Consider the following 57,671-nt stretch of genomic DNA (forward strand, 5'->3'; position numbering starts at 1 on the left):
GATGCAAAAGGCCGACTAATCGTCCCTTCAAAACTACGAGAAAAACTCGGAGAAAAATTTGTTGTGACACGTGGATTAGATGGCTGTTTATTTGGCTACCCCTTATCTGAATGGGAAAAACTTGAAGAAAAACTAAACGAAATGCCTTTAGCGAAAAAGGATGCTCGGACATTTGTCCGCTTCTTTTATTCTGCTGCAACAGAGTGCGAGATCGATAAACAAGGACGAATCAATATCCCTGTTACATTGAGAAATCATGCAGACCTTACTAAAAGCTGCGTGATCATCGGGGTTTCAAATCGAATCGAGATTTGGGATGAAACGCGTTGGCAAGCATTCTCTGAAGAAGCAGAAGAAAACTTTGATGAAATTGCTGAAACAATGATCGACTTTGGCTTATAGGCTTGATAGGAAGAGGAAAAAACACATGGCAGATTTTCAACACTACACCGTTATGCTACAGGAGACCGTTGATGGATTATCAATTCGTCCAGAAGGCGTCTATGTCGATTGTACATTAGGTGGAGCTGGTCATAGTGAATATTTATTGTCACAACTGTCTGAAGAAGGACATCTCTTTGCTTTTGATCAAGACCAAACCGCCATCGACCATGCAAAAGAACGTTTAGCATCTTATGTTGCTAAAGGGATGGTCACGTTTATTAAAAGTAATTTCCGCTATTTAAAGGAAGCATTGAATCAACACGGCGTAAGCCGAGTCGATGGTATTTTGTATGATTTAGGTGTTTCCTCACCCCAATTAGATGAAGCCGAACGTGGCTTTAGCTACCACCAAGATGCACCGCTGGATATGCGGATGGATCAAACTGCAGCATTGACTGCCTATGAAGTGGTCAATCAATTCGACTACCATCAATTAGTCAAAATCTTCTTCCGTTATGGAGAAGAAAAATTCTCAAAACAAATCGCTCGGGAAATCGAGCGGGTGAGACAAGATCATCCCATCGAAACAACGGGGGAATTGGTCGATATCATCAAAACAGCCATTCCAGCTCCAGCAAGAAGAAAGGGCGGTCACCCAGCAAAACGGGTTTTCCAAGCCATTCGAATTGCAGTCAATGATGAGCTAGGTGTAATTGAAGAATCACTTGAACAAGCCATTCATCTTTTAGCAGTCAACGGACGTGTCAGTGTGATCACGTTCCACTCATTAGAAGATCGCATTGTGAAATCGATGTTCAAGGAATACAGTACACCAAAGGATATGCCACCAGGTCTGCCGATGATACCAGAAGAATTTCAACCAACATTAAAACTTATAACAAGAAAACCACTGCTTCCTACTGAGGAAGAAGTAGCTGAAAATAATCGTTCTCGTAGTGCGAAACTACGAATCGCGGAAAAAATCAAGGAAAGCGAAGGGTAACAACTATGGCAGAACTAAAAGTTCATGACTATGAATTCAGAGAACCTCTTGAATCACAACCTTTGGATCACTCTGAACCGACAACTGAAAAACTGCCTACTGATCCCCAGCGTCCTGAGGTCATCCGTGTACCAGCATCTCCGGCTCGTCGGTTAAAAAGTATTTCTACTCTAGAAAAACTGATTGCTGCCTTTGTGATTATCGCTGTATTGACGTTGGCAATCTTGACCATCAATATTCGGACCAATATCAGCCAAGTTGAGCATGATATTTCCTTGATCCAATCGGATATCACTGAGAAAACAACACAAGCAGAACAGTTGGAACAAGAGAAAAATGAACTTTCTAAAACCGAGCGCATCCAAAAGATTGCTGAGGATAATGGATTGTCGATCGATGATGGCAATTTAAGGAAAGTGGACTAAATGAAGTTAACAGATAAATTCAAGCAATACTTAAAAAAGAACAATCAAACTACAACGAACAATCGCAAAAAAGTAGGTATTATTCTCTTTGCTACGAGTATTGGATTGTTCTTTTTGTTTGTCACGCGTTTGAGCTATATCGTCATTGTCGGGGATGTCGCGGGAACTTCATTAGCAGAAAAGACCAAAAATCTTTATGAAGGCAGCGAAGTGATCAAAGCGAAACGTGGAACAATCTATGACCGTAATGGGATTCCGATCGCCGAAGATGTGACCTCGTATTCCATTTATGCTGTTTTGAATCAGAATTACAAAGATGGCAACAAAAATCTCTTTGCAGAAAAGGCAAACTTCAATAAGTTGGCCAAAATTTTGTCAGATGTATTGTCCATTGATCAAGAAACAGCAGTCAATACGTTAGAGGATGGCCTTGAGCAACAATTGTGGCGGGTCTCTTTTGGGAGCAAGGGAAATAATATTACATTAGAACAAAAAAATGCGATCGAAGATGCAATGGAAAAAGAAGATATTGCCGGCTTCCATTTTGATAGCCATCCAGCTCGCCTTTATCCGAATGGGGTCTTTTCTTCTCACTTTATCGGGTATGCTGTTGCCAATGATGACGATACTGGTCTAGTCGGCAAAACTGGGTTGGAAGCTGCTTACAATGATGTATTATCGGGAACTGATGGTGAGATCGTTTATCAAAAAGATAACAATCAAAACCCGCTGCCCGGAACAGTAGCAGAGACCGTCGCAGCCGTTGACGGGAAAGACGTTTATACCACCATCGATAGTCGAATCCAAAGCTATTTGGAAACGCTGATGGACAGCGTCTTTAAAGAAAACAAACCAGAAAACTTAACAGCGAACTTAATGGATGCCAAAACCGGCGAAATCATAGCGATGGCGCAACGACCAACCTACAATCCAGAAAATTTGGATTCGATCAATGATTGGCAAAATCTGTTAGTTGAAGACAACTATGAGCCAGGATCAACCATGAAGATTTTGACGACAGCAGCTGCCATCGATCAAGGCATCTTCAATGAGAACGAAACCTTTACCCCAAGTCCTGATGGATTAAAACTTTACGATGCAACCATCAATGACTGGGACTTTGGTCAAAAAGGAACACTGACGATGCGCCAAGCTCTTTCATGGTCCAGTAATATCGGAATGGTGACCTTGGAGCAGCGGATGGCTGATCGTTGGCAACAATACTTAAAAGAATTTGGCTTTGGCCGTAGCACCTATTCAGGATTGCCTAACGAAAATACTGGAATCACCCCAGAAGATAATCCTGTCAGCCAAGCGATGACTTCCTTTGGTCAAGCGATTGGTGTGACGAATTTCCAAATGATGCAGGCTTTCACATCGGTCGCAAATAATGGAACGATGCTGAAACCACAATTTATTAGTAAAATCGTTGATGGCAATACTGGAGAAGAAACGGTCACGCAACCAGAAGAGGTCGGCCATCCGATCACAAAAGAGGCTGCAACAGAGGTCCGTGAATATATGCGTGATGTTGTCGAGAGTGAAAATTATGGAAGTGCCTATGGCGTTTATGAATTACCTGGCTACAACATTTCTGCAAAAACAGGCACGGCCCAAGTAGCCGATCCAACAACCGGTAAGTATTTGTCTGGTGGCACCAATTATCTATATTCCGTTGTTTTGATGTTTCCTTCAGAAGAACCAGAATACATTTTGTATTTGACGATTAAATTACCAGAGAAGCACGAAAGCACCGTGTTGGGTGAAATTGCCAATCCATTGATGAAACGGGTCATGGATCTGAAAAACTCTGCATTAGAAGAAAGCACAACATCTGGTAGCGAAACAACTGTGGGGGATTATCGCAATCTCGATACAGAATCGGCTGCAACGGATGTTCAAAAAGCTGGATTGATCCCGGTAGTCATCGGGGATGGTGAAAAAGTCATTGCCCAATCGGTTGACAGTGGGACTTCGATCATGCCTGGCGGACGGGTACTGCTCGTTACCGACAGCGATAAGTACTATATGCCGGATACGACTTCCTGGTCAAAAGCAGACTTAATCAAATTTGGTAGTCTGCTGAATGTAGACGTCAGTTTTGAAGGAAACGGCTATTGTACCAAACAAAGCGTGGAACCATACACCGAATTATCAGGACAATCGATCAAGTTTACACTAAGTGAAAACGAATAAATAGGAGAGAACAATATGGAATGGACAGAGATGATATTACCTTTGGCAAGTGGCTTTGCGATCGTAACAGCCACAATGCCTTTGTTTATCGGCTATTTTCAAATGAAGAAATACGGACAGGAAATACGTGGTGACGGCCCCAAATGGCACAATGTAAAGGCCGGTACACCAACGATGGGTGGGTTTGTATTTTTGATTTCTGCAATGATCACTGCCATCTGGGTAGGAGCATGGCAAAATCAATTGACTGCTTCATTGTTCATTCTTTTGTTCATTACCTTGGTTTATGGTGCATTAGGATTTCTTGATGACTTCATCAAGATTTTCCGCAAACGAAATATGGGGCTGAACTCGTTGCAAAAGCTGATTGGACAGATTTTAGGCGGACTCGTCTTTTACTTTGTTTTCCGATCCGAAGGCAATGCGGATGTACTGAATTTCTTTGGGATAGACGTGTCGCTATCGATTTTTTATGGCTTGTTCGTCATTTTTTGGCTTGTTGGTTTTTCAAATGCAGTCAACTTGACGGACGGTATCGATGGGCTAGTCGCAGGACTGGGCACGATTTCTTTTTCAACTTACGCACTGATTGCTTGGCGACAAGATCAAATCGATGTGTTAATCGTTTGTCTTGCGATCATCGGCGGATTGATCGGCTTCTTTCCCTACAATCGCAAACCGGCAAAAATCTTTATGGGGGATGTCGGCTCACTGGCTTTAGGCGGTCTGCTGGCAGCTATCTCGATTCTTTTACACCAAGAATGGACCCTATTGCTTGTCGGACTGGTCTATGTTTGTGAAACAGCAAGCGTGATGCTGCAAGTTGCCTCATTCAAATTAACAGGCAAACGAATCTTCAAGATGTCACCCATCCATCATCATTTTGAAATGAGCGGATGGTCTGAGTGGAAGATCGACACTGTGTTTTGGTGTATCGCGTTAGGTTGCTCGTTGCTCACAATAGCCCTTGTATGGTAGGAGATGAAGAAAATGAAAAAAATTACAACATATCAAAATAAAAAAGTTCTTGTGCTAGGATTAGCGCGTAGTGGATTCAGTGCGGCCAAATTGTTACATGATTTGGGCGCACTTGTGACCGTTAATGACGGAAAGCCATTTGCTGAAAATCCAGAAGCACAAGATCTTTTGGCTTTAGGGGTCAAAGTGATCACTGGCAGCCACCCGATTGAATTATTGGATGAAGGATTTTCGCTAGTCGTTAAAAATCCAGGGATCCCCTATTCACAACCTCTTGTTCAAAAAGCTTTAGAGAAAAAAATTCCTGTGATCACGGAAGTGGAACTAGCATATCAAATCTCTGAAGCACCGATTATCGGTATTACTGGTACGAATGGAAAAACCACCACAACGACTATGATCGCCAATGTCTTGAATGCTGGAATGGAAAAAGGACAGGCATTGCTTTCTGGAAATATCGGGTTTCCTGCAAGTTCCGTTGCTCAAACAGCTAAGCCTGAAGATCGCTTGGTGATGGAGCTTTCAAGTTTCCAATTGATGGGAATCGATACCTTACGGCCGAAAATCGCTGTCATCACGAATATATATGAAGCCCATATCGATTACCATGGTAGTCGCCCGGAATATGTCTTAGCAAAATGGCGCTTGCAACAACGAATGACCGCTGACGATTATTTAGTGATCAACTGGAACCAACCGGAACTAGAAGCACTGTCGGCCAAATCAAAGGCGAAAATCATTCCTTTTTCCACCAAGGAAAAAGTAGCAGGAGCATATATGCTTGATGGGATGCTCTACTATAAAGAAGAAGCAATTATGGCAGCGGAGGAACTTGGCGTACCAGGGGCACACAATATTGAAAATGCCTTAGCGGCGATCGCTGTTGGAAAACTTTGCAATATGCCAAACGAAGCAATCAAACAAGCGTTGCAAACATTCACTGGGGTACCTCATCGGACCCAGTATGTCACCACCATCAATCAGGTGAAATTTTTCAATGATTCCAAAGCAACCAACATCTTAGCAACAGAAATGGCCTTAGGCGGTTTTGACAATGAGAAATTGGTCTTATTGGCAGGCGGCTTGGACCGTGGCAACAGTTTTGATGAGTTGGTTCCAGCACTAAAAGGACTCAAAGCTATCGTAGTGTTTGGAGAAACAAAAGAAAAATTAGCCGCAGCCGCTCAAGCAGCTGGCGTAAAAACGATTGAAATGACAGACAATGTTGAAACCGCCGTCCCAGTTGCCTTTTCTTTAAGTGCTGCTGGAGATACGATTCTATTGTCACCGGCGAATGCAAGTTGGGATCAATACCCTAATTTTGAAGTTCGCGGCGACAAATTTATGGCGGCAGTAGCAGAACTTAAATAGAAATGAGTGAAGGACATGAAAATACTTGTGACTGGCGGCGGTACTGGCGGCCACATCTATCCAGCGTTGTCTTTTGTCGATTACGTAAAAGAGATTGACCCGACAGCCGAATTTTTATACATTGGTGCAACAAGGGGCTTGGAGAATAAAATCGTCCCTCCAACAGGTATTCCTTTTAAAACGTTAGAGATTCAAGGCTTTAAGCGTAAGCTGTCTTTTGATAACGTAAAAACGATCCAGCTTTTCATGAAAAGCTATTATGCAGCAAAGAAAATCATCAAGGAGTTTCAACCGGATGTGGTGATTGGCACCGGCGGCTATGTTTCTGGCGCCGTGGTCTTTGCTGCAGCGAAGTTGAAAATACCTACCATTATTCATGAACAAAATAGTGTTCCTGGAATCACCAATAAGTTTCTAACCAAGTATGTGGATAAAATCGCCATTGCTTTTCACGATGCTTCTCAATACTTTCCAGCGAAGAAAACGGTGCTTGTGGGCAATCCCAGGGGTCAAGAAGTACGGAATAGTCAAAAGTCGACGATTTTGTCTTCTTACGATTTAAATCCGGCGAAAAAAACGGTTTTGGTTTTTGGTGGGAGTCAAGGAGCTCTGAAAATCAACCAAGCGATCATTGATGCGCTGCCGCTTTTTGCTCAAAAAGAGTATCAGTTACTTTATGCATCTGGCGAAAGGTATTACAAAGAGATCGAAGAAAAAATCGGGATGTCAAAAGATGCTTTCCCTAATATCAGTATTCGTCCCTATATCGATCAAATGGCAGAAGTGATGGCAAATAGTGATTTGTTGATTGGACGAGCAGGCGCCACATCGATTGCCGAATTTACGGCATTAGGGATTCCAGCAATTCTGATTCCTAGCCCTTATGTGACTAATGACCATCAAACAAAGAACGCCCAAAGTTTAGCCAATGCAGGAGCAGTCAAAATGATTGCCGATCATGAACTAAACAGCCAAAACCTCGTGGAAGCAGTAGATAGTATCATGCAAGATGAAGCCCTTCGTAGTAAGATGGCCAAAGCATCAAAAGAACAAGGGATCAGCGATGCCTCGGAACGATTATTTCGACTTGTGCAAGAGGTAATCAAATAGTACAATGTGTGGGATAGAAAGGAGCGATTATCATTAGTAAAGACAAAACACCTCATGATGATCAAACCCCCTCGTCAACGGAAGAGTTGACCCCTTGGCAAAAAGAAAATCTAAAATATTTGCAAGAAAAAGGCAATCAGCCAGCTTGGTCTTCACCCGCTTCTGAAGAAACAGAAGACATGAAAGAAGCGCATGAAGATGAAGAGGAGTTGGCAGAAGAAGCACTTTTTGAAGCAGAACAAGCGATAGAAGAAACCGACGCTGGGAAAGAAGAGCTGCCTGAGCCAGAAAAAAAGGCTCGCTCCTTTGCTGACCGGCTACCTAATCTAAAGGCGTACCGCAATCAAGTATTGATTCGCCGTTTAGCGCTGATTATCGGTTTACTGATGATTCCTTTGCTGATTGTTTTGTATTTTGTTTCGCCGCTTAGTCGTTTGGCTAATGTGGTGGTCAAAGGCAATCAAGAAGTATCCGCAGAAGCGATTCTCAAAAATTCTGACCTAGCCGTCAATGAAGAGATGTGGCCGCAATTTTTTGAACGGAATCAGAGTGTAGCAGCAATCAAAAAAGAATTGCCGCGCATAAAAAATGCTTCTATTTCTTTATCTGGTATTAATCGTTTTGATATCACTGTCACTGAATTCCAGGAAGTGGCTTTATTAGCCAAAGATGGCGGCTATGCACCAGTTTTGGAAAATGGCGCTGTTTTGGATGATATCAGTGAGCAGCCAGAGGAAGGATTGCCGGTTTTAGAAAATTTTTCGGCTGAAGACAAAATCAAGGCGACACTCAGTGCCTATCAAGAATTAAGTTCAGAAATTCGAGATGGCATTTCTCAAATCAAATACACCCCCCGTGACAGCAATGATGAACTGTTAACTCTCTTTATGAATGATGGCAATCAAGTGATTGTCAATATCTCAAATATGGTGAGTCAAATGCAGTATTATCCGCAAATTGCCAAAGATTTGACCGAGGACAGTATTGTGGATATGGAAGTTGGGATCTTTACTTATCCAATTTCAAATACACAAGAAGACGATGCAGACGAAAATCAAACAGCTGATAGTGATTCTTAGGAAAAATTCAAGAGTTTTTTTCATTAACTTGTTTCTAAAAAGCGCCATTATATGGTAGAATTGGTAACAGTGAACAAATTATTCGAATGAACTCTAAAAACGGACTGTGATGGTTCGCTATATATCCAATTTAAGTAGGAGGGAACCCCATCCATGGCAAAAACGGGAATGTATGTTGGCCTTGATATCGGCACGACATCTGTAAAAGTTGTAGTAGCCGAATACGTTGACAGCCAAATGAATATCATTGGTGTAGGAAATGCAAAATCAGAAGGAATCAACCGTGGCATCATTGTAGATATCGATAAAACGGTACAAGCCATTCAAAGAGCAGTAAGACAAGCAGAAGAAAAAGCAGGAATTCAAATTCGCAGTGTAAGTGTTGGTGTACCAGCCAATCTTCTTGAAGTGGAAAATTGTCAAGGGATGATCGCTGTCAACAGTGAATCAAAAGAGATCACCGACGAAGACGTCCGCAATGTTGCTTCCGCAGCACTTGTACGTTCAACCCCTCCTGAAAGACAGATCATTGCTATCTTACCGCAAGAATTTACAGTGGATGGTTTTGAAGGGATCAAAGATCCTCGTGGCATGATCGGTGTTCGCCTAGAGATGTTTGGTGTGGTTTATACAGGTCCAAAAACCATCATTCACAACATTCGTAAATGTGTGGAAAAATCTGGTCTGATCGTTAATGAAGTAGTCATTACGCCATTAGCACTGACAGAATCGATTTTATCTGATGGTGAAAAAGATTTTGGTACGATCGTTATCGACATCGGCGGCGGCCAAACGACGACATCAGCGATGCACGACAAGCAATTGAAATTTACCCATGTGAACCAAGAGGGTGGCGAATTTGTCACAAAAGACATTTCGACAGTTTTAAATACCTCCTTCAACAATGCAGAAGCGTTAAAAATCAATTATGGGGATGCGTATCCTGAACGGACGTCCGCTAGTGAAGAATTTCCAGTGGATGTGATTGGGAAATCAGAACCTGTGAAGATCGATGAACGCTATTTGTCAGAAATCATCGAAGCACGTATGGAACAGATTTTTACCAAATCAAAAGAAGTCTTAGATGAAATTGATGGACTTGATTTGCCAGGTGGCGTGATTTTGACTGGTGGTGCTGCAAGCCTGCCGGGTGTCGTAGATTTGGCTCAAGAAGTATTCGAAACAAACGTTAAGCTTTACGTTCCTAATCATATGGGACTTAGAAATCCTGTATTCACCAATGTAATCAGTATCGTTGACTATTCAGCAAACTTAAGCGAAGTCTATCAGCTTGCCAAAAGTGCGATCACTGGTGAAAAAACAGTCGCGCAACAGCCCGTTGCCATTCAACAACAAGAAGTGCATTACGAACAATATGAAGCTCCAGAAGAAACTTATGAAGAAACAGAAGAAGAGAAAAAAGGTGAGTCGATCACAAACCGAGTAAAAGATTTCTTCTCAAATATCTTTGAATAATCTAAAACGATTCTCAGGAGGAAGATAAACTATGGAATTTTCAATTGATAATAACATCAATGACGGCGCTGTGATCAAAGTCATCGGAGTCGGCGGTGGTGGCGGCAACGCAGTAAATCGTATGATCGAAGAAAATGTCAAAGGCGTAGAATTTATTGCAGCCAACACTGACGTTCAAGCATTAAAAAATTCAAAAGCAGAAACAGTCATTCAATTAGGCCCTAAATATACCCGTGGTCTTGGTGCTGGTTCACAACCAGAAGTTGGTCAAAAAGCAGCAGAAGAAAGTGAAGATTCTATTCGTGAATCATTAGAAGGCGCGGATATGATTTTCATTACCGCTGGTATGGGTGGCGGAACCGGGACCGGTGCTGCACCGATCGTAGCTAAAATTGCCAAAGAAATCGGCGCATTGACAGTCGGCGTCGTTACTCGTCCGTTTACATTTGAAGGACCAAAACGCGGCCGTTTTGCTGCTGAAGGAATCGCTAAATTAAAAGAGAATGTCGATACCTTATTGATCATCTCAAACAACCGTTTGTTAGAAGTTGTTGACAAGAAAACGCCAATGCTTGAAGCATTCCGTGAAGCAGACAATGTCTTGCGTCAAGGGGTTCAAGGGATCTCAGACTTGATCACTGCACCTGGCTATGTCAACTTAGACTTCGCTGATGTGAAAACAGTGATGGAAAATCAAGGCACCGCTTTGATGGGAATCGGCGTTGCTAGCGGCGAAGAACGCGTGATCGAAGCAACGAAAAAAGCAATCTCTTCACCATTGCTAGAAACATCGATCGATGGTGCTGAACAAGTGCTATTGAACATCACTGGCGGATTGGATATGACTTTATTTGAAGCACAAGATGCTTCTGATATCGTCGCTCATGCGGCAACAGGTGATGTAAATATTATTTTAGGTACATCAATCAATGAAGACTTAGGCGATGAAATCCGTGTGACTGTCATTGCAACCGGCATTGACCCTTCTAAAAAAGAACGTGGGTCTCGCTCTAGCAGACAAAGTCAAAGCCAAATTCATTCTATCCCACAAAAACCAACCTTAGATATGGACCAAGCGCGTCCAGCACAAGCAGAAGAAAGCAATGGTTTTGGTGATTGGGATATCCGTAAAGAACAAAATGTACGACCTAAAGTAGAAGAAAACACATTTGAAAATGTAGAAAAGAAAGAATTCGACACCTTCAGCCGTGATGAAGTACGCTCGAATGATGACGACGAATTAAGCACACCACCATTTTTCCGTCGTAAACGCTAGGGGGCAGAGCACATGATTTCTGAGAACTTGCACAAGATCCAGCAAGAGATACAGGACTCCTGTGCTCTTGTTTCTAGAAATGCCAGTGAGGTCTGTTTGACAGCTGTGACAAAATCCGTCGATACAGAAACGACAAGAGAACTTCTAGAAAATGGTGTGCGTGATTGTGCAGAAAATCGAGTAGAAAAGCTACTTGAAAAAAAGGCAGCATTAACTGATTACCCAGATGTCCGTTGGCATTTTATTGGTAATTTACAGCGCAGAAAGGTAAAATCAGTTATAAATGAGATTGATTTTTTTCATGCGTTGGATTCAATCAAACTGGCACAAGAAATTCAAAAACGAGCAGAGCATCCGATCAACTGCTTTGTGGAAGTGAATGTTTCGCAGGAAGCAACGAAACAAGGGATTTTCGTAGAAGAGGTGGAGGCTTTTATTGAAGCACTCGCTTCGTTCGACAAAATTCGTGTTGTTGGATTGATGACGATGGCCCCGCTCACTGCTTCCAAAGACGAGCAACATCAGATTTTCAAAGAATTAAAAAGGATTCAACAACAGATCGCTGACCTGCATCTTACACATGCCCCTTGCTTAGAAACGAGTATGGGAATGAGTAATGACTTTCCCATTGCGATTCAAGAAGGCGCAACATTTATTCGTGTAGGAACAGCATTATTTCAATAAAAAAGGAGGTTGACCGATGTCGCTCAAAGAGAAACTGACCAATTTTTTTGGATTGACTGACGAAGAAGATTATTATGAAGAAACATTTGCCACTGAAGAACCGGCACGCACGGTAGCGAAACCAGCTGTGAACCAAGGAGGAGCTTATACCGCCCCTAGAACAACAGCGAGTACGCGTGCTTCTAGCCAAGCGGCTTCTTATACAACAAGTCAACCACAAAATCAAGCCTATCAATACAGACAGCAGCCTCAAACTGCTACCTATCAACAATCCTCAGCGGCGGCTGAACGAGTAAGATCGGTGCCTAAGACGGAAGAAAAAGTCGTTCCAATGGCGCAACAAAGAACTAATACGAGAGTCAAAGACACAAAAGCAAAAGAAACTTCTCCACAAATGGCTGGAAAAATAACGATCGTAGCACCACGCGTTTATTCAGAAGCTATGGGGATTGCGAAGCAAGTCATCAATGGAGATGCTGTACTTGTTAATTTTCATTTAATTGAAGAGTACCAAGCTCGTCGAATAGTTGATTTTTTAACAGGAACAGTGTACGCTGAAGATGGTGATATCAAGCGTGTTGGCGATGAAATTTTTCTTTGCACGCCTAAGGGTATGGAAATTGAAGGCACTGCCCAAACATTAGCAGATACCAATTTTTTTGATATCTAAAGTGAGGAGGAACGCCAATTTTATTCTTGAGATTCGTTAAATTACTGAGTGATGCTGTTTATCTGTATACCATTTTATTAGTGATCTATGCACTTTTGTCTTGGTTTCCAGGAGGGTATCAGTCCGCTTTTGGCCGTTTCTTAGCAAAAGTGTGTGAACCGTATTTGAGTTTATTTGATCGATTGAAATTAAGTTTTGCTGGTATCGATTTTACGATTGCATTTGCAATTATTGTCTTACAGCTAGCATCACAAGCATTGATATTGATCCTACAATCAATTTTATTTTAACGTAAGGGGTGGTTATCGGTGAACGCAAATGTCTATCAACATTTTCGAAACGATGAACGCCCTTTTATTGATTCCGCTCAAGGATGGATCGAACAAGTGCAAATGCAGTATGCGCCTTACTTGACTGATTTTTTAGATCCGAGACAAGCGTATATCTTAGAAAGTTTGATTCGTCAATCAACGGATTTAAGTTTCCGCTTTTTTGGTGGATATGAAGCTGCTGAGAGACGACGTTGTTTGATTTATCCCGATTACTATGAGCCCACCACCGATGAGTTTGACATGACTTTATTTACGATTCAATACCCGAAAAAATTTACGGTGTTGAGTCATGGAAAAGTTTTAGGCACATTAATGGGGACTGGAGTCAAGAGGGAATACTTTGGAGACATTCTTTCCGATGGTGAAATATGGCAAGTATTCGTTGCCACTGAAGTCAGTCATTTTATTCAACTCCAAGTGGATAAAATCGGCAACGTATCCGTTCGATTGGAAGAAACAAAATATACCGATTTGATCGTGCCTAAAGATGGCTGGACCGAGGAAAGAGAAACGGTTAGCTCATTGCGTCTTGATACAGTGATCTCCGCCGTGTACAACATCTCACGCCAACGTTCGAAACAGTTGATCGAATCGGGAAAAGTAAAAGTAAACTGGACAGAAGCATTACGACCAGATTTTGTTCTGGATTTACTGGATATCATTTCGGTAAGAGGATTTGGTCGGATTCAAATACAGGGGTTAGAAGGAACCACGAAAAAAGAAAAAGTTAGATTGTTATTAGGTGTATTACGTAAATAAATCAAAGAGGTGTATAGAATATGGCATTAACTCCATTAGACATTCAAAATAAAAACTTTTCAGTAAAAATGAGAGGCTACAACCAAGATGAAGTCGATGACTTCTTGGATATGATCGTTCGTGATTATGAAGAAGCCGTTCAACGCAATCGTGAGTTAGAAAAATCGTTGAAACACGCAGAAGAAAAACTTGAATATTTCAATGAATTGAAAGATGCCTTGAATCAATCCATTATCGTGGCTCAAGATACGGCGGATAAAGTAAAAACAAGCGCAAGCAAAGAATCAGAAGTAATCGTTACTTCTGCTCAAAACCGTGCGGATGAAATGGTTGCTACTGCAGAAAAACATGCGCATGCCTTGATGACCTCAGCGGAAGAAAAAGCCAAAGAGATTTTGACGGATGCAACCGACAATGCCCGTCAATTGGCGACAGAAACAAATGACTTGAAGAAGAAAACCAGAGTCTTCCATAACAACTTATTAGTTATGTTGCAAACGCAATTAGAACAAGTGAAGAGTCCTGAGTGGGAAGAAATTTTGGCGCCATTTTCAAGCTATGTACAAGATTCCCACCAAGTGATCAGAGAAGTTTTGTCAAAAGAACTTGACAGTGAAAATGGTTCTGGAGTAAACTCAGAAGCAGTGGAAACATTTGATGTGGACATTGTTGAATCAGATGAAAAAATCGTTGATGTAAGTGAAAGCCCTGAAGTGAAAACATTAGATGATGCGAGAAACTTATTAGACGAATTGAACAAGACAGATAATAACTAAGACACAGAACAGAAAAATTTCTTATATTTTTCAAGCGAGTTTGGGAGAGTGGAAGCCAAATAAAACCCTGTAAGAAATCAGATCATCTGTGAGTTGCGTTCTTGAAAGAGCTGACTTTTCAAAGACTCGAGTAGAGAACGACGCCTGATCCCGTTACCGATCATCAAAGAATTGTCAACCGACAATAAAATTTGGGTGGTACCACGAACACGTTCGTCCCTTACCAGGGACGGACGTGTTTTTTGCTGTGAATCACTATGATTGGCTTGCGAAGCAAGACAGAATAGATGATGAACAGTACTAGGCGACCGCCGGGAGCGTAGTAACCTTACTAGGAATCACTAGGATTGGTCCGCAAAGCGGAACAGAGCAGATGATGAACAGTACTAGGCGACTGCCGGGATCGTAGTAACCAAACGAGGAATCACTAGGATTGATTTTTAAAAATCAGTGAGACCTAAACACAAGGAAGTCATGGCAACCTATCCATTTTGATACGTCAATAGAAGCAATCGGTTGATCGAGTCGATGGATTTTGAAACTATACCAAAACGTTGAGAGACGAAAAGGAGCGAAACAAGAATGAAAATGAAAGAAACACTGCATCTTGGAAAAACCGCTTTTCCAATGCGAGGCAACTTGCCGAACCGCGAAGTGGATTGGCAAAAAGAATGGGAAGAAAATCAATTGTATCAACGTCGTCAAGAATTAAATGAAGGCAAGCCAACCTTTGTCTTACACGATGGCCCTCCCTACGCAAATGGAAACATCCATATTGGACACTCATTGAACAAAATCAGTAAAGACATCATCGTACGTTCCAAATCGATGTCAGGTTTCCGTTCACCTTATGTACCTGGTTGGGATACTCATGGTTTGCCGATCGAACAAGTACTGACCAATAAAGGAATCAAGCGAAAAGAAATGAGCTTGGCAGAATATCGGAAAAAATGTGAAGAATATGCTTTGACACAAGTGGATACACAAAGAGCTGATTTCAAACGTTTAGGCGTTTCTGGTGACTGGGATCATCCATATATCACATTGACACCAGACTATGAAGCAGCAGAAATCCGCGTGTTCGGAAAAATGGCAGAAAAAGGATACATCTACAAAGGATTGAAACCAATTTACTGGTCACCATCTAGTGAATCATCATTAGCAGAAGCTGAGATCGAATACAAAGATGTGAAATCACCATCGATCTATGTGGCTTTCCCAGTAGCAGATGGCAAAGATTTGCTTGATTCAGATACATCTTTTGTTATCTGGACGACGACGCCATGGACCTTACCAGCGAATCTAGGAATCTCTGTGAATCCAACCTTTGCCTATGTTCAAATCTTGGCCGATGGCCGCAAATTCGTCGTGGCAAAAGATTTATTAGAAACCGTGACGAATGAGATCGGTTGGGAATCTGTCGAAGTATTACAAGAATTGGCTGGCGATCAATTGGAAAAAATGACGGCAAAACATCCTTTTTATGATCGTACGTCTCTATTGATGTTAGGGGACCATGTGACATTGGATGCCGGTACTGGTTTGGTCCACACTGCACCAGGACACGGGGAAGATGACTACATCGTCAGCAAAAAATATGGTCTAGATGTCTTATCACCAGTCGATAGCCGTGGGGTCTTCACAGAAGAAGCACCAGGATTTGAAGGGGTCTTTTATGACAAAGCCAATCCAATGATCACTGAGCTTTTAGAAGAAAAAGGAGCCCTACTAAAACTAAACTTCTTTACTCACAGCTATCCACATGATTGGCGGACGAAAAAACCAGTCATCTATCGTGCAACACCACAATGGTTTGCGTCTATTGATAAGTTCCGCCAAAATATTTTGGATGAAATCGAAAAAGTAGATTGGATCATTCCATGGGGCAAAACTCGTTTATACAATATGATTCGCGACCGCGGCGACTGGGTGATCTCTCGTCAACGTGCGTGGGGCGTTCCGTTGCCAATCTTTTATGCAGAAAACGGCGAAGCCATCATTACGCCTGAAACGATCGAGCATGTGGCAAACTTGTTTGCTGAACATGGTTCAACGATTTGGTTTGAAAAAGAAGCAGAAGAATTACTGCCAGCTGGCTTCACGCATCCGGGCTCACCAAATGGCAAATTCTCGAAAGAGACTGACATCATGGATGTTTGGTTTGATTCAGGTTCTTCTCACGAAGCCGTGTTACGTCAACGTCCAGAATTGACGTTCCCAGCTGACATGTACTTGGAAGGTTCTGACCAATATCGTGGGTGGTTCAACTCAAGTATCACGACTAGTGTTGCGATCAATGAAGTCGCACCATATAAAGCCGTCTTGTCTCAAGGCTTCACCTTAGATGGCGAAGGTCGCAAGATGAGTAAATCTCTTGGTAATACCATTGCACCAGAAAAAGTGATCAATCAAATGGGTGCGGATATTTTGCGTCTTTGGGTCAGCAGTGTTGACTACGAAGCGGATGTCCGAGTGTCTATGGATATCTTGAATCAAGTGTCAGAAGTCTATCGGAAGATTCGCAATACCATGCGTTTCTTATTAGCGAACACGAGTGATTTTGATCCAGCAAAAGACAGCGTACCTTTTGAAAACTTGCGTTCTGTCGATAAATACATGATGGTTCGTTTGAATCAAACCATCAAAACGATTCGGGAAGATGGCTATGAAAAATATAACTTCTTGCATATTTACCGGACAGTCATCAACTTCTTGACAGTCGATATGTCTTCCTTCTATTTGGATTTTGCAAAAGATGTCGTTTATATCGAAGCTGAAAATGATTTCCAACGCCGTGCCATGCAAACCGTCTTTTATCAAACAGCGGTTGCATTGACGAAATTATTGACACCGATCATTCCGCATACCGCAGAAGAAATCTGGTCACACTTGAAAGAAGAAGAGGAATACGTACAGTTAGCGGAGTTCCCTGGCTATGATACATTTGCTAACCAAGAAGAACTGCTCGATCTTTGGCGGGCCTTCCTTGATTTCCGTGACAATGTCTTAAAAGCATTAGAAGAAGCGCGTAATGCAAAATTGATCGGAAAGTCCTTTGAAGCGAAAGTCACTGTTTATCCAACTGAGCCAGTTGCGGCATTGCTAAAAGCTATCGATTCAGATATTGCACAACTGCTGATCATTTCACCAGACTTCTTAACGATCAAAGAAGCCGGTGAAGCAGCTCCTGAAGCGGCATATCAATTTGAGGATGTGGCGATCTTAGTTGAAAAAGCCGAAGGGGAAGTATGTGAACGTTGTCGCCAAGTCCGGGTAGATGTTGGTGTAGAAGAGCAACTGCCAACACTTTGTGGGCATTGTGCAACCATCGTCAAAGAAAACTATCCCGAAGCAGTTGCAGAAGGCTTTGAAAAATAAAAGAACGAAAAAAGATGACCCCATTGCGGGTCATCTTTTTTTGCGCTTGCTCATTCTTATTCCTTGAGAATGGGAGAAAAACGCACGTTTCTGACATGAATATGAGAAAATAGGTGGCAATTGATAACGATTCTCATTTGTTTGCAATAATTTTTCGACAGTTTATTGTATAATAAAAAAACCTTACTAGACGAAGTTTCTTCCTTAAGGTCTGTAGGCAATTGTTTGTTCGAGATAGAGTATTTCACTGTCAACAGAAGAAACCAACGAGCTCGGATCAAGTAAAAAAAACTTGCCAGATAGAAAAACAGGTTGTAAACTGTTAAAAATCGGAATATTCAGAATATTGAAAGAAAGTGTGATTCCATGAGTGATTTAGAGATGATGAGGAAAACGAACCAAACGATGTACGATGCCGCTTTTGAAAAAGATGCTTGTGGGATGGGGTTTATTGCACAAAAAGATGGTCGCTATTCCCGAGAACTTGTGCAAAATGCCTTAACAATGTTAGAACGGATGAACCACCGAGGGGGAACTGGCGCTGAACCTGACACAGGTGACGGAGCTGGAATTTTGATGGCAATGCCTGACCCATTTTTTCAACAGCGAGCAAAAGAGGCCGAAATCTCATTGCCTGAAAAAGGCGCCTATGCTGTTGGGATGTTTTTTTTACCGAAAGAAAAGCTCCGAGCAGCACAGGTCCAAGAAGAAGTAACTAAAGACATTCAACAAATGGGTTTTACCGTTTTATGGCAACGGGATGTGCCTTATGATTATTATCAGTGTGGACCGGGGGCGCAAAAAGTCATGCCCTCATTTGTGCAAGTCTTTATTGAAAAACCTGTCGATGTAACTGCTGGCCGTCCCTTTGAAGATCAGCTTTACCGGCTACGACGTAAACTGGAAAAAACGTATCATACTGATGAGTTGTCTATCTGCAGCTTGTCCAGTAAGACAGTTGTTTATAAAGGAATGCTGCATGCCTATCAAGTTGGCTTATTTTTCAAAGATCTTCAAAGCCCAGAAATGACCTCTTGTATCGCATTGACCCATTCTCGTTTTTCGACAAATACCTTTCCAAGCTGGAGTCGGGCGCAACCTTTTCGTTTCTTAGCCCATAATGGCGAAATCAACACGTTACGCGGGGCAGAAAATTGGATGCATGGACATCAGATCGAAGTCTATGATGATGAAAATTCTGATTCGGCGAAACTAGAAAATTGTATGGAATATTTGTACCGTCAAGGGCGAGATATTCCTCAAGCACTGTTGATGATGGTGCCAGAAGCGTGGTCCAAAGAAGCTGGATTGTCGCCGGAGCTGACAGCTTTTAATGAGTACAACGCAAGCTTTATGGCTCCTTGGGATGGACCGGCAGCTTTATGTTTTACCGATGGGGATTTGGTAGGGGCTGCACTCGATCGAAATGGGTTACGGCCATCTCGCTACTCGATCACGAAAACTGGTTTTGTGGTCGTGGCCTCTGAGTCAGGTGTTGTCGATTTGCCAGCATCGGAAGTGATTGAAAAAGGGGTGCTTGGACCAGCAAATATGTTTTTGGTGGATACCAAAAAAGGGGTGATCTTACGCAATCAAGAAATCAAAGCGCATTATGCGAATGCCCATCCTTACCAGGAGTGGCTAGCGGATCACTTATTGACACCAGAGCTGCTTCCTGAGACTGAGAAGCAGGAGGAAACAGCAGATGATGCGATCCAGACCCTTTGGAAACGAAATGGTTACACGGATGAGATCATTCGCACGTTGATTTTACCAATGGCTCAAACGGGAGAAGAACCAGTGATCTCCATGGGGTTTGATTCACCCTTAGCTATTTTGAGCGAACGTCCCCAATCCTTGTTTACGTACTTCAAGCAACAATTCGCCCAAGTGACCAATCCACCCATTGATGCGATTCGCGAAAAATTAGTGATCGGTACCGAGCTGTTTTTAGGTCGAGATGGGGATGTTTCAAAGGACATTCGAATCAATTGTAATAAGCTGAAGATTGCTAGTCCGGTGTTAAAAACGAGTGAATATGAAAAAATCAAACAGTTAGATCAAAATGGTCAAAAAGCGGCTTTACAGTCGATTCTTTATGATTATGTACCAGAAAACGGGGCAGCTTTGCAACAAGCGTTAGAAGCGCTTTTTAAAGAGACGGAGCAAAAAATCGATTCTGGGGCAACGATCGTCATTTTAAGTGATCGGGAAGTCATCCAAGCGCAAGAAGGAAAAGTGGCGATTCCGATCCTTTTGGCGGTATCAGGTCTGCACAATTACTTGGTGCGAAAAGGCAAACGTTCCTTGGCATCAATCGTTGCGGATACTGCGGAAGTCTGTGAGGTCCATCATTATGCCATGTTAGTCGGCTACGGAGTAAGTGGGGTCCACCCTTATGGGGCTTACCAGACATTGGCACATTTTGAGCTTTCAGAGAAGATCGAAAGTTACCGTAAGGCATGTGAAAAGGGCATTGTCAAAATCATGTCACGAATGGGGATTTCAACGATTGCCGGTTACCATGGGGCGCAATTGTTTGAAGCTGTTGGTATCTCTGAGAAAGTTATCTCCGAATACTTTACCGGCACGGTTACTCGTATCGGTGGACTTTCATTAGCGCAAATCGAGCAAGAATACTTAACGCGTTATGAAGCGGCGTATGGCGAGAAACGCGTGGATTATCTTGATTCGGGTGGTAGTTTCCAATACAAAGCTGACGGGGAACATCATCTGTTCAATCCAAAAACAATCTATGGATTTCAAAAAGCTGTTCGTACCGGCAGCTATGCGCTTTATAAAGAATATGCGGCGGAGATGAACCAAGACGCGTTAGAGAATCCAACGACCCTCCGTTCTATGTGGACTTTTGCGAACACAAGACGCAGTATTCCATTAGCTGAGGTGGAGCCAGTTGAAACGATCGTCAAACGATTTAAAGTCGGTGCGATGTCTTACGGCTCTCTAAGTGAAGAGGCACATCGCTGTATTGCTGAAGGAATGAATGCGATCGGGGCAAAATCCAACAGTGGAGAAGGTGGAGAAAACCGAAATCGTTTCAAACCAGTGAATGGCATTAATTATAATAGTCGCATCAAACAAGTAGCTTCTGGCCGTTTTGGTGTCAACGCCGAATATTTAATGAGTGCGGACGAACTCCAGATCAAAATGGCGCAAGGGGCGAAACCTGGTGAAGGGGGGCAATTGCCAGGCAACAAAGTCTTCCCGTGGGTCGCTGAGATTCGTGGCTCAACACCTGGGGTCCGATTGATTTCGCCGCCACCACATCACGACATTTATTCGATTGAAGACTTAGCCCAGCTGATCTATGACTTAAAGGCAATCAATCCCTATGCACGGATCAATGTCAAATTGGTTTCTAGTACGGGCGTGGGTACGATCGCTACCGGTGTCGTCAAAGCCGGCGCAGACGTAGTCGTGATCTCAGGCTATGACGGTGGGACCGGTGCTTCTCCGAGAAATTCGATTCGTGATGCTGGCTTGCCTTGGGAGATGGGGCTTGCAGAAGCCCATCAAACGTTAGCTATGAATCATTTGCGGCAGCGAATGACCTTAGAGACAGATGGAAAATTAATGACGGGTCGAGACATCGCCATTGCTGCTCTTTTAGGAGCAGAAGAATATAGCTTTGCCTCTTTAGCGCTAGTTGCGATTGGTTGTGTCATGATGCGGGTTTGCAGTATCAATACATGTCCTGTCGGCATTGCTACGCAAAATCCAGCGTTGCGCAAATTTTTCGCAGGGAAACCTGAGCACATCATCAATACGATGTACTTTTTAGCAGAAGATTTACGGGAAACAATGGCCGAGCTAGGGTTTCGCACGATTGATGAGATGGTAGGACACGCGGAAGTGTTGACACCACGCTTCGTTGCCAAAGGCAAAGCAAAGTCGTTAGACTTTTCTAGAATGATTGGGACGACGATCCCAATCGAGCGCAAAGTGACGGACCCATTCCTTGAGAAACGACAGTGGCCAGAATTAGACGCTTTTGCCCAAGCAGCTATCGACAATAATCAAGAAATCGTTATGAATCATACGATCAATAATGTTCAACGTTCAGTCGGCGCTCGTTTAGGGGGCTGGATCGCAGAACGCTTTGGCAATTACGAAGTAACGCCAGGTTTGTTGCAGTTTACGTACCGCGGCATTGCTGGACAAAGTTTTGGGGCGTTTGCCACCCAGGGCATCCAGTTGAAACTGATTGGCGAGGCCAACGATTATGTAGCCAAAGGACTGAGTGGTGCCCGTTTGATCATTGTGCCGCCTGAAGATGCTGCTTACGATGCAGAGCATTCACCGATTGTCGGTAACGTTGCTTGTTTTGGGGCGAATCGGGGTGAAGGCTATTTCCGCGGCATTGCTGGCGAACGCTTTTGCGTCCGTAATAGTGGAGCCAAAGTCGTTGTCGAAGGCGTTGGTGACCATGGCTGTGAGTACATGACTGGCGGCGTCGTGGTGATTTTAGGAAAAACCGGCCGCAACTTCGGTGCCGGAATGTCCGGTGGCGTGGCATACGTCTATGACCCTGATCAAACTTTTGCAGAAAAATGCAATCGGGAAATGGTTGATTTGTACCGGATTGGCGAAAGTGGCGATGACCATCAGCTGAAGGAGATGATCCAGCAGCATTTTGCCTATACAGATTCATTGAAGGCGGCTGAGATCCTAGAAGATTGGGAAAATCAGCAGCAACTTTTCATCAAAGTCTATCCGACAGAGTACCATCAGATGATCCAAGCAACGGAGACTTTGGCTGAGCAAGGATTTATCGGGGAGGAACTTGTGACGAAAGCTTTCGAAGCCGTCGTCGGTCCACAATTGACTATTCCAGGAAAGGAGCGCGACTAATATGGCAGATCCATTTGGTTTTTTAAAGTACCCAAGAGTAGAAAATCCTACCCGACCGGTTTCAGAACGTATCCAAGACTGGCAAGAATTACAGACGCCATTGCCTGAAAATGAGCGTCAAGAGCAAGCGGCGCGCTGTATGAATTGTGGCATTCCTTTTTGTCATACTGGTTCTTTTTACGGCGGGCAACGGGCGGTTTCAGGTTGTCCCAATGACAACCTGATTCCTGAATGGAATGATCTGGTTTATCAAGGGCGTTTCCAAGCCGCCTTTGAGCGTCTTGCCAAAACCAATCCATTACCGGAAATGACAGGGCGTGTCTGTCCTGCTCCATGTGAAAAAGGCTGTACCGAGGCACTGAATGGATCAGGTGTCACGATCCATGACAATGAACGTTTTATTATCGATACTGCTTTTGAAAACGATTGGGTCAAAGCTTCCGGGTTGCCTCAAGATGCGACTGGTTTCAAGGTGGCCATTGTTGGTAGTGGACCGGCTGGTTTATCCGCTGCTTGGCGCTTGAATCAACTAGGACATCAAGTGACGGTCTATGAACGCAGCGATCGCTTTGGCGGTTTGCTAATGTATGGTATCCCAAACATGAAATTAGACAAAGATGTCGTGCAGCGACGTATTGATCTAATGGCAGAGCTAGGCGTGACCTTTGTCGCTAATACGGAGATCGGTCGTGACTTGTCAGCAGAAGAATTGTCCGCTCAGTATGATCGGGTCATTTTGGCAACAGGAGCTAGTGTTCCTCGTGACTTGAAGATTCCAGGTCGTGAATTGACTGGGGTGCAATTTGCAGTCGATTATCTGACGGAAGCAACCAAAGATGTCTTAAAGCATGGCAAAGCGGCAACAAGTAAAAAACTTGCTGGCAAGCACGTCGTCGTGATTGGCGGTGGCGACACTGGAAATGACTGTATTGGTTCAGCGATTCGGCAAGGAGCCGCTTCTGTGCGTCAATTGGAGATCACGCCCCAACTGCCATTGACACGTACCGACAGCAATCCTTGGCCTGAATACCCAATGACAGCCCGCACAGGATATGGGCAAGAAGAAGCGGCTGAAGTCCTGCAAACACAAGTGACGTATCATGGGGTGTCCACAACAGCCTTTATCGGCGCCGAACGCGGCCAGTTGATCGCCATCGAAACGGTCTCAGTAGATCAACAGTTTCAGCCGATCCCTGGCACAGAGCAAGTGATCAAGGCGGATTTGGTTTTGTTGGCAATGGGCTTTGTTGGTGCAGAGACCCAACTCTTCGATGCCTTTGGTGTGCGAGAAGTGTACGATGATTACACGACGAACAATGAACGAGTGTTAGTCGCAGGAGATGCTAAAAGAGGACCGAGTTTAGTCATCTGGGGGATTCGCGAAGGACGCTTAGCGGCAGAAAAAGTCGATCAAGCGTTACGATCATTGGTGTATCAATAAGCAATCAATAAAAAACAACCTGAGCAGCTCTTCCTCCCTCTGAATTAGAAGGGGAACAGCGAAATGCTCAGGTTGTTTGCCTGTTAAGCAGTTGGTTCAGATGGATGGGGCTTTGACCGCTGTTCATTTTTTTCCATTGATACCTTCGGTAGACGAATCGAAAAGACGATGGTTTCGTCACGGCTTTCCGCCCAGATTTTTCCACCTAATGCTTCAACGATTTCTTTGGCGATCGGCAGCCCCAGACCGGTCCCACCCGTCGCTGTTGCTCGGGAAGCATCCATGCGGTAGAAAGGCTCAAAAATCAAGCCGATCTTTTCAGCTGAGATCGTTTTTCCTTGATTGGTCAAACGAATCAGGATATCATCAGATTCGCTGATGGCTAAACGCAAAGGGGAGTTAGGATAGCTATAATTGATGGCATTGCGGATCAAGTTATCAAAGACGCGTTCCATCTTCTCTGTATCGACAGTCGCATAGACTTTTTTCTGTAGTTGCAGTTGCCAATGAAGGTTCTTTTCTTCTAGCAGCGGTAAAAATTCGAACGTCAACTGTTCTAGCATCAAGCTAAGATCCGTGGTTTCGGTCTGTAAGGCGATCGTTGTAAGATTAAAACGGGTGATTTCGAAAAACTCGCTGATCAATAATTCTAGCCGCTGGGCTTTTTGCAAGGCAATCTTGGTATAGCGTGCCCGTAGTTCGGTAGAAAGCTGTGGTTCCTCTTCTAAAAGCGTCAAGTAGCCGATCACACTGGTCAAAGGCGTGCGTAAATCGTGTGCGAGATAGACGATCAAATCATTTTTCCGCTGCTCTGCTTCTTTGGCTGCTCGTTGATCTTGGAGATTTTTTTCCCGTAACTGGTTCATTTCTTCTTGCACATCGATCAGATTGCTGGAGAGAATGATTCGCTTCGTGGGTTCGGCAATCAATTGATTCGTGGCTTGGATCGTTTCATTCAAATAGCTGATGGCTTTACTCATATAATAAATCGTTGTGCTCACCCAAATCAGCAAGGCACCGATCGCTAGACAGACGAGCCAATAATCAGCAAAAAGCCGTAATATTTGATAAATGGGCTCATAGCCGTACCAAACCCTCAATCCTGCTACAAAGCGAACAGTTAAAGGGATCAGAATCAAAAGGAGCATTAAAACACCTGTGGTGATAAAGTATTGAGTCAAAAGTTTCCGGATCAATGGACTTCTATTTTTCAATGATATAGCCGACCCCCCATACAGTTTTGATTAATTTCGGTTTGCGGGGTTGTTCGTTTAGCTTTTCCCGCAGACGGGCAATATGTGCCATCACTGTGTTATTGTTGTCTAAATATTTTTCTTTCCAGACTGCTTCAAAAAGAGTTTCTGAGGCAACGACCGATCCTTGGTGTTCAAATAAGTAAAGCAGGATTTTAAATTCGATGGGGGTCAAGAAAACCTCTTTGCCATAAAGATAACATTGGTGACTGTTGATTTTCAACAGTAAGCCTTCCTTTTCGTATTCTTCAATCTTCTGCGGAACAGCTGACTGATTGTATCGTTGGTATCGCCGTAGTTGCGTTTTGACCCGAGCAACAACTTCTAATGGATTGAAGGGTTTCGTCACATAATCATCTGCACCTAGACTTAGACCGGTAATTTTATCCAGATCTTCTCCTTTGGCAGTGAGCATCAGTACTGGAAAAAAGTGGGTTTTGCGAATGGTCTGTAACAGCTGAAAGCCGTCGATATCCGGCAGCATCACATCTAAAACTGCCACATCGACTGTTTCTTTTTCGAGATAAGCCAAAGCACTCGTTCCATCATAAAAAGGTTCCACTTGAAAGCCTTCATTCCTTAGAAACGTCGTGACTAACTCGGCGATTTCTTTTTCATCATCAACAACAATTATTTTTTCTGCCATCCTTGATTCACTCCAACTATCTACGATCTTTTTTCATTTAAACTACCATTTACTCTACCCACATCATACCGTAATCGGTAAGCGAATGCATTCGTTTTCTACTTTGACATTGAAGGGACGCGGGAACCTAGTCGACTGATCAATTCATTGGGAATGGTTTGTGCTTGATCAGCTGTATTCGTCCAATCGCTGATTACTTCTAACCAACTTTCGACCGCCAGTTCTGGATAGTCCGTTAAATCGATCAAGAGCATATCCATACAAATCAACCCAACCTGCGGGAGTAAAACCCCTTGATAAGACAATTGGAATCCTTGATTTGATAGGGCACGGGGAACTCCGTCACAGTAGCCGATACTAACGATCCCAATCGTGGTAGGTCGATCAAAAACAGTGGCTAGTCCATAGCCGATCGCTTCACCAGCGGCGACTGTTTTTTTGTCCACTAGTAAGGCTTTTAGGGTCAGAATCGGCTGTACGTTTATCTTCTGTTTTGTTGGTTCATTCGGGACACTCAGGGAACCAGTTAAAAGAATACCCGGGCGCACATAATCATACTGTTTCTCTGGATAATTCAAAATGCCGTAGCTGCTTTGCAGATGCGTCAGACCATAGGCGATATTTCTAGCGGATAAGCCAGCCAATAGATCATCAAAACAAATGATTTGGGCTTGCGTCCGTAAGATACTTGCCGTATCTAGCTGATCTGAAGAGCCTAGGTGGGAAAAAATGCCTGTGATCTTGAGGGATGGCAAGGCATAAAGCCTTCTAACTGTTTCAAGGTCAGGGGCAACGCCTAGACGATGCATGCCGGTATCTACCGCTAAATGGCATTCGATTGGAATGCCTGTTCGGGCTAACGCTTGTCCATGCGCTTCACTGACGATAGTTTGAATTAAGGAATATCGGTTCAGCTCTTTGGCACGTTGGGCAGAAGTGTACCCTAAAATCAGTAAGCGACTTTTAATGCCAGCTCGCCTTAATTCGATGGCTTCTTCTATGGTGGCAACAGCAAAAAAATCGACGCCTACTCTTTCTAAGGTACGAGCGACCAATTGTGCATCGCAACCATAGGCATCTGCTTTAACCACCGCCATCACTTTTGTTGTGGATGGAATCACTCGTTTGATTTCCTGCAAGTTGTGTAACAGGGCGGGGGCTGAGAATTCTTTGGCTGCCCGCTGCAAGTGGAGCGGCGTTTTTTTCGGAAACGGCAACAGCTTTTGCAAAGCAAAGAGACCATGCACCACCCCAATGGTCAGTCCTAAGACCACCAAGAAATTGATCAGATTGTTTTGCAGCAAGGGTAGCTTTTGACTAAGAAAATGGGTTACTGCAATGGTATAAGGATGGAGCAAATAGAGCCAAAGGGACAGACGACCCGCTTGTTTCCAGATCATGGGTGCTTGCCATTGCTGAATGATCGGAAATAAAAACAAGAGAACGAAGGGCAAAAAGACATACATGCTGTCATGTTTAGGTGTAGTAAAGTGATGCAAGAGATAACTTTCCAAAAGCAAGCAAATAAGACTAATCATCAGATAACTATAGCGATGGGGAGAAGCAGGTTTTTTGGCAAATCTTCTGGCTAGTACCCCTAAGATCAAAAATAAGGGAGCAAAAAAAATGCCGTTGCGAGTTCCATCCAATAGTTGGAAAATCAGTGAATAGAGTGGCGTGATGGGTGTTTGTGCAGCCAGGCCAGACCAACTGTCCCCACCTAAACCAACCACATACAAACCGACAGCAATGAAAAACACCTGCTTGAAAGAAAGCCGTGTCAAGAGGCCCATCACTAGTAGACCGCCGGTAATGATCGCAGGAAAATACCAAAGATGGTAAAGAATGCCGTTGACTAGCAAAGTTTGAATAAAAGTGTCTAGTGGCATGTTCAATCCTAGTATGCCGCTGTACCAAGCAATCGGCAAAAAGAGCAGTGTGGCAATGAGATAGACTTGCAGCTGTTTTTTGATAAATAACCAGATACGTTGTCTGGCAGGATAGCTGTTTTGGGTGGCTAAATCACTGAACACATAATACCCGCTGATCATAAAAAAGAAGGGGACGGCGATTCTGAAAAGAGTCAATGTGATCAGGATATCACCATTGGGCCACAATCGATGAAGGGGCAGACAGTGGATCGCGACCACCATCATCGCTAAAATCACCCGAAACTGCTCAATTCCTTGATTCTTCTTCATGCGAACTGCCTCGCGGTTTGTTCAAGATATTGATAGTATTCTTCCAATGTCCACTGTTGACTGGCGATGATTTGACTATGAGGCAGACCGACATAACGAAAATGCCATGGTTCATAGCCAATCCCTGTAGTCTCCTGTTTGTCTGCGGGATAGCGTAAAATAAATCCGTAGTTCATCATTTCCTGTGTAAATAAATCCGCCGCTGCGCTGTCACGAAACCGTGGGCAGATCAAATCACCTTGCTGGCCTTTTAAACCAACATCGATCGCTAAGCCTAACTGATGCTCGCTGCAGCCGGGCAACGCCACAAATTGTTTCGTATAGGCTAATCCATTTTCTTTTAAGGAATATTCCCATAAATGCCGTTGCTGCTTTTCGGTTCGGTAGCCATCTAATAAGCAGATCTCGTCTTCAAGCTTTAAGGCTTTGACGAGCCGTTTCCATTGTTTGGCTGCTTCAGGCTGCAAGTAAACTTCTTCTTCACTAAAAGCAGCAAGGACGAGGTGGGGCGGCTCTTGGTTTTTTTCTAATGGAAACTCTTTGCTAACTAACTGTAGATAGGGATTCATTTGCCTTCCTCCTTTGCTAAGACAAGCAGTTTTTGTAGTAGTTCTTGATAGGATAAGCCGATTGCTGCCATCATGGCAGGATAGCGGGAGTGACTAGTAAAGCCCGGCATAGTATTGATTTCATTCAAGTATAGTTCTCCTTGATCCGTGACAAAAAAGTCGATGCGAGCAAGTCCTTTAAGACCAAGACTGTGATAGAGCAGCTGAGCTTGTTCTTTGACCTTGGTTTCAATCGTTTCAGGCAATGGTGCAGGAACGGTGATCTTGGCGCTAATCAACTGGTACTTTTCTTCAAAATCGAAAAAGCCTTCTACTAATGAAATAGCGTCACAAGCACCGACAGTCAAAGAGTCGTTGCCTAAGATACCGCAACCAATCTCAACGCCAGCTATATTTTTTTGTAAGAGCACTGCTGAACAATAAGCGAAGGCTTCCTTCAAGGCAGGAGCAATTTCTTCGACACAAGTCACTTTTGTGATCCCTTTTGAGGAGCCAGCTTCATTAGGCTTAAAGAAAACCGGAAAGTCATGGGTCTGGATAAAGGCTTCGATTTGTCTTTGCTGGTTGTCTTGATTTGTCAAGAGAATCGTAGGAGCGCTTTGTACGCCAATCGCTTCTGCTGCTTGATGCAATAACCATTTGTTCATACATAATGCGGAGGCCGCCACACCGCAGCCTACATAAGGTAGTTTCATCAATTCAAACAATCCTTGGATACTGCCATCTTCCCCGTATTTGCCATGCATAATGGGAAATAAAACATCAGGTACCAACGTTTGTTGCTCTTCACTTAGCCAAAAGCCGTTTCCTTCAAAAAGCGGCTGGATTTTCTGTTTATGTTTCGTATCCAACAGCCACGTGTCTTGTCGGATGTTTTCCAGTTCTCCTGTGTACAAATACCAATCCATAGCATCTGGGGCGATCCCGATCAAAGAGAGGTCATAGTCATCGGGAGATGATTGGAGTGCTTCGATTGCGCTAGTTGCTGAGGCTAAAGAAACGGCGTACTCCGGTGAATTGCCTCCAAAAATAATGGCGATTTTTTTCATATTTTTCTTCCTTCCACTTTTCGATTCTTGCTACATTCAGTCTATCAAGGAAAGAAAAAAGAAATTTACGGGCTTACTGGTATCTTTCTTTTCTTTTTGTGATGAAATTGTGACGAATTTATGACAAAAGGAAGGCGACAGCTGCCGCTCTTTTTACGCAAGAAAGGAAACAGAATTTGAAGTAGAAAAAGCTGCCATAAGATGGAGCGGAGAAAATAGTGAAAGGAGAGCACTTTTAAGGAAGGAAAGGAGAGGCAATAGCAGGAACGTTGACACAAAAAAAGCACGCCGAAGCATGCTTTTTCCTTTTGAAGATGGTTTTTCGCTCATTATACGATTCGCTTATTATGCGTAATGAGCACGAGGACCACCGATATATTTGGGCCGTGATCCCAGAGCTGTGACATGGGCAGCGCCAAGGGTCTTGATAGAGGGACGGATCGGGATTTGAACATGTTTGACATGCATACCGATCGCTGTGTCGCCGATATCGATACCCGCTTTGGCCACAATGTGCTCCACTTCGATAGGCTCATCGAACAACTGGAAAGCCGCAACTGAGCAAGCACCGCCTGCATGCAGCTGGGGCACTACTGCGACTTCTTCTAATTGATATAGTCGAGCCGTTTCACGCTCAACGGCTAAAGCCCGATTGAGATGTTCACAGCCTTGAACGGCTAAATGAATATTTTTGGGACGCAAGATCGCTCGTAGTGTTTCAACGATAACCATGCCTACTTCTTGACTGGAATTTTTGCCAATCAAGCCACCAACCACTTCACTTGTTGAACAGCCGAGAACAAAAAGATCATTTTCATCAACGTTCGCTGTCGTAATGACTTCTTCAACGATCGTAGTTAAATCCGTTTTTAATTGATTGATATCTGTCATGAGAATCACCTTTCATTTAAAGAAAACTTTTTCGTGCGGCGTAAGGCATGGGTCAGCGGTAAAGCAACGATGCTGCCAAAGACCGTTTGGATTAAATTACTTGGAACTGAGGCGATCCCTGCCCCTAAACCGAATAGTAAAACTGTTGCTGCTGCATAACCGGCAATCATGATCAAGCTGCCAACAATAACGGCTGCTAGTGGTCGATGGTTCATTCTACCCACGATCCAGCCTTGCACACCATGGATCACAATGGAAAAGAGGGCCCATTCAGGATAGCCTGATAGAAAATCAATGATGCCACCGCTCATTCCGCCTACGAAGGCCCCGGCGCTAGGTCCGAACAAAAGGGCCGAGATATAGATCCCTGCTTCACATAAGGTCACAAAGCCCTTCGTTTGTGGAACAGGAATGATAAAGGTCAAAGAAAGTGCACAGGTAAGTGCCGTCAGCATAGCGATCATGGTTAGGTTTCTTACTTTCATAGGTGTTCCTCCTTTTTAAAATAGGCGAGCTGATTGACGTTGCCAGAGGTTCCTAAAGGCAGACCGTCTTCGATCCCTGCCCAAACAAATGCTTTTGCAGTTTGAACAGCTGTTTCCAATGAAGTGCCTTTGGCAAGTAAAGCGGCAATCGCCGATGAAAGGGTACACCCAGCACCGTTGGTAGTCGTTCGGGTACTTTTTTCTGCTTCGAAAACAGTATATTGCCCAGAGTGGTATAAAAGGTCGTAGGCTTTTTCTCCAGTTAGTCGACTGCCACCTTTGATCAGGACATTTGGGGCACCCAATGCATGGATTTTTTTCGCCGCGGTTTTCATTTCCGCCAACGTCGTAATGGTTTGACCAGAGAGGTGCTGAGCTTCGAGTAGATTAGGTGTTACTAATGCTGTGTAAGGAAACAATGAGATCAATCCTGCTTGATAGGAGTGGTTAAAGGCAGTATCTCCTTCTTTAAAGGCAAGAACTGGATCGAGCACGATCGGTCCGGTAAATGTTTGTAAAAAATCCCGCAGCAATTCAATGATGGCCGTTTGATGAAGCAGCCCGATTTTGATTGCATCTAGGGATACGACCGAGCGCAGTGAATCCAGCTGTGCTTGGATCACAGGCTCAGGGAGATCATGGAACATAAGATCATCCTTGATGGCGACCACACATGTTAATAGGGCATGGCCAAACACCCCGAATTCCTCAAATGTTTTCAAATCAGCCGTCATGCCGCCACCTGCCAAACTGTCGAGACCGGCGATCGATAAGACTTGTTTCATGTCTGCTGCTCCTTTCGTTTCTCATTTCTTTCTATTATAAACAGTTGGTAAAAAAGAAAAACGGCCAATTGGATGTTTTTTCCTCATCCAATTGACCATTTGCTTATTTTTCATTTAGTAAATCTCGCTCACGATACCATTCATCGGGGCGCCAGATCCATTCAAAACCATCGGCAGCTAAGAGATCATAGGCAGCTTGGGGTCCCATCGTTCCTGCGGCATAGTTTGGAAAATCAGGTGTTTCTTGGTCCCAAGCGTGACGGATCACATCAACGATGCGCCAAGATTGGGCAACTTCATCCCAATGGGTAAAGTTAGTGCCATCCCCATTCAAAGCATCTAAAATCAATTTTTCGTAGGCTTCAGGGGTGTTTTCGACGATTTCAGTACTATTCCGATAATCTAGCTTCACTGGCAATGTCTCAAACCCTTGGCCAATTTCTTTTCCATTCAAGGAAAGAGAGAAGCCTTCTGTCGGTTGAATGTAGATTGTCAGCACATTCGGTGCCAAACTCTCGTTTTGCTTTTGTTCATTCAGGTCTTGCTTAAAGACATTGACAGGGACTTGTTTAAAGACAATGTTGATTCGAGTGCCTTTTTCCGTCAAGCGTTTCCCGGTTCGTACATAGAAAGGTACGCCGGACCAGCGGAAGTTGTCGATCAAGAATTTTCCAGCAACGAAGGTTTCAGTTGCCGATTCTTCATCGACATTGGCTTCTTCTCGGTAGCCAGCAAATTCCTTATCTTCTAATTGCCCTTTGGCGTATTGACCACGAACGAAGTGTTGTTTCACTTCTTCTTCGGAGTAAATACGGATCGCATTTAAGGCTTTGATTTTTTCCGTCCGTAATTCTTTTTCAGAAAAAGCCACTGGCGGTTCCATGGCTAATAAGGAAAGGATCTGCAGAATATGGTTTTGGACCATATCTTTCAAGGCGCCGCTCTTATCATAATACCCACCGCGTTCTTCAACACCTAAGTTTTCTGCGATATTGATCTGAACATTGTCAATGTACCGATTGTTCCACATCGACTCAAAAATGTTATTGGCAAAACGAATCGCAGAAATGTTTTGGATCATTTCTTTTCCTAAATAATGATCGATCCGGTAGATTTCTTGCTCTGTAAAGACTTGATTGATCTCTTCATTCAATTCTTTTGCTGAGTCGTAGTCGCTTCCAAATGGTTTTTCGATGATCACCCGATGGTAGCCGTCAGTATCCAGCATTCCTTGGGATTTCAAGTGAGAAACGATCGTCCCAAAGAAATTAGGGGACATTGCTAAGTAAAAGATCTGATTGCCTTCTAAATGGTATTTCTGATCTAAGGTTTCCGCCAAATCCTTTAATGAATCATAATGACTCGTATCTGTTACATCATGTGATTGGTAGTAGAAATGAGAAGCGAATGTCTCTGCTTGCTCTTGTGAGTCGCTCAATTCTTTGATCGTACCTATTACTACTTCACGATAGTGTTCATCCGACCAAGGACGGCGAGCAGTACCGATGACTGCAAAATCTTCTTTCAAATCGCCTTTTTTGTACAACCGAAACAAAGAAGGGTATAGTTTGCGTTGGGCAAGGTCGCCCGTACCGCCAAAAATCGTAAAAAGGACCTTTTTTTCCATCATCTTCACTCCTTACAGTTTATCAACAAAAATCGTGCTGGCGGCTTTGTAGCTGACAGCAATTTCTTTTGTGTCATTTTTGATCGTAATCGGACCCTCGTATGCTGCCGCATCGATGATCTCGTATTCTTCATGAATATTCAATTGGATCGAAACAAGGTAATCCAGCAGTTCTCGTTCATCAAGGACACGGGCGATACGAATCTTGGTTCCTACCGGGTAGGAACTCATGGTGTTTTTTTCGCCTTCGTGAATGAGTTCTCCTTGTTCGGGGATCATTCCGCCATGTGGGCAATACCGAGGATGATCAAGGTAGGCTTCTAAGCGGCTCGCCAGTGTTTCCGAGGTGACGTGTTCTAAAACTTCTGCGTCATCATGAACTTCATTCCATGAGTAATGCAGGTGCTCCACAAGAAAGACTTCCCATAAACGATGCTTGCGGATCAGAGCACTTGCAGAAGCTAAACCAGTTTCAGTCAACTGTACCCCTTGATAAGGTGAATGTTCCACTAAGCCTTCTTTTAATAATTTTGAAATCATTTCACTTACTGAAGCTGCTGAGACGTCCAGACCTGACACGATTTGTTTGTTATTGATTTTCTTTTGGTCACCACCAAGCTCCAAGATGAGCTTTAAATAATCTTCACGATTTGGTGTCATCGGATCCATCCTCTCTTATCAAAGACTATCAAAGTAGATTTTATCAAAAAAGCCGGCTGATTACTACGAAAAAACCCGCCGGTTTCCAATATTCTATGTAAAAGAAGGCCGAGGGGAGCAACTCCACCTCAGCCTTTTTTTATTAAGCCCAGTCACCATTGCGAAAGACAGGAATCGTGGTGCCATCTTCTCTGATGCCATCGATGGACATTTGGTCAGAGCCAACCATGAAATCTACGTGGGTTTGGCTGCGGTTCAAACCAGCAGCTGCCAGTTCTTCTTCACTCATCTCAGTGCCGCCTTGCAAGCTGAAGGCATAAGCGGAGCCTAAAGCCAAGTGGTTTGAGGCATTTTCATCGAACAACGTATTGAAGAAGATGATGCCGGATTGTGAGATAGGGGAAGGATCAGGAACTAATGCGACTTCACCTAAAGATTTTGCTCCTTCATCGATTGCTAGCAGTTTGCCTAACACTTCTTCGCCCTGTTCCGCAGAAAAGTCCACGACTTTGCCGTCTTTGAAGGTGAACTTCATCCCAGAGATGATGGTGCCTGCGTAGCTCAATGGTTTCGTACTTGAAATATAGCCATCGATGCGACGATTATCTGGGGCAGTAAAGACTTCTTCTGTTGGCATGTTCGCCATGAATTTTTCATTGCGGGTATTGTAACTGCCAGCACCTTCCCACAAGTGGTTTTTAGGCAAACCGATGATCAAATCGGTACCAGGTGCCGTATAGTGCAGAGCACTGAATTGTTCTTTGTTTAATTCTTCGGCTTTAACTTGCAAGGTTTCATCGTGTTTTTTCCAAGCTGCGACAGGATCTTCTTCATAGATACGCGTCGTTTTGAAAATTTGATCCCAAAGCTTGTCTTGTGCTTCTTCAGGGGAAGCATCAGGGAATACTTTTTGAGCCCAATCTTGACCAGCCGCCGCAACCACAGTCCAGCTGACTTTGTTGGCTTGTGTTGCTTGACGCAATTTCATCATCGCTTTACCAGAAGCTGCTTGGAAGGTTGCCACTCGGTCTGAGTCGACGCCCGCTAACGCATCTGGATTCGCGGAAACGACACTGATACGGCTGGCACCTTTTTCAACCCAGTCTTCCGTTTGATCAATTTTGTGCTGAGGAATCGTAGACAAACGATCTTCGGCCGCATGAGTCAGAAATTCTTTTTGGATCTCATCGTCGGTCCATTGGACGATTACTTCGTCTGCACCTAATTCATACGCTTTTTTCGTTAATAGGCGAGCTAAAGGTGCTTGGTCCACGGCGATTTGGATGACGATCGTGTGCCCTTTTTGGACATTTACGCCAACTTCAGTGATCAGTTGGGCATATTTTTCAAGGTTCTGATTAAAGTTTGGTAAAACCATTAAAATTCCTCCATTTATTCTAAATTTATAACTGTCTTCATGATAGCACTAAGTATTTTTGAAAACAAACGAAAAAGTGAGCAAAAAAACAGTGGCCTTCAAATTGAAAAACTGGAAACACTAAGGGCAATAAATTTAAAAGTTTTTTTGCAAACTTAAAAAAACATGATACAATAAGTAAAAGGTATTTCTGAAAGCGATGTATAGCAGAATTAAGGAGATTAAAAAATTATGGCAAGAAAGAAAACTATTACTAGAGACCAGATTTTAAAAGCTGCCTATGAAGTTGTCGCAACCGAAGGATTTACACGTTTTACCGCACGCAATATCGCAGCGAAGATGAAATGTTCAACGCAACCGATCTACTTAGAATTTAAAAATATGGATGACTTAAAAAATGCATTGATCAATCAGATTTACGACTACTTAGCGACAGAAGTTTTTCCAGTTGAAAGACGGGGAGATGTCATCGTTGACTTAACGCTAAATTATATTGGCTTTGCAAATAAAGAAAAACGATTATACCGAGCGCTATACTTAGAAGAGCATGGTGGTGGGGATTCCATGCAACAGTTTTCATTTGACCTTTTTGTGAAATCAGTGAAAAAAGAACCAAAATATCAAGATCTATCTGATGTAAAATTACAATCTTTGCACACCGGTGTCTGGATCGTCGCTACCGGCTTAGCGGCGTTGATGTCTTCGGGAATCATTCATCCGACAGAAGATCAGATTGCTAAGCTGATGACGGAAACCACCGATAATATTTTAGCAAGAGAAACACCCATCGATATCAGTTATCATTAAGCAAACAATAAACCTCTGACAGAATCAATTGATTTTGTCAGAGGTTTTCTTGTTTTATTCAGCGAATGCTTCTGCTAGTTTTTTGGCAAAGGCTTCTAAGTTTTGAATATCGTCTTCTTCTGCAGCCAAGTCAACTTTGATGCTGTCAGCTCCTTTTGTCGCACCAGTTTTGCTAAAGGCGGCTTCAAAGTCGTCAACCGATTTACAAAAGTCATCATAAAAAGTATCACCGGAGCCGCAGACTCCAAAGATTTTGCCGCTTAAATTAAGTTCTTGCAAATCTTCATAAAAATCGACGATCTCATCCGGTAGCTCCCCGTCTCCATATGTATACGTTGCGACGATACAGATATCGGCATCTTCAAAGTCATCTGCATCCACTTGGGTACACTCATTCATTTCTACTTCCATGTCAAGATTTTCAAGGGCTTCAGAAACGATATCCGCAATTTCTTCCGTATTCCCCGTCATGCTTGCATAGACGATTTTTGCTAAAGCCATGGGCTTTTTCCTCCAATCTCATTCCTATTTTCAAGGAAAACTCTCTTACAGATTATAGCAAATGCACGAAAGTTTGAAAACAAAACTTGAAAAACTCTTTACAATGTCTGTGAATTTTGTAAAATATGGGATTTCTATGGTAAAATAAGAGGAATTTAATTAAGGGAGACGAGAACATGATTACATTAAAATCTGCCAGAGAAATTGACCGCATGGCCGAATCCGGCGCGCTGTTAGCAGATGTCCACAAACAATTACGCAGTTTCATCAAACCAGGTATCACGAGTTGGGATATCGAAGTGTTTGTCAGAGATTATATTGAAAGCCACGGCGGCATCGCTGCCCAAATTGGTTTTGAAGATTACAAATATGCCACTTGCTGCAGTATCAATGATGAGATTTGTCACGGGTTTCCTCGAAAAAAACCATTGAAAGACGGCGATCTAATCAAAGTCGACATGTGTATTGATTTAAAAGGCGCCATTTCTGATTCTTGTTGGAGTTATGTCGTAGGGAACTCGACGCCTGAGATTGATCGATTAATGGAAGTAACCAAAAAAGCATTGTATCTAGGAATCGAACAAGCGCAAGTGGGCAACCGAATCGGTGACATCGGTCATGCCATTCAAACCTATGCGGAAAAAGAAGGGTACGGGGTTGTGCGTGATTTCGTAGGACACGGCATTGGCCCAACGATCCATGAAAGTCCGATGATCCCTCACTACGGAGAAGCCGGCAAAGGGTTACGTTTAAAAGAAGGAATGGTCATTACCATCGAACCTATGATCAATACAGGGACGTGGAAAATGAAAATGGACCCTAATGGCTGGACCGCCTATACTCTAGATGGTGGCTTAAGCTGCCAATATGAACATAGTTTGGCGATCACCAAAGAAGGTCCGAGAATTTTAACTTCTCAAGGAGAAGAAGGAACCTACTAAATTTTATAAGTAGGAGACTTCTGGTTGTTACGTATGACAAAGAAAAAAAGGCAGATGATTCGCTGGCGGAGGAAGAAACATGAAAATCGTTGATAAAGTAAAAAGCAATCAAAAGCTGATGCGTTTCATCGAAACGACGCAAAATAGAATAACTGATTCAGAAATGGGGACCACTTCGGTCGTCGTGGCCTACTATTTATTGCTTTCACTTTTCCCGTTAATGATTGCGCTGGGGAATCTTTTGCCGTATTTATCAATTGATCCGAACACGGTTTTATCTTATGTACAGGAATTGATCCCGAATCAAATCTATGATTTTATCGGCCCAGCGATCGAAAATCTCCTCACCACAAGCTCTGGTGGATTGTTGTCGATCTCCGCTTTAGCGGCGTTGTGGTCCGCGAGTCAAAGTATCAATGCCTTGCAAATTGCGATGAACAAAGCCTTCGGTGTGGACCAGCGTTCCAATTTTATCGTGGTGCGCGCAGTATCATTTGTGATCATCCTGCTCTTTATGATTGCGATCGTTGGGGTTACGATGGTATTTGGGCTTGGAAAAATCATTCTTGATTTTTTGCAGCCGATTTTTAAGTTTCAAGACAATCTGATCGATACGTTCCAAACAGTCAAATGGCCAGTCACGATCGTTGCTTTGCTGTTTATCATGATGCTGATCTATTGGTTAGTGCCTAATGCAAAGGTCAAGTTGCGTTCGACTTTGCCGGGGGCGATCTTTGCAACGATTGGCTGGATGTTGCTGTCACAAGTGTTTGGCTTATACGCCCGTTACTTTGCTGCGAAAATCATTGGCTATCAAATTATTGGAAGTTTTATTGTTTTAATGATCTGGTTGAATCTTGCTGCGACGATTATTATCTTGGGTGGAATCATCAACGCAGTGGTAGAAGAGTATGTATCAGGACAAGAGATCAAAGAACGAACAGATCCTGTTCAGCGGATTTCTTCGAAAATCGAAGATACATTTACCAATAAAGAGAAATAACGGAAAGCGAGAATAAACGATGGATTTTGCATTCAAATTTGTAATGCGCTTATTTATAACAATGATCGTGTCTTTAATATTGACACCGGTCATCAAATTGATATCTTGCAAGATTGGTGCAGTTGATCGTCCAGGAGAGCGTCGGATCAATACGAAGACTATGCCTTCAGCTGGGGGATTAAGTATTTTTTTAGCCTTTTCCTTTGCGCTGCTTTGGGAATTTCGAACAATGATTCCTTTCGACTTCGTTTGGCCGATTCTTTTAGGTGCAACAATAGTGGTGATTACAGGATTGCTCGATGATATATTTGAACTGTCGCCAATGCAAAAATTAATAGGTCTGACATTTGCAGCGATGGAAATTTATTTCGTTGCTGGAATAAAAATCAGCACAGTCACGATTCCTTATTTTGGCTTTATTGATCTGGGATGGTTTGCCTTGCCTATGACTTTGATTTGGATACTGGCAATTACCAATGCGGTGAACTTAATCGATGGTCTCGATGGTTTGGCGAGCGGCGTCTCTATTATCAGTTTGACGACGATAGGGATTATCAGCTATTTCTTTCTGCCGAATTTTGTGGAAGTACCAATGGTCATTTTTACTTTGATCGCAGCAATCATCGGTTTCTTTCCATATAATTTTTATCCAGCAACCATTTTTCTAGGAGATACCGGTGCATTGTTTTTAGGGTTTATGATCTCGGTCCTCTCTCTACAAGGATTGAAAAACGCAACTTTTATTTCTGTTCTGACGCCCATGTTTATTCTCGGTGTACCAATCACGGATACTGTTTATGCGATGATCCGAAGAAAGTTTAATAAACAGAAGATTTCCTCTGCCGATAAAATGCACTTGCATCATCGATTGTTGTCGTTAGGATTTTCTCATCGCGGCACAGTGTTAACGATCTATGCCTTAGCATTAGTCTTTTCTTTTATTGCTTTACTAATGAATTACGCGAGCAATACAGCGATTGTTTTATTAATCATTAGCACAGGTTTTGGAATTGAGCTGTTTATTGAGCTGATCGGATTAGTCGGTGAAAATCGTCAACCACTCATGTGTGCGTTAAAGTTTCTGGGAAATCGGCGATTCAGACAAAGTGTACTAACTAAACGTGCTGAAAGAAGAAATGCTGATCAAGAAAAAGAAAACAAAGATTTAGCTGCTAATGTTTCTCAGACTAAAGAAAAGCGACGAAAGAGAAAACATTACCAAGCAAAACACAAAAAATAAACGATACAATTGCGGCATAAGAGCCCAACAGGTGAAGCGAATGTGATTGATTATTGAAGAAAAGACAGGAGCAGCCAGCGCTTCTCCTAGTACTTTCTCTCACGATCAGCTGACCATGATTCAAGGCTCTTCGACATTTAGTGTTGGTAGAGAAAAATACAACTGAAAATTTAGTCATAACCAGTTAGGCAGCGTGCTTAACTGGTTTTTGTTTTACTTGGAAGATTAAGCCTTGAATGAGATAAATTCTTGCTCGAAAGTTGTGGAAATTTCGATAGCCGTAGGCTACTCGTTTTATCACTTTTATCTTGTTGTTTGTTCCTTCTAATGCCCCATTACTATACCTGGTTTTTAAAGCATATTGAATCCCTGATTTGTATTTATTTAAAAACGTCAGCTTCTTACAAAACCATTGTGGGAGGCGTTGATCTAAGCTGTTGATCGTATCGAAAAAGCTTTGGCTGTCCTTGTGTTTAAAGTGATAGAGGAGGAGCTGACAAGTCTCGTAAGCCCTTGTTAATTGCTCGTCATAACTCAAAAGTTCATCGACGATCGCTTTTTGCGTCATTGGTCTACGAAAGGATCGATCATATTGATAATTGGAACTATCCAGATCATAGGCATGCTTAAGGAGTAATTTCCAGAATCGCTTCAATCGTCGATACTTTGTCGGTTCCGTTTTTTGAAAGCTGTTCATTGTTTTAATTCGCAACTGGTTTAACGCACGAGTGATTTGTTGGACAATGTGAAAGCGATCGGTCACGATTTTTGCGTTTGGGAAGACCGCCTTTACAAGTTCAAAATAAGGGGCATTCATATCCATCACGACGTATTTCACGTTCGCTCGTGCTTTTCGGGTGAATTTAAGGAAATATGGTTTTAAGAATGCAAGGCGACGATTCTCCAATACACCGATCAATTGTTGGGTCTGCCCATTCATAAAGACAAAACTCATTTTTCCGCTGCAGGACTTCATTGATTTGAACTCATCAAAACAAAGGACCGAAGGTAACGTATCAAAACGAGGATGATACGTTTTTAAACAGGTGTGTAGGACACGCAGAACGGTTACGTCAGAGACAAAATAGCGATCGGCAATTTCTTTTCTTGTTGTATTCTTGGCCAGCTCCAAGGCGATTTGAATCTTTAATTCTTTTGAAAGATAGCAGTTTTCATCCACCAAGTTTGTCTGAGCATTGAATGTCGACTGACATTCTTTACAGTAAAAGCGTGTACGTACCAAGCGTAATTCTGTTTTTGTTGCTCGATAAGGCAAAAGTTGGACTTTTGTTTTGTGTGAGCCATTCTTGATGATTTGTCCTTCATTTTTGATGCCACATTTACGGCAATGGCTTGGTATATAGCTAAGTTTGGCATGGATAAGATTGGTGCGAAACCCCTCTTCTTCTATAGTCTCTAACCATTCTTCTTCGAAGAATAAATTTTCATCTGTTAAACCTAACAATTTTCTAGTACAATGATCCATGGAGATATCCTTTCTTGGTTTGGTTTTGTTTTAGACGACTAAATTCTACCAGTTAGGCTATCTCTTTTTCTATCTTTTTTTACAAAAAAAGTGTTGGTAGAAAATCCGTAGATTTTCCACCAACACTAAATATTGTAGAGCCTGATTCAATCAACCAGTTGGGCATTCTTGCCGCTTTTTATTTGTGTGAAGACGGCCCGGCATAAAATGAATGCTTACTGAATCCGTCCGTCTTGAATTGACGGATCTAGCCCTTAACGGCTATACTTAAAAAGAGTAGCAGACTAAACAAAGAAAGAAGGATATGAACGAATGCCAAATGTGAAACAAACGACCTCAGAAAAAATGGGAACGATTTATGAGCTTTCCAATGATAGCGGTACCATCGTAAGGCTGAGTCCCGAAGGCGCACGCTTATTGGATTGGGTCGTTCCAGTAGAAGAAGGCCGCGACATTGTGGTCGGTTATGATACGATCGAAGGACATCGCCAAGCACGCTATTATGGTGCAACGATCGGTCCAGTAGCGGGAAGGATCGCAGGTACCCGCTTTGAGGTTGAGGGGCAAGAATACCAAACGGAGGACAATGATGGCGGCAATACGCTTCATGGTGGTTCAAAGGGGCTTGACACGGATATCTGGATCGCTGAAACTTTTGAGGAAGCAGACAGAGCCGGCGTGATTTTTACTACCTCACGACAAGATGGCGACGGCGGCTTTCCAGGAAATGTTCGTTATCAAGTCACCTATACGTTGACTAATGACAATGAACTATTGCTTGCATATGACGCTAACACAGACAAAGCGACTTTATTTAACCCAACGAACCACGGTTATTTCAATTTGACAGGTGATATCCAACAGCCGATCGATGACCACTTGGTTCAAATCAATGCCGAACATGTGGCTGAAACGAACGATGACGTGACGACGACCGGTGAAAAAACGCCTGTCGCAGGCACAAAGTTTGATTTTAGACAAGAACGCCCAATGGGAACGACCATGTTGGATGATCCATTCTTATTGGATCATGAGCAAGAGTGGGATCTGAAAGTAACCAGTCCCGATCAAAAAGTGCAGCTGACTGTAACTACTGACCGTCCTGCTGTTGTTATTTACACAACAGGTGAGGGAGAAGCTGGGGCCCCAATGAAGACCGGTCCTTTTGCCAAACATGGCGGGATGGCGATCGAAACACAAGGTGTTCCTGGCTCTGAGAAATTCACCCACTTTGGTGAGATCGTGCTGCGCCCAGAAGAACCCTTCCACTCTGTGACGACGTATCAGGTCCACTTTTAAACGTTGGAACCAAACCATTTTTAACGAAATAGAAAAAAGCATTGCCAAAATGCAGAAAGTTTGGCGATGCTTTTTTTTGACAAAATGCGATTACAGATGTAAACTTAAAAATGTGAATCAGTTATGAAAGGAGGTGGACAAATGCAATCAGTGGTCGAACCAATCAAAATCAGCGATTCTGAATGGGAAGTCATGCGTGTGATTTGGACATTGGGACAATCCGATGCGAAAGAGATCACCGCTTTGTTAAGCGAAAATAAAAATTGGAAAGCAGCGACAGTCAAAACGCTTTTAGGACGACTTGTTAAAAAAGGCGTATTGAAAACAGAAAGCCAAGGGAAAAAGTTTGTTTACTCGCCACTTGTTTCAGAAGAAGCCACTGTTCGCAGTGCAGCTGAGAATCTTTTTTCTCATATTTGTGCCAAAAAAGTCGGACAAACATTAGCAGAAATGATCCAAGAAGCAGCATTGACGGCAGAAGATTTGGCGATGCTCCAAGCAGCAGTCGACCAAAAAGTGCCAGTAGCAGCGATTTCGTGTAATTGTATTCCTGGTCAGTGCCAATGCAAAACCCATGCAACAAAATAAGTAGCCAACAAACTGTTAAAAGAAATGAGGAATAGTAATGAAAAAAAATATGCAAATCAGCGGAATGAATTGCGCCCATTGTGCCGCAAAAGTTGAAAAAGCCTTAAATGAAGTACCGGGTGTGAAAAAAGCTAAAGTGGACTTGAAAAAAGCTCGTGGGACGGTCAAATTTGACGAGTCGCAAGTGACAGAAACAGCCTTAATCAGTGCAATAACTGAAGCTGGTTATCAAGGTGTTTTTGAATAAGCGATGCAAACGCTAAAGTGATAAGGAGAAAAATCTAGAAAGTCCAGCCGCTTGAAGCTTTTGTATGAAGGCGCAAGACTGTACGGATATTCAGTGAAATAGGAAGGGGAATACTAGGATGAATCAGAAAAAAACGTCACCTGCAGACAATCGTCAGACGTCAAGCCATCATAGGCATGAACCTAGGAATGAGCAGGATAATAAAGGGCAAGAAGGACTCACACACCCACAGGCGGAGGAAGTCCCTGAGCCCCGAAGCCATGAGATGAATGGGGTGGATCATCAAGGGGCGACATCAAAACTGCAGGAGCATGAAAGCGCCGATAGTAACCATGCTCACATGGATCATGAGGTTTCCAGTATGGACCATAGCCACATGGATCATGAGATGTCTGGCATGGATCACAGCCACATGGATCATGAGATGTCTGGCATGGATCACAGTCATATGGATCATGAGATGTCTGGTATGGATCATAGTATGCATATGGGAAATTTTAAGCAAAAGTTTTGGCTATCCTTGGTTTTGGCGATTCCAATCGTCATTTTATCACCAATGATGGGTATCGAATTGCCCTTTCAGTTCACGTTTCCCGGCTCAGATTGGGTTGTATTGATTTTAGGAACGATCCTATTTTTCTATGGGGGACAGCCGTTTTTAAGTGGTGCGAAAATGGAATTGAAACAAAAGAATCCAGCCATGATGACTTTGATTGCTATGGGGATCACGGTTTCTTATTTTTATAGTCTTTACGCGTTTATCGCTAATCATTTTCTTGCTGTTCCTCATGTAATGGATTTCTTCTGGGAACTAGCGACTCTGATCGTTATCATGTTGTTGGGGCATTGGATCGAGATGAATGCCGTTTCTAATGCCGGCAATGCATTACAGAAATTAGCAGAACTGTTGCCAAAAGAAGTGATTCGGAAAAATGCAGATGGATCAGAAGAACAGATTCCATTAGAAGAAGTGACCAACAAAACACAGCTGATCGTTCGCTCAGGAGATAAGATTCCTACAGACGGAACGATTCTTGAAGGGGAAACAACGATCGATGAGTCGGCAGTTACCGGTGAATCCAGACGGGTACCTAAAACCATCGGCAGTACTGTCATTGGAGGATCTGTCAACGGCAATGGTACTATTACGATGGAAGTCACAGGGACTGGCGAAGACAGCTATTTGGCAAAAGTCATGGAAATGGTACGAAAAGCCCAAGCTGATAAATCCCGCTTAGAAGCACTTTCGGACAAAGTGGCGAAATGGTTGTTCTATATCGCCTTAGTTGCTGGTGTTTTGGCCTTTGCTGTATGGCTGTTTGTTGCTGACCTACCGACTGCTCTTGATCGAATGGTCACGGTATTCGTCATTGCCTGTCCCCATGCGTTAGGCCTAGCGATTCCCCTCGTCGTGGCTCGTTCAACATCGATCGCTGCCAAAAACGGCTTGCTCTTAAAAAATCGCAACGCATTGGAGAATGCGCATCATGTTGATTATCTGATCCTCGATAAGACCGGTACGTTAACAGAAGGAACGTTTACCGTAACTGGCATCGAGGCGACGGGCAGCCTTTCTGCATCAGAAGTACTAGCTTACCTAGCAGGTCTTGAGAAAACCGCCAATCATCCGATCGCAGAAGGCATTTTGGCCCAAGCAGAAAAGGAAAACATCACAGCCAAAAAGGCGACTGATGTTCAAACAAGGACGGGTATTGGTCTGGAAGGCGTAATCGATGGACAAAAGTGGTTGATCGTCAATCAAAAAGGATTGGAGCAATTAACCATCCAGTATCAAGGGAAATCCTTGAAAAATTATCAAGAGCAGGGCAACACCATTAGCTATTTGGTTCATGACGGCAAAGTGGAAGGAATCGTCGCATTAGGGGATAAGGTGAAACCAGAAGCGAGTCAATTTATTCAAAAAGTGAAAGACTTAGGTATCACGCCAGTTATGGCTACTGGGGACAACCAAGAAGCGGCGCAAGCCGTAGCCGATTACCTAGGAATCGAAGCCTTTCATGCGGCAATGTTACCAGACGATAAAGAACGTCTAGTCAGTGACTATGTCAAAGAGGGCAAGTGCGTCGTAATGGTAGGCGATGGGATCAATGACGCCCCAAGTCTTGCAAGAGCGACGATCGGGATTGCGATCGGAGCTGGAACCGATGTAGCGATCGATTCAGCCGATGTCGTTTTGACGAATAGCGAACCTCAAGACATCTTGCACTTCTTGACTTTGGCGAAAAAAACAAGGCGCAAGATGATTCAAAATCTCTGGTGGGGCGCAGGATACAATATTTTTGCTATTCCTTTGGCAGCTGGCGTGCTCGCACCAATCGGGATCATTTTGAACCCAGCAGTCGGAGCTGTCTTGATGTCTATGAGTACGATCATCGTTGCCATCAATGCAATGACCTTATCAATCGAAAAAAGCGGCGATTAGCCGCTTTTTTGTTTCTTTTCCTAGGAGCAGTGAAATACCTCTATAATCTGCTTCTGGATTTATGCTATAATGTGTTCGTTGAGACAAGGAGGACGTTGATTATGGAACTGAAGAAGTTGGATGTTCCCACTACTTCAATTACTGAAGTAAAAAAATCTCCGATGGATGTATTTAATCAAGCGCGAGAAGCAGGAACAGCAGTATATGTATTCAATCGTGAAAAAGTGGCGGGGGTCATGTTGACACAAGAGCAGTACGAAACGTTATTGCAGGAATTAGATTATTTGCGTCAGCGACCGCTGATGGAAGAAGAGCCTGAACAGCCGCCAGTGGCAGGGCTAGAAGAATTCTTACAAATCATGCGGCAAGCACTGATCACCGGTGCCAGCATCTCGGCAAAAAATTTAGATGAGCGGATGGTGGCGTTAGGCTTCATCACTCGTAAAACAGGTTTTGGCGGTGTCGTCGACATGGTGAACGAATTGAAAGAAACAGGTAAGATTGTTTATCAGTTGCGCAAAAAACAAGACGGCAAATCAGTGACTGCTGAAGTCATTGGGGAACAAGACAATCAAACGCAATTATTTGATAAATTGATCATCAAAAAAATCTTTCTAAAAGAAAAATAAACGCTGGAACTTGTCCCAGCGTTTCAGACAGTAGACAAAGTACGGGTGTTTTCGTACTTTGTCTTTTTTTGTAAAAAACTGGAGCTTGTTAACTTTTCAAAACTGTGAAAGATACTGTCCATCCAACCAACAAAAATTCCATCCAACTACAGACTGGGTTTTAAGTCAGCCAGTAAGTTTTTCCGTCTTTCGTCCGTTGCATAAATCCATACTCGATCAAATATCGTCGGACAGTGACATAATCGGTGATCGCTTGTTTTAATACATCGTTTACGGCAGCTTCTGGATAATTTTTCTTCGGATCAAATTTTTGTGCCAGCACACTTAAGACAACGATCTTGCGCTTTTCTTTGCTCGGAAACTGTTTGATAAACCCCGCTTCATCAAAATAAGTAGCAATGATCTTTTCTCTTTCACTAGCCGTAATGGCATAGCGATCATCAAGCATCGTCGCCCCTTTGTGAGGCGGCAGCAACGGGGTTTCTTGCAACAAGGACATGATACTTATAAAAACAGTCGCTTGTCGCTGCTTTTCTTTTAGCTTAAAGCGATGATTCCTGACAGTCGAAGAAGAGATACCTAAGCGCTGGGCAATCACAGTATCGCTAACATCTTGGGCAAACAGTTGTAAAATCTCCTGTTGGCTTTCTGATAAGCCTGTTTGTTCTTTGGGTAAAGCCAATAATGCGGATAAAACGGTTCCGTGATGCTCAGTGATATGCTGTATCATTCGTTTTTTTGACGTAAAAAAGGCGCCATCAACGGGATAGATTTCTTCTTTGTCGAAGGTCTCCTGACAAAATACGCAACAATAATCCGTTGTTGTTTCGACATATCCTTGCTGATAATCAGAAATGGTAAACTCTTGATAAGGTTTCATTTTGGGTTCTCCTTTTTTGTTTGATTATATACTAACATAAAATGTTTTTGTTTGTAAATAAGCAAACGGAATTGTGGTTATTAGATTAATTTCATCCGTTGCTTAAAATTGTCGCCTTTTTGTGTTAGGATTAACAACAATAGCGAATGAATTTGCTTAATTCAAAGGAGTGATACTATGGCAGACGTAAGCCAACGCTTCAATCACGAAGTGTACAATATAGCTGTTTCATTGATTCGTAAATTTGATGAACGGGTTTCTTCAATTCCTGATATTTTAAAGTTAACGTTAGGCGAGCCGGATTTTAACACACCAGAGCACGTGAAAAAATCGGGTGTCCAAGCAATCGAACAAAATTTTAGCCACTATTCTGGAATGGCCGGCTTAGCAGATGTTCGGCAAGCAGCCAGCCTCTTTTTGAAAAATAAATATCAGCTTGATTACGACTTTCAATCAGAAGTATTAGTGACGATCGGTGCAACGGAAGCAATCTCAGCTTCTTTATTAGCCACGTTGGAACCTGGCGATAAAGTTCTCCTACCGGCACCAATTTATCCAGGCTATGAACCAGTCATCCATTTAGCCCATGCCCAACCGATCTATCTTGATACGACGGACAATGACTTTGTTTTAGCGCCAGAAGTTTTGGAAGCAGCCTTAAAAGAGCATGGGGAGCAAGTCAAGGCAGTCATTTTGAATTATCCTAGCAATCCAACAGGGGTCGTTTATACCCGAGAACAAGTCAAAGCATTGGCGGAGGTTTTAGAAAAATACCCCGTTTTTGTTATTAGCGATGAAATTTATAGTGAGTTGACTTATGATGAAACCCATGTGTCCATTGCCGAATACTTGCGTGACCAAACGATCGTGATCAATGGCTTGTCGAAATCTCACGCGATGACTGGGTGGCGCGTCGGCTTCATTTTTGCACCAAAAGCGTTGACTGCTCAGATCATTAAGGTCCACCAATACTTAGTGACTGCGGCATCAACGATTTCTCAAAAAGCAGCTGTGCGGGCATTGATCGAAGGCATCAATGATGCAGAAGTCATGAAAGCCGATTACCGTGAACGTCGAGATTACTTGTTTGAAAAGATGACTGCCCTTGGTTTTGACATGGCGAAGCCCTCTGGTGCATTCTACATTTTTGCCAAAATACCAGCAGGTTTCAACCAAGATTCAATGGCTTTTTGTGTCGACTTAGCGGAAAAGAATCAATTAGCAATCATCCCGGGTATCGCCTTTGGTCCCGAAGCAGAAGGCTATGTTCGTTTAAGCTATGCGGCAAGTATGGAAAACTTGGTGGAAGCGATGGATCGCTTGACACGCTATATGCAAAGCAATTGATTCTACAGACATTTCTTTCGTTTTTAGATAAAGCAAGCCCCCTCTGATGGATTCAGCGGGGGCTTTTTGGGCAATCGACAAACTTTACAAAAGATTTACATCGCTTTATCGATTCTTTACATGAAATCCATCAAGGGTTTACACCGCCTTGCTAAACTAAGCATATAACGAAAGGAGATTTACTAAATGAAAAAATTGGGACTTTTATTTTTTGCAACTGGTTTATTATTAGCTGGCTGTGGGAGCGGTGGCGCAAGCACTGAGAGCAGTCAAGCATCAGGCGGATCTTCATCAGGTGCCGCATCAAATGAAAATGTAGAAATTTTAGCGGTAGGCTCAACTGCATTGCAACCCTTGGTTGAAGCAGCAGGTGAAAGCTTCTCAGCAGACAATCCCAATTATACAATTACTGTTCAAGGTGGCGGTAGCGGAACTGGCTTAAGTCAAGTAGAAGCAGGCGCTGTGACGATCGGTAATTCCGATGTTTTTGCGGATGAAAAAGATGGTGTGGATGCCAGCAAATTAGTTGACCATAAAGTAGCCGTAGTTGGTATGGCACCAGTGGTGAATAAAGATGCAGGCGTTACTGATCTTAGCCAACAAGATTTAATCGATATCTTTACAGGCAAAGTGAAGAATTGGTCTGAACTCGGTGGAGCAGATCAAGAAATCTCTGTAATCAACCGTGCGTCAGGCAGCGGTACGAGAGCGACCTTTGAAAAATGGGGCTTAGATGGTGCAGAGACGATCCAAACACAAGAGCAAGATTCTTCTGGAACAGTCCGTAAAATCGTTGCTGAAACACCAGGAGCAATCAGCTACCTTGCTTTATCTTATTTAGATGATTCAATCCAAGCGCTATCTCTTGATGGGGTAGAAGCGACCCCTGAAAATATTGCAGATAACAAATGGCCAATCTGGTCTTACGAGCATATGTACACGAATGGTGAACCAGATGCTAACGTCAAAGCCTTTCTTGATTACATCATGACAGACGATGTCCAACAAGGAATCGTTATCGAATTAGGATACTTGCCAATCACTGATATGAAAGTAGAACGCAGTGTAGACGGCGAAGTAACGAATGTTGAATAGTGAAATGAATGGACGAAGAAGGAGGAATCTCCTTCTTTTTTTGTTTAAACAATCAAGAAGATACTATCGGATGGCACTTCATCTAGTGGGGAATACCAACTAAAAATGATTACAAAAACAGCCGATAACCTTTATTCACCTGTTATCGGCTGTTTTTTATCAATAATCATCTTTTTTCATGAAGCGGCAAAGTCACCGTAAAGGTAGAACCAATTTTAGGGAAACTGTCAACCTTGATGCTGCCGCCTAATAATTTGGTATAGTCTTTGACGATAGCCAGCCCAAGTCCAGTGCCGCCAGAATTGCGAGCACGGGCTTTGTCCACCCGATAAAACCGCTCAAAAATCCGTTCTTGATCTTCTTCATCGATGCCGATGCCTTGATCCTGCACTTGAAAAAGCAGCTGGTCATCTTGCTCGGAATAGGATAATGTGATGACACCACCAGGTTTTGAATAGGTGACCGCATTTTCAACTAGATTTTTTACGATGGGCTGCAGCAGCTCTTTTTTGGTAGATAAAATGAATTGTTCGGGTCCTTCAAATTGAAAGGTCAATTGCTTCTTAACAGCTGCGGGACCATAGGTTTGAACGACTTGTTGCAGCAGCTCAGAAAAGTTGATCGGTTGGTCGACATACTGGAAAGAATCACTGTCTTGAGACAATTGGATGATATCTTGTATTAGATTTTTCAAGCGATAAGCATCTTTTTGAATGATCTCTAAGAAGGTCTGCAACGTTTCAGGGTCTTCTTTGGCGCCATCCAGCAGTGTTTCAGTAAACCCAATCAAGGAAGTTACCGGCGTTTTTAATTCATGGGAAACATTGCCGACAAAATCTTTTTGCATCTTTTCTAATTGTCGGATGCGTGTCAAGTCATAAGAAATACCAATCAACTGGTTTTCTTGGAAGCTTCGCAAGGTAACATCTAAGACTTTTGAACGTTCCCCGCTAAGGGTGGTTTCCGCATGGAAAATAGGGGTCTCGTCGTTAAATTGATAGATCAACTGGATCAATTGTGTGTCATGGATCACTTCAGTAAAAGGTTGCGGTAAGATCGGTGCGGTTTCCATCCCTAGCTGTTCTTGCATCGTCGGATTCAACAGCAGCAGTTGATTTTCTTCATTGATGATAAAGACACCGATCATCAGTTCACTGAGCAAGCCGTACAGTTGCTGTTCAGAAGCCGCATAGGCACGATAGGTCTGGCTCATTTGCTCGCTCAGCTGATTAATCAGTTGATACAACTCATCATGTACAGGGGTTTCTTGCATAATGATTGCTTGTTGATCGGGCGAGGTGATCATTTTTTTTACGACGGGCAGAATCGTTTGGATCGGCCGATTTCGCTGGCGCAAGGTATGGAAAATCAATAGGCTGATCAAAAAGCAAAAAACAAGATAGACAATCAAGATCGACTGCTTGATTCCTTCATTTTTTGCAAAAAAAGCCGCGGTCGGTTCGGCGATTCGCAAGATTTGAGTCAAGTTTCCATCCTCTTTGACAGGAATCGCCACGTAAAGCAATTCTTCATGCAAGGTGTCGCTTTCCCGCAGCGATTGACCGACGGAGCTTCCGCGCAAAACGGCTTGGACTTCTGGACGATTGGAGCGGTTTTCATGCAGTGTATGATCATAGGTATCGAAAATGATCTGACCTTGGTCATCTAACAAAGTGATGCGACTATTGCTATCTTCAACATAGGTATCCGCAAACTGTTCTAAGGCCGCGGTTTGATTATCTGATAGATTCAAAAATACGGTGGCTTTCTCTTGGAGAAAAGCCACTTGCTGGGCAATGACTTGCTGACGGTAAAAACTGCTTAGAACTTGCCAGCACAGGAAAAAAATCAGCAATAGACCGATCGACCATAAACCATAGCCATAGCGTTTTTTCATTAGACTGGCTCCTGAAATTTATACCCGAATCCCCGAACCGTTACTAAGTATTCCGGCCGTTTTGGATCAGCTTCCAATTTTTCTCTTAAATGACTGATGTGAACATCCACGATTCGACTTTGTCCATCAAAGTCGAAGTTCCAAATGCGATTGAGCAAGGTATCGCGATCGATTACGCGGCCTTTTCGTTTCATAAAGTAAACTAGCAGCTCGAATTCTTTTGGCGTTAGGAAGATTTTCTCACCATCCACACTGACTTGGAAATTCGTCAGGTCTGCTTGGATCCCACCGACTTGCAGAATCTCTGCAGGTTGATCTTCTTCTCGTGTTTGTTGACGGGGTTCTAAACGACGGAAGATGGCTTTCATTCTAGCTAATACCTCTCTAGGACTGAAAGGCTTCGTCAAATAGTCATCGGCGCCGATCTCTAAGCCTAAGATCCGATCGATTGGATCATCTTTTGCGGTCAAGACGAGGATCGGGGTCTCGATTTTTTCTTGACGCAATTTCTTCGTGATCTCGATGCCGTCCATATTCGGCAGCATGACATCTAAGATGATAAAGTCAAAAGGCTTAGACAAGGCTAATTCGTAGGCTTTTTGACCATCTGAGGCGGAAACGACTTGATAGCCATCTTTTTCTAGATTAAAGGTTAAAAGTGTGACGATGGAAGGTTCATCATCGACAACGAGTATTTTTTTCATGGCAAACTCCTTTAGCTTCTTTTTTTCAAGAAACGATTAAATTTCAACGAACAAGTCCTATTTTAGCATGAATAGACAATTGGTACTATTGCAACCACTAAATAAATGCTATAATAAAGGACGATTTCATAGGAAAGCTGAGGGTGCTATATGATCGGAATCAGTGCGTGTCTAGGCGGTGTACTTTGCCGTTATGATGGAAAACACCAAGCAGTGCCACCATTGATCGAACTGGTAAGAGCAGGTCAAGCAATGATGGTTTGTCCAGAAGTTCTTGGCGGCTTGCCGATCCCACGGGAACCGGCCGAAATCGTTGGTGGCGATGGGGTGGACGTTTGGGCGCAACGAGCGAAGGTCGTCACCATCTCAGGGGAAGACGTGACCGAACAGTTTACTACCGGCGCGAAAATTGCTTATCAAAAATTACAAGAGCAAGGCATCACCCAACTGATCCTAAAAGAGAAAAGTCCCTCTTGTGGCAGTCAGATGATTTATGATGGCAATTTTTCTGGAATCAAAAGAAGAGGGATCGGTGTCGCTTGTGCGTATTTTCGGCAACAAGGCATGACTGTTTTGTCCGATGTCGAATGGCTTGCAAAACAGGAGGAAGCAAATGGAAATTGAAAAGACCAATCGCATGAATGCGTTGTTTGAGTTTTATTCCACGTTATTGACAGAAAAACAGATGAATTACATGGAATTGTATTACGCAGATGATTTTTCTCTAGGAGAAATCGCTGAAGAGTATCAAGTAAGCCGTCAAGCAGTCTATGACAACATCAAACGCACCGAACGTATTTTAGAAGACTATGAAAAAAAACTACATATGTTTTCGGACTATATCATGCGGGAAGACTTGCTGGATCAGCTAAGCGAGTATACGAAAACTCACTATCCAAAAGACGAAACCTTACAGGGGTTTATTCAACAGCTCCAAGAAATTGAAGAATAAAGGAATGAAAAAAAAATGGCATTTGAAAGTTTAACTGAACGCCTCCAGCAGGCAATGAGCAAACTGCGCAGAAAAGGAAAAGTATCTGAAGCAGATGTAAAAGAAATGATGCGTGAGATTCGTCTAGCTTTATTAGAAGCCGACGTCAATCTGCAAGTTGTGAAAGAGTTTACCAAAAATGTCCGTGAACGGGCAGTTGGGGTAGAAGTATTAGAAAGCTTATCTCCAGCGCAACAGATCGTTAAAATCGTTGACGAAGAATTAACCAAAACGTTAGGATCAGAAACAGTTGGGATTGAAAAATCACCAAAGATCCCAACGATTATCATGATGGCTGGTCTGCAAGGGGCAGGGAAAACCACCTTTGCTGGGAAATTAGCCAATCACTTGATCAAAACCGAAAACGCACGTCCATTAATGATTGCCGGTGACGTGTACCGTCCAGCCGCGATCGACCAATTGAAAGTATTAGGTCAGCAATTGGATGTACCTGTTTTCGATATGGGAACTGATGTCAGTCCAGTTGAAATCGTACGCCAAGGATTGGCTTTGGCTCGGGAAAAGAAAAATGACTATGTCTTGATCGATACAGCAGGTCGTTTGCATATCGATGAAAACTTGATGGAAGAGCTAAAACAAATCAAGGACTTGGCACAGCCAAATGAAATTTTACTGGTAGTGGATGCGATGACAGGACAAGATGCTGTCAACGTGGCGGAAAGCTTCAATCAACAATTGGGGATCACAGGGGTAGTCATCACCAAACTAGATGGCGATACACGTGGCGGTGCGGCATTGTCAATTCGTCAAGTTACAGGCGCTCCAATCAAGTTCACTGGTACCGGTGAAAAATTGACCGACCTTGAAGTATTCCATCCAGATCGGATGTCTAGTCGGATTCTCGGTATGGGTGATATGCTGACTTTGATCGAAAAAGCACAGCAAGATTACGACGAGAAAAAAGCAGAAGAACTTGCTCAAAAAATGAAGGAAAACTCCTTCGACTTCAATGACTTTGTTGAACAGATCGATCAAGTCATGGGCATGGGCCCAATTGAAGATCTTTTGAAAATGATTCCGGGAATGAGCCAAATGCCTGGCATCGAGAACGTCAAAGTTGATCCAAAACAAATTGCCCGTCAAAAAGCCATGGTTTATTCCATGACACCAGCAGAACGTGAAAATCCTGATTTGTTAAATCCAAGCCGTCGTCGCCGGATTGCCGCCGGTTCTGGCAACAGTGTCGTCGAAGTCAACCGCATGATCAAACAATTTAAAGAATCCCGCAAAATGATGCAGCAAATGAGCAAAGGGAATATGAACATTCCTGGCATGGATCAAATGTTTGGCGGCGGTGTCAAAGGGAAACTTGGAAAAATGGCCATGAATCGTATGGTCAAAAAACAAAAGAAGAAAAAGAAAAAACGCAAATAATCGTTTAACACTGATAGGAACTAAGAACCGAACCTTCTCTTAGGGTACAATTAAAAAAAACATGACCTGAAAAGACACCAAATCGAGAAGCTGTACCTCCTGATTCTAGCAGCTGCAGCTCCTCAGATTGCCTTCTTTCAGGTCATGGTTTTTTTATGTTCACAGTGTCCTCTTTAAATGAACTCCTTCAAAGAACATCAAATAGAACATCAAATAGAACATCTAAAGAACATCCCTTTTTATAGAGAAGGCCAGCTTTCTACTGAATATCCTAAATCGTCCAAGAGTCAAAAATAGCGAAGAACTATCGTTGCGGACAACTCAAAGGATAAGATAGAAGCAGAACATTCGTGCTTTCTGGCAAATGATGCTACTATTAATTTATAGCAAGTATGAAAGGAGTTTTTACGATGACAAACAAAGATCGCATTGAAGGAAAAGTAACCGAAACAAAAGGGAAACTTACAGGAGATGACTCCGAGGAGTTAAAAGGGAAAACCCAAAATAAATATGGGAAAGCCAAAGATAAGGTTGAAGATTTTGCGGATGATGTTTCTCGCAAAGTAAATGACTTCTTTGACAAAAAAGACGACGACAAACCTAAACATTAAACATAAAAGCGTCCCGGCAACAATTTCTTGTTGTAGGGACGCTTTTTTAAATATTGCTGACCTGTTTGTTTTTTCGTTTGTACCACCAATTCATCAGTGCTTTAGGATAGACAAGCAATAAACTGATGAATAAGCAAGCAACCAGCAACAAGCCAAGCCGAAGGGTGGTGTTCCAAAGACTGACATCATACCCCTCATAGAGATCACGGTAAAAAATTTCTAGCGGGTAATAAGAAATCATGGATAGATAGAACCAGGTTCCCAAAGAAAGCAGCCAATAAACCGGGGCGCGCAATTTAGGGATCGTTAAATAATCACCGTCATTTTCTAAAGAAATTTTCGAGAACACTTTTTCGGCAGCAAGAATCAGCAAGCCGCTCAAACCGAGGTAAAGGAGCAGTAGCCACCAAGGATAGACATATCCTTGCGGCCAATCGATCCACGTTTGAAAAGGAAGCAGAAAATCCCCATGACCAAGAAACACAAAACTAAAAAACTCGCGGGTACATTGGAAAAAGCTATACCCCATTGTTCCTAGAGAAAGAGTGAAGAACACCGACAGCACGCCAGTAAACAGATTCCCCAGTAAAACGCCCAACAAGATGCCGACAGCAAATACTAGTAGATTCGTTACCAAAGTACTAAGGGCGGAAAGCAGCACGTCTTGAAGCGGCACAGCGAGATAGCGAGCCGGGATCATTGTGTATTCGATCAGGATATGACCTAACAGGCCCAACACTAAACAAGCGGTCAAGGGTAAGCCGATAAAAAGCAGTTTCTTGCGAAAGACGTGCTTTCTGCTAAAGGGTAAAGCAAATAAAAAGCGATTGAAATTGGTGCGGCCATCGACAAAAAAGGACAAAAAGCCCCAAATAAACAGGAAGACAATCACAAATTGATTCATGGTGGTCATATAAGGGCGATTGTAATAAATCTCATCTGAGTACTCTTTGTTGATCGTCAATACCGCATCGCGGTACTCTGCTGCCGAATCAAAGTAAACCGGGGTTTCACCGTTGTAGCTTTTGACATAGTATTCTCGATTTTCGTTAAAATCTTTGATAAATTCCTCAGATGCCAAATAACGTTCTTGCTGGTGCCAAGAATTTTGTGATTGCCAGCCAGCACTAAGATACATGAAGAGCACGACAAAACAAAAACCGATCAACAGCTTACCGTAGCGTTCTTTAAATATATTGCTTAACATCGTTTTCCACCTCTATCCTTCCACCAATGCTTCTTGTCGTAAATTTGCTTCAAACAGATCTTCCAAAGTCAAAGGTAATTCTTCGAAAACCAAAGGATCAAGTTGCTGGATCTCAGCCGCCAGCTCCTCTGTGTAATTGTCAAACAAAGCAGTCAAGACTCGACCTTGTTTTTGAATCAGCTTGGAGTGCTGCTTGATAAGGGGAGGAATCTGTTTGCTGCGAAAGACGAGTTGGAGTTTGCGAGATTGTTCGCGAATCGTTTCCAAACGGTAGTCTCCTTCAATCGTTTTCCCTTTGATCAACAAGGCACGATCAATAATATGTTCTAATTCATTTAGATTATGAGAAGCGATTAAGGCGGTACGATTCGACTCGCTGAGGCTTTCCAGCAATAATCCAATCACTTTTTTACGGACGATCACATCAAGCCCATCAAAAGGTTCGTCTAACAGTAAGAACGTCGCATTTGAGGCGATCGCAAGAATCATTTTATAAAGACCTTGCATACCTTTTGACATCCGTCGGTAGGAAAGCGTCAGAGGAAGACCGTGACTTTGCATCAATTCTAAGTAAAGATTCTGATCGAAATTTGGATAAGCAAGCCG

51 protein-coding genes (2 of these 51 only partly in view) are annotated in these 57,671 nt (G+C 43.0%); 33 read left to right on the forward strand and 18 right to left on the reverse strand.

The window, feature by feature from the left end; genetic code table 11:
- The 18 genes from mraZ to IGI92_RS04575 form a co-directional block, all read left to right on the forward strand.
- Positions 1 to 402: the 3' portion of a division/cell wall cluster transcriptional repressor MraZ gene (gene mraZ, locus IGI92_RS04490; RefSeq protein WP_005228792.1), read on the forward strand. The gene continues 30 nt to the left of window position 1, outside the view; the window shows 402 of its 432 coding nt (coding positions 31-432); its start codon lies off the left edge, out of view; the stop codon is at positions 400 to 402.
- A 25-nt stretch (positions 403 to 427) separates the two neighbouring features.
- Positions 428 to 1,387: a 16S rRNA (cytosine(1402)-N(4))-methyltransferase RsmH gene (gene rsmH, locus IGI92_RS04495; protein ID WP_142437493.1), complete on the forward strand. Its 960-nt coding sequence runs from the start codon at positions 428 to 430 to the stop codon at positions 1,385 to 1,387.
- Positions 1,388 to 1,392: 5 nt separating this feature from the next.
- Positions 1,393 to 1,812: a cell division protein FtsL gene (ftsL, locus tag IGI92_RS04500; protein WP_008377334.1), complete on the forward strand. Its 420-nt coding sequence runs from the start codon at positions 1,393 to 1,395 to the stop codon at positions 1,810 to 1,812.
- On the forward strand, positions 1,813 to 4,008 hold the full coding sequence (locus IGI92_RS04505) for a penicillin-binding transpeptidase domain-containing protein (protein ID WP_008377336.1): 2,196 nt from the start codon (positions 1,813 to 1,815) through the stop codon (positions 4,006 to 4,008).
- 15 nt (positions 4,009 to 4,023) lie between these two features.
- Positions 4,024 to 4,986, forward strand: a complete 963-nt coding sequence (gene mraY, locus IGI92_RS04510; RefSeq protein ID WP_005237283.1) for a phospho-N-acetylmuramoyl-pentapeptide-transferase — start codon at positions 4,024 to 4,026, stop codon at positions 4,984 to 4,986.
- 12 nt (positions 4,987 to 4,998) lie between these two features.
- Entirely contained in the window at positions 4,999 to 6,357 is a 1,359-nt protein-coding gene (murD, locus tag IGI92_RS04515; protein ID WP_042890037.1) for a UDP-N-acetylmuramoyl-L-alanine--D-glutamate ligase, read from the forward strand.
- A gap of 15 nt (positions 6,358 to 6,372) precedes the next feature.
- Positions 6,373 to 7,467 (forward strand): undecaprenyldiphospho-muramoylpentapeptide beta-N-acetylglucosaminyltransferase, encoded by a 1,095-nt coding sequence (gene murG / locus IGI92_RS04520; RefSeq protein WP_005237281.1) that lies wholly within the window; start codon positions 6,373 to 6,375, stop codon positions 7,465 to 7,467.
- Between the two features lie 86 nt (positions 7,468 to 7,553).
- A complete protein-coding gene (locus IGI92_RS04525; protein ID WP_005237280.1) occupies positions 7,554 to 8,546 on the forward strand; it encodes a cell division protein FtsQ/DivIB in 993 nt (330 codons plus the stop codon).
- A gap of 153 nt (positions 8,547 to 8,699) precedes the next feature.
- Positions 8,700 to 10,022, forward strand: a complete 1,323-nt coding sequence (gene ftsA, locus IGI92_RS04530) for a cell division protein FtsA (RefSeq protein ID WP_005237279.1) — start codon at positions 8,700 to 8,702, stop codon at positions 10,020 to 10,022.
- A gap of 31 nt (positions 10,023 to 10,053) precedes the next feature.
- A complete protein-coding gene (ftsZ, locus tag IGI92_RS04535; RefSeq protein ID WP_005237278.1) occupies positions 10,054 to 11,298 on the forward strand; it encodes a cell division protein FtsZ in 1,245 nt (414 codons plus the stop codon).
- Between the two features lie 12 nt (positions 11,299 to 11,310).
- Entirely contained in the window at positions 11,311 to 11,982 is a 672-nt protein-coding gene (locus tag IGI92_RS04540) for a YggS family pyridoxal phosphate-dependent enzyme (RefSeq protein WP_430608185.1), read from the forward strand.
- Between the two features lie 16 nt (positions 11,983 to 11,998).
- Positions 11,999 to 12,652 (forward strand): cell division protein SepF, encoded by a 654-nt coding sequence (locus tag IGI92_RS04545; RefSeq protein WP_430608187.1) that lies wholly within the window; start codon positions 11,999 to 12,001, stop codon positions 12,650 to 12,652.
- Between the two features lie 26 nt (positions 12,653 to 12,678).
- The gene (locus IGI92_RS04550) at positions 12,679 to 12,942 is read left to right on the forward strand and encodes a YggT family protein (protein WP_005228822.1); all 264 of its coding nucleotides are present in this window, start codon (positions 12,679 to 12,681) and stop codon (positions 12,940 to 12,942) included.
- 18 nt (positions 12,943 to 12,960) lie between these two features.
- Complete coding sequence (locus tag IGI92_RS04555; protein WP_005237275.1) at positions 12,961 to 13,743, forward strand: RNA-binding protein; 783 nt, start codon at positions 12,961 to 12,963, stop codon at positions 13,741 to 13,743.
- A gap of 20 nt (positions 13,744 to 13,763) precedes the next feature.
- Positions 13,764 to 14,519 carry a DivIVA domain-containing protein gene (locus tag IGI92_RS04560; RefSeq protein WP_005237274.1) on the forward strand — a complete coding sequence of 252 codons (756 nt, stop codon included), beginning with the start codon at positions 13,764 to 13,766 and terminating at the stop codon, positions 14,517 to 14,519.
- Positions 14,520 to 15,101: 582 nt separating this feature from the next.
- Positions 15,102 to 17,897 carry an isoleucine--tRNA ligase gene (gene ileS, locus IGI92_RS04565; protein ID WP_005237273.1) on the forward strand — a complete coding sequence of 932 codons (2,796 nt, stop codon included), beginning with the start codon at positions 15,102 to 15,104 and terminating at the stop codon, positions 17,895 to 17,897.
- Between the two features lie 366 nt (positions 17,898 to 18,263).
- The gene (gene gltB, locus IGI92_RS04570; protein ID WP_430608188.1) at positions 18,264 to 22,769 is read left to right on the forward strand and encodes a glutamate synthase large subunit; all 4,506 of its coding nucleotides are present in this window, start codon (positions 18,264 to 18,266) and stop codon (positions 22,767 to 22,769) included.
- A gap of 1 nt (position 22,770) precedes the next feature.
- Positions 22,771 to 24,210 (forward strand): glutamate synthase subunit beta, encoded by a 1,440-nt coding sequence (locus tag IGI92_RS04575; RefSeq protein ID WP_016620658.1) that lies wholly within the window; start codon positions 22,771 to 22,773, stop codon positions 24,208 to 24,210.
- An 83-nt stretch (positions 24,211 to 24,293) separates the two neighbouring features.
- Here the strand turns inward: IGI92_RS04575 and vanS are convergent, their stop codons facing one another.
- The 11 genes from vanS to IGI92_RS04630 all read right to left on the reverse strand — a co-directional run bounded on the left by vanS (position 24,294) and on the right by IGI92_RS04630 (position 35,754).
- On the reverse strand, positions 24,294 to 25,424 hold the full coding sequence (gene vanS, locus IGI92_RS04580; RefSeq protein ID WP_034878724.1) for a vancomycin resistance histidine kinase VanS: 1,131 nt from the start codon (positions 25,422 to 25,424) through the stop codon (positions 24,294 to 24,296).
- A complete protein-coding gene (vanR-C, locus tag IGI92_RS04585; protein WP_005237269.1) occupies positions 25,414 to 26,109 on the reverse strand; it encodes a vancomycin resistance response regulator transcription factor VanR-C in 696 nt (231 codons plus the stop codon). The genes vanS and vanR-C overlap by 11 nt, the downstream gene beginning before the upstream one ends.
- 98 nt (positions 26,110 to 26,207) lie before the next feature.
- The gene (gene vanT / locus IGI92_RS04590) at positions 26,208 to 28,310 is read right to left on the reverse strand and encodes a membrane-bound serine racemase VanT (RefSeq protein ID WP_430608190.1); all 2,103 of its coding nucleotides are present in this window, start codon (positions 28,308 to 28,310) and stop codon (positions 26,208 to 26,210) included.
- Entirely contained in the window at positions 28,307 to 28,879 is a 573-nt protein-coding gene (vanXY, locus tag IGI92_RS04595; protein WP_430608191.1) for a D,D-carboxypeptidase/D,D-dipeptidase VanXY, read from the reverse strand. Before vanXY ends, vanT begins: the two co-directional genes overlap by 4 nt.
- On the reverse strand, positions 28,876 to 29,928 hold the full coding sequence (gene vanC, locus IGI92_RS04600) for a D-alanine--D-serine ligase VanC (RefSeq protein ID WP_430608192.1): 1,053 nt from the start codon (positions 29,926 to 29,928) through the stop codon (positions 28,876 to 28,878). Before vanC ends, vanXY begins: the two co-directional genes overlap by 4 nt.
- 345 nt (positions 29,929 to 30,273) lie before the next feature.
- The gene (locus IGI92_RS04605) at positions 30,274 to 30,819 is read right to left on the reverse strand and encodes a TIGR01440 family protein (RefSeq protein ID WP_008377364.1); all 546 of its coding nucleotides are present in this window, start codon (positions 30,817 to 30,819) and stop codon (positions 30,274 to 30,276) included.
- Between the two features lie 5 nt (positions 30,820 to 30,824).
- On the reverse strand, positions 30,825 to 31,304 hold the full coding sequence (locus IGI92_RS04610; RefSeq protein ID WP_061053867.1) for an ECF transporter S component: 480 nt from the start codon (positions 31,302 to 31,304) through the stop codon (positions 30,825 to 30,827).
- Positions 31,301 to 32,089, reverse strand: a complete 789-nt coding sequence (locus tag IGI92_RS04615; protein WP_430608194.1) for a bifunctional hydroxymethylpyrimidine kinase/phosphomethylpyrimidine kinase — start codon at positions 32,087 to 32,089, stop codon at positions 31,301 to 31,303. Before IGI92_RS04615 ends, IGI92_RS04610 begins: the two co-directional genes overlap by 4 nt.
- Positions 32,090 to 32,192: 103 nt before the next feature.
- Positions 32,193 to 33,719 carry a glucose-6-phosphate dehydrogenase gene (zwf, locus tag IGI92_RS04620; RefSeq protein WP_008377369.1) on the reverse strand — a complete coding sequence of 509 codons (1,527 nt, stop codon included), beginning with the start codon at positions 33,717 to 33,719 and terminating at the stop codon, positions 32,193 to 32,195.
- Between the two features lie 9 nt (positions 33,720 to 33,728).
- A complete protein-coding gene (locus tag IGI92_RS04625; protein WP_008377371.1) occupies positions 33,729 to 34,376 on the reverse strand; it encodes a metal-dependent transcriptional regulator in 648 nt (215 codons plus the stop codon).
- Between the two features lie 142 nt (positions 34,377 to 34,518).
- The gene (locus tag IGI92_RS04630) at positions 34,519 to 35,754 is read right to left on the reverse strand and encodes an aminopeptidase (RefSeq protein ID WP_005237260.1); all 1,236 of its coding nucleotides are present in this window, start codon (positions 35,752 to 35,754) and stop codon (positions 34,519 to 34,521) included.
- A 231-nt stretch (positions 35,755 to 35,985) separates the two neighbouring features.
- On the opposite strand from IGI92_RS04630, the gene IGI92_RS04635 reads away from it, so the two are divergent.
- Positions 35,986 to 36,561, forward strand: a complete 576-nt coding sequence (locus IGI92_RS04635) for a TetR/AcrR family transcriptional regulator (protein ID WP_005228861.1) — start codon at positions 35,986 to 35,988, stop codon at positions 36,559 to 36,561.
- 54 nt (positions 36,562 to 36,615) lie between these two features.
- Here IGI92_RS04635 and IGI92_RS04640 read toward each other — a convergent pair whose 3' ends face one another.
- On the reverse strand, positions 36,616 to 37,062 hold the full coding sequence (locus IGI92_RS04640; RefSeq protein ID WP_430608195.1) for a flavodoxin: 447 nt from the start codon (positions 37,060 to 37,062) through the stop codon (positions 36,616 to 36,618).
- A gap of 176 nt (positions 37,063 to 37,238) precedes the next feature.
- On the opposite strand from IGI92_RS04640, the gene map reads away from it, so the two are divergent.
- The 3 genes from map to IGI92_RS04655 all read left to right on the forward strand — a co-directional run bounded on the left by map (position 37,239) and on the right by IGI92_RS04655 (position 40,246).
- Entirely contained in the window at positions 37,239 to 38,003 is a 765-nt protein-coding gene (map, locus tag IGI92_RS04645; RefSeq protein WP_005228863.1) for a type I methionyl aminopeptidase, read from the forward strand.
- Positions 38,004 to 38,082: 79 nt separating this feature from the next.
- Positions 38,083 to 39,006 (forward strand): YihY/virulence factor BrkB family protein, encoded by a 924-nt coding sequence (locus tag IGI92_RS04650; protein ID WP_005237256.1) that lies wholly within the window; start codon positions 38,083 to 38,085, stop codon positions 39,004 to 39,006.
- 19 nt (positions 39,007 to 39,025) lie between these two features.
- The gene (locus IGI92_RS04655; protein ID WP_430608196.1) at positions 39,026 to 40,246 is read left to right on the forward strand and encodes a glycosyltransferase family 4 protein; all 1,221 of its coding nucleotides are present in this window, start codon (positions 39,026 to 39,028) and stop codon (positions 40,244 to 40,246) included.
- Positions 40,247 to 40,430: 184 nt separating this feature from the next.
- On the opposite strand, the gene IGI92_RS04660 is transcribed toward IGI92_RS04655, so the two are convergent.
- On the reverse strand, positions 40,431 to 41,732 hold the full coding sequence (locus tag IGI92_RS04660) for an ISL3 family transposase (protein ID WP_430607528.1): 1,302 nt from the start codon (positions 41,730 to 41,732) through the stop codon (positions 40,431 to 40,433).
- Between the two features lie 312 nt (positions 41,733 to 42,044).
- Between IGI92_RS04660 and IGI92_RS04665 the strand changes: the two genes are divergently transcribed.
- The 5 genes from IGI92_RS04665 to IGI92_RS04685 all read left to right on the forward strand — a co-directional run bounded on the left by IGI92_RS04665 (position 42,045) and on the right by IGI92_RS04685 (position 46,938).
- The gene (locus IGI92_RS04665; RefSeq protein WP_430608197.1) at positions 42,045 to 43,031 is read left to right on the forward strand and encodes an aldose epimerase family protein; all 987 of its coding nucleotides are present in this window, start codon (positions 42,045 to 42,047) and stop codon (positions 43,029 to 43,031) included.
- A 141-nt stretch (positions 43,032 to 43,172) separates the two neighbouring features.
- Complete coding sequence (locus tag IGI92_RS04670) at positions 43,173 to 43,619, forward strand: CopY/TcrY family copper transport repressor (protein ID WP_008377382.1); 447 nt, start codon at positions 43,173 to 43,175, stop codon at positions 43,617 to 43,619.
- A gap of 37 nt (positions 43,620 to 43,656) precedes the next feature.
- Positions 43,657 to 43,866 carry a copper chaperone CopZ gene (gene copZ / locus IGI92_RS04675; RefSeq protein WP_005237251.1) on the forward strand — a complete coding sequence of 70 codons (210 nt, stop codon included), beginning with the start codon at positions 43,657 to 43,659 and terminating at the stop codon, positions 43,864 to 43,866.
- A 118-nt stretch (positions 43,867 to 43,984) separates the two neighbouring features.
- Entirely contained in the window at positions 43,985 to 46,309 is a 2,325-nt protein-coding gene (locus tag IGI92_RS04680) for a heavy metal translocating P-type ATPase (RefSeq protein WP_430608198.1), read from the forward strand.
- 101 nt (positions 46,310 to 46,410) lie between these two features.
- Positions 46,411 to 46,938: a type II toxin-antitoxin system Phd/YefM family antitoxin gene (locus IGI92_RS04685; protein ID WP_005237249.1), complete on the forward strand. Its 528-nt coding sequence runs from the start codon at positions 46,411 to 46,413 to the stop codon at positions 46,936 to 46,938.
- Between the two features lie 160 nt (positions 46,939 to 47,098).
- On the opposite strand, the gene IGI92_RS04690 is transcribed toward IGI92_RS04685, so the two are convergent.
- Complete coding sequence (locus IGI92_RS04690; protein ID WP_430608199.1) at positions 47,099 to 47,818, reverse strand: DUF2087 domain-containing protein; 720 nt, start codon at positions 47,816 to 47,818, stop codon at positions 47,099 to 47,101.
- A 177-nt stretch (positions 47,819 to 47,995) separates the two neighbouring features.
- Here IGI92_RS04690 and IGI92_RS04695 point away from each other — a divergent pair, with 177 nt between their 5' ends.
- Positions 47,996 to 49,165: a pyridoxal phosphate-dependent aminotransferase gene (locus IGI92_RS04695; RefSeq protein ID WP_008377389.1), complete on the forward strand. Its 1,170-nt coding sequence runs from the start codon at positions 47,996 to 47,998 to the stop codon at positions 49,163 to 49,165.
- A 186-nt stretch (positions 49,166 to 49,351) separates the two neighbouring features.
- A complete protein-coding gene (locus IGI92_RS04700) occupies positions 49,352 to 50,260 on the forward strand; it encodes a phosphate ABC transporter substrate-binding protein PstS family protein (RefSeq protein ID WP_016608721.1) in 909 nt (302 codons plus the stop codon).
- 166 nt (positions 50,261 to 50,426) lie between these two features.
- On the opposite strand, the gene pnpS is transcribed toward IGI92_RS04700, so the two are convergent.
- Together pnpS and IGI92_RS04710 are read right to left on the reverse strand one after the other, a co-directional pair.
- Positions 50,427 to 52,157, reverse strand: a complete 1,731-nt coding sequence (gene pnpS, locus IGI92_RS04705) for a two-component system histidine kinase PnpS (protein WP_430608200.1) — start codon at positions 52,155 to 52,157, stop codon at positions 50,427 to 50,429.
- Complete coding sequence (locus IGI92_RS04710; protein WP_430608202.1) at positions 52,157 to 52,861, reverse strand: response regulator transcription factor; 705 nt, start codon at positions 52,859 to 52,861, stop codon at positions 52,157 to 52,159. Before IGI92_RS04710 ends, pnpS begins: the two co-directional genes overlap by 1 nt.
- A gap of 150 nt (positions 52,862 to 53,011) precedes the next feature.
- Here IGI92_RS04710 and IGI92_RS04715 point away from each other — a divergent pair, with 150 nt between their 5' ends.
- The 4 genes from IGI92_RS04715 (at position 53,012) to IGI92_RS04730 (ending at position 55,858) form a co-directional block, all read left to right on the forward strand.
- Positions 53,012 to 53,485, forward strand: coding sequence for a DUF523 domain-containing protein (locus IGI92_RS04715; RefSeq protein WP_005237241.1), 474 nt, complete (start codon positions 53,012 to 53,014; stop codon positions 53,483 to 53,485).
- Entirely contained in the window at positions 53,475 to 53,813 is a 339-nt protein-coding gene (locus tag IGI92_RS04720; protein WP_005228897.1) for a putative DNA-binding protein, read from the forward strand. The genes IGI92_RS04715 and IGI92_RS04720 overlap by 11 nt, the downstream gene beginning before the upstream one ends.
- 15 nt (positions 53,814 to 53,828) lie before the next feature.
- Positions 53,829 to 55,247 carry a signal recognition particle protein gene (gene ffh / locus IGI92_RS04725; RefSeq protein ID WP_005228902.1) on the forward strand — a complete coding sequence of 473 codons (1,419 nt, stop codon included), beginning with the start codon at positions 53,829 to 53,831 and terminating at the stop codon, positions 55,245 to 55,247.
- 410 nt (positions 55,248 to 55,657) lie between these two features.
- On the forward strand, positions 55,658 to 55,858 hold the full coding sequence (locus IGI92_RS04730; protein WP_008377398.1) for a CsbD family protein: 201 nt from the start codon (positions 55,658 to 55,660) through the stop codon (positions 55,856 to 55,858).
- 46 nt (positions 55,859 to 55,904) lie between these two features.
- Here IGI92_RS04730 and IGI92_RS04735 read toward each other — a convergent pair whose 3' ends face one another.
- The gene (locus IGI92_RS04735; RefSeq protein WP_430608203.1) at positions 55,905 to 57,065 is read right to left on the reverse strand and encodes an ABC transporter permease; all 1,161 of its coding nucleotides are present in this window, start codon (positions 57,063 to 57,065) and stop codon (positions 55,905 to 55,907) included.
- Between the two features lie 12 nt (positions 57,066 to 57,077).
- Positions 57,078 to 57,671, reverse strand: partial view of an ABC transporter ATP-binding protein gene (locus tag IGI92_RS04740; RefSeq protein WP_005237238.1) — the 3' portion only. It continues 288 nt past the right edge of the window; only the last 594 of its 882 coding nucleotides appear in the window; its start codon lies beyond the right edge, outside the window; its stop codon occupies positions 57,078 to 57,080.

Origin of the sequence: Enterococcus sp. DIV2379, assembly GCF_050542965.1 — a bacterium.
Classification (GTDB): domain Bacteria; phylum Bacillota; class Bacilli; order Lactobacillales; family Enterococcaceae; genus Enterococcus_D; species Enterococcus_D entomosocium.

Bases quoted from the DNA above. Each gene is read 5' to 3' on its own strand.
- map (WP_005228863.1), top strand. From the start codon at position 37,239: ATGATTACATTAAAATCTGCCAGAGAAATTGACCGCATGGCCGAATCC.
- vanT (WP_430608190.1), bottom strand. From the start codon at position 28,310: ATGAAGAAGAATCAAGGAATTGAGCAGTTTCGGGTGATTTTAGCGATG.
- IGI92_RS04735 (WP_430608203.1), bottom strand. From the start codon at position 57,065: ATGTTAAGCAATATATTTAAAGAACGCTACGGTAAGCTGTTGATCGGT.
- IGI92_RS04720 (WP_005228897.1), top strand. From the start codon at position 53,475: ATGGAAATTGAAAAGACCAATCGCATGAATGCGTTGTTTGAGTTTTAT.
- murG (WP_005237281.1), top strand. From the start codon at position 6,373: ATGAAAATACTTGTGACTGGCGGCGGTACTGGCGGCCACATCTATCCA.
- IGI92_RS04695 (WP_008377389.1), top strand. From the start codon at position 47,996: ATGGCAGACGTAAGCCAACGCTTCAATCACGAAGTGTACAATATAGCT.
- vanXY (WP_430608191.1), bottom strand. From the start codon at position 28,879: ATGAATCCCTATCTACAGTTAGTTAGCAAAGAGTTTCCATTAGAAAAA.
- IGI92_RS04685 (WP_005237249.1), top strand. From the start codon at position 46,411: ATGGAACTGAAGAAGTTGGATGTTCCCACTACTTCAATTACTGAAGTA.
- IGI92_RS04540 (WP_430608185.1), top strand. From the start codon at position 11,311: ATGATTTCTGAGAACTTGCACAAGATCCAGCAAGAGATACAGGACTCC.
- IGI92_RS04660 (WP_430607528.1), bottom strand. From the start codon at position 41,732: ATGGATCATTGTACTAGAAAATTGTTAGGTTTAACAGATGAAAATTTA.
- IGI92_RS04505 (WP_008377336.1), top strand. From the start codon at position 1,813: ATGAAGTTAACAGATAAATTCAAGCAATACTTAAAAAAGAACAATCAA.
- ftsZ (WP_005237278.1), top strand. From the start codon at position 10,054: ATGGAATTTTCAATTGATAATAACATCAATGACGGCGCTGTGATCAAA.
- IGI92_RS04730 (WP_008377398.1), top strand. From the start codon at position 55,658: ATGACAAACAAAGATCGCATTGAAGGAAAAGTAACCGAAACAAAAGGG.
- IGI92_RS04575 (WP_016620658.1), top strand. From the start codon at position 22,771: ATGGCAGATCCATTTGGTTTTTTAAAGTACCCAAGAGTAGAAAATCCT.
- IGI92_RS04680 (WP_430608198.1), top strand. From the start codon at position 43,985: ATGAATCAGAAAAAAACGTCACCTGCAGACAATCGTCAGACGTCAAGC.
- IGI92_RS04665 (WP_430608197.1), top strand. From the start codon at position 42,045: ATGCCAAATGTGAAACAAACGACCTCAGAAAAAATGGGAACGATTTAT.
- rsmH (WP_142437493.1), top strand. From the start codon at position 428: ATGGCAGATTTTCAACACTACACCGTTATGCTACAGGAGACCGTTGAT.
- mraY (WP_005237283.1), top strand. From the start codon at position 4,024: ATGGAATGGACAGAGATGATATTACCTTTGGCAAGTGGCTTTGCGATC.
- pnpS (WP_430608200.1), bottom strand. From the start codon at position 52,157: ATGAAAAAACGCTATGGCTATGGTTTATGGTCGATCGGTCTATTGCTG.
- IGI92_RS04545 (WP_430608187.1), top strand. From the start codon at position 11,999: ATGTCGCTCAAAGAGAAACTGACCAATTTTTTTGGATTGACTGACGAA.
- IGI92_RS04630 (WP_005237260.1), bottom strand. From the start codon at position 35,754: ATGGTTTTACCAAACTTTAATCAGAACCTTGAAAAATATGCCCAACTG.
- IGI92_RS04610 (WP_061053867.1), bottom strand. From the start codon at position 31,304: ATGAAAGTAAGAAACCTAACCATGATCGCTATGCTGACGGCACTTACC.
- IGI92_RS04650 (WP_005237256.1), top strand. From the start codon at position 38,083: ATGAAAATCGTTGATAAAGTAAAAAGCAATCAAAAGCTGATGCGTTTC.
- IGI92_RS04655 (WP_430608196.1), top strand. From the start codon at position 39,026: ATGGATTTTGCATTCAAATTTGTAATGCGCTTATTTATAACAATGATC.
- ileS (WP_005237273.1), top strand. From the start codon at position 15,102: ATGAAAATGAAAGAAACACTGCATCTTGGAAAAACCGCTTTTCCAATG.
- IGI92_RS04635 (WP_005228861.1), top strand. From the start codon at position 35,986: ATGGCAAGAAAGAAAACTATTACTAGAGACCAGATTTTAAAAGCTGCC.
- ftsL (WP_008377334.1), top strand. From the start codon at position 1,393: ATGGCAGAACTAAAAGTTCATGACTATGAATTCAGAGAACCTCTTGAA.
- IGI92_RS04560 (WP_005237274.1), top strand. From the start codon at position 13,764: ATGGCATTAACTCCATTAGACATTCAAAATAAAAACTTTTCAGTAAAA.
- IGI92_RS04625 (WP_008377371.1), bottom strand. From the start codon at position 34,376: ATGACACCAAATCGTGAAGATTATTTAAAGCTCATCTTGGAGCTTGGT.
- IGI92_RS04605 (WP_008377364.1), bottom strand. From the start codon at position 30,819: ATGACAGATATCAATCAATTAAAAACGGATTTAACTACGATCGTTGAA.
- copZ (WP_005237251.1), top strand. From the start codon at position 43,657: ATGAAAAAAAATATGCAAATCAGCGGAATGAATTGCGCCCATTGTGCC.
- IGI92_RS04670 (WP_008377382.1), top strand. From the start codon at position 43,173: ATGCAATCAGTGGTCGAACCAATCAAAATCAGCGATTCTGAATGGGAA.
- vanR-C (WP_005237269.1), bottom strand. From the start codon at position 26,109: ATGGCAGAAAAAATAATTGTTGTTGATGATGAAAAAGAAATCGCCGAG.
- IGI92_RS04710 (WP_430608202.1), bottom strand. From the start codon at position 52,861: ATGAAAAAAATACTCGTTGTCGATGATGAACCTTCCATCGTCACACTT.
- IGI92_RS04640 (WP_430608195.1), bottom strand. From the start codon at position 37,062: ATGGCTTTAGCAAAAATCGTCTATGCAAGCATGACGGGGAATACGGAA.
- vanC (WP_430608192.1), bottom strand. From the start codon at position 29,928: ATGAAAAAAATCGCCATTATTTTTGGAGGCAATTCACCGGAGTACGCC.
- murD (WP_042890037.1), top strand. From the start codon at position 4,999: ATGAAAAAAATTACAACATATCAAAATAAAAAAGTTCTTGTGCTAGGA.
- gltB (WP_430608188.1), top strand. From the start codon at position 18,264: ATGAGTGATTTAGAGATGATGAGGAAAACGAACCAAACGATGTACGAT.
- IGI92_RS04715 (WP_005237241.1), top strand. From the start codon at position 53,012: ATGATCGGAATCAGTGCGTGTCTAGGCGGTGTACTTTGCCGTTATGAT.
- ftsA (WP_005237279.1), top strand. From the start codon at position 8,700: ATGGCAAAAACGGGAATGTATGTTGGCCTTGATATCGGCACGACATCT.
- zwf (WP_008377369.1), bottom strand. From the start codon at position 33,719: ATGATGGAAAAAAAGGTCCTTTTTACGATTTTTGGCGGTACGGGCGAC.
- ffh (WP_005228902.1), top strand. From the start codon at position 53,829: ATGGCATTTGAAAGTTTAACTGAACGCCTCCAGCAGGCAATGAGCAAA.
- IGI92_RS04700 (WP_016608721.1), top strand. From the start codon at position 49,352: ATGAAAAAATTGGGACTTTTATTTTTTGCAACTGGTTTATTATTAGCT.
- IGI92_RS04690 (WP_430608199.1), bottom strand. From the start codon at position 47,818: ATGAAACCTTATCAAGAGTTTACCATTTCTGATTATCAGCAAGGATAT.
- IGI92_RS04615 (WP_430608194.1), bottom strand. From the start codon at position 32,089: ATGAAACAAGTCTTATCGATCGCCGGTCTCGACAGTTTGGCAGGTGGC.